Origin of the sequence: Streptomyces eurythermus (genome assembly GCF_014649115.1) — a bacterium.
Taxonomy (GTDB): Bacteria; Actinomycetota; Actinomycetes; order Streptomycetales; family Streptomycetaceae; genus Streptomyces; species Streptomyces eurythermus.
In genome coordinates this window covers 57,672-115,342 of the sequence record NZ_BMSK01000002.1, presented here as the reverse complement: position 1 = coordinate 115,342, position 57,671 = coordinate 57,672, and the positions used below count along the sequence as shown (strand labels likewise).

The following is a 57,671-nucleotide window of genomic DNA, read 5'->3' as shown; positions in this document are numbered from 1 at the left end:
CACTGGCCACCGTGGGGTCCGGTTACGCCGTCGTGTCGGGCCCGGCGGAACGCATCGAGGCGCTCGCCGCCGACCGGCAGGCCGCCGGCGCCGCGACCCGGCTCCTGCCGACCGCGCACGCCTTCCATTCCCCGCTGATGGCGGCCGCCGCCGAGGAGCTGCGCAAGGCCGTGGCCACCGTACCGGGGAAGGCGCCGCACCAGTCGTGGATCTCCGGGCTCACCGGCGAGCGGACGGCCCCCGGGCAGGCGCAGGACCCCGACTACTGGGCCCGGCAGCTCACCGGCACCATCCGGCTGGACCTCGGGATGCGCACGCTCGCCGAGAGCGATGTGCCGGTCCTGGTGGAGCTGGGTCCCGGGGACTCGCTGACCCGGGAGGCGATCCGCCGGTCGGCGGACCTCGTCGCCGTTCCGCTCCTGGGCCGCTCCCCGGCCGACGAGCGCGGGAACCTGCTCGGCTCTCTCGCGCGGCTGTGGGAGGAAGGGGTGAGTGTCGACTGGGAGTCCCTCGCGCCCGTCCGCGCCGGACGGATCTGCTCCCTGCCGCCCCATCCGCTGGCCCGGACCGCCGTGCCGGCCCCGCCCACGGCACCGTCCCGGCCGCCGGCGGCCCCGCCGGTCCCGGCCGCGTCCTCCGCGCACCGCGCTCCGCAGGCCGTCACCCCGGTGTGGACGCAGGCCGGTGCCGCCCCTCGCGACGCCTACGACGTGCTGCTGGCCGGAGACCCCGCCCGGCTCGGCGCGGCCCTGTCCGGTCACGGGCTCACCTCGGTCGCTTGGCGGCCCGGTGCCCTCGCGGCGGCGGCCGACGGCTTCGCGGTCCGGGACGGACGGCGCCCCCTGGTGATCGCCGTTCTGCCGGAGCGGGAAGCGCTGCCCGGTCTGGACGCGCCGGGCGTCGCCCCGGTGCTCGCCGAAGCGGCCGAGACCGCCGGGCGGCTCGGCGCCCCCTTGTTCATCGCGGGCCGCGGGCTGACCGGCCTCCTGGCCGCCGCCCCGGCGGCCGCCGCCCCCGACTGGGGCGCCTGGGCCGCGCACCACTCCCGGACCGGACGGCCCGTCGCCCTGCTCGACCTCGGTGACGGCCCCGCGCCGTCCCGGCTGCCCGGCCCCGAGGCCGGCGCGCACGCCTGGCGCGACGCGGTCTGGTGGGATCTCGAACCGCGGCCCGTGCGGCTGTCCGCCTCCGCGACGGACGGCGCACCTCCGTCCTGGACCGTGGTCGGCGACGGACACCCGCGCGCCGCCGCCCTGGCCGCCGATCTCGCCGAACAGGGCCTGCCGGTACGGGAGTACGCCGAGGCCGTGCCGCTGCCCGGGCTCACCGCGCCGGTGCGCGCCGCCGCGGAGGGTGTGGCCTGGACCAGCCGGACCACACCGCTCACCCGGCGGACCGCGCTGAGCCGGGAGCTGGACCTGTACTGCGCCGGGCTGGTCGGGCAGCAGATCGTGGCGATGACCGGCCTCACCGACGGCCGGCGGATGACAGACCGGGAGCTGCGCCGGCGCATCGATCCGGGCCGGCGCCTGCCCGCACTGGCCGACTTCTGCCTGCGCGTGCTGGAGCAGGAAGGCTGGCTGGCGCGCGACGGTGACCACTGGCAGGCCGCCGGCACGCTCACCGCCTCGCTGGCCGCCGCGCTGGCCGCCGAGTCCGGGCTGGACGAACTGCCGGGCCTGAAGCGGATGCTGCGCCATGTCACCGCGGCCTACCCCGACGTCTTCGCCGGTCACCGCACCCCTGTATCGGTGCTCTACCCCGACGCCGATACCGGGTTGCTCGACGGCTGGCTGCGCGACAACCGGATCCCGCTGGACGACTGCGCCGCCGCGCTGGAGGCCCTGCGGGACGTCGTGCGCACCGCGACCGCCGGTTCCGAGGAGACCGGGCGGACCTTGCGCGTCCTGGAGATCGGCGCGGGAGCCGGCCGGCTCACCTGGCCCCTGCTGACCGAGTGGCCCGGCCGGCAGGGCATCGAGTACCACGTCACCGACGTCAGTCCGCTGATCGTACGGCGTGCCGAGGCTCGCGCGGCCGAACTCGGTCTGACCGACCTGAGGTTCTCCACCTTCGACATCGCAGCGGACCCGGTCGACCAGCAACTGGTGCGGGGCAGCTACGACTTGGTGCTCGGGTACAACGTCGTCCACGTGGCCGAGTCGGTTCCCACCGCGCTGCGGCGGCTCGCGGGGCTGCTGCGGCCCGGCGGCCAGCTGGGCCTGGTCGAGGTCACGGAGATCGCCCGCTGGTCCCATGTCATGTGGGGTCTGGCGCCGGGCTGGTGGGACTTCGGCGACGAACTGCGCACCGACTCCATCCACCTCGACGCGCCCACCTGGCTGCGCGCGATCGAGGACGCCGGCTTCACCGACGTACGGGCGGTGGACGCCAGTCTCGCCAGTGACCACGTGGTGGTGTTCGCGGCCGGTCCCGGCCCCGGACGGTCGCCGGGCGACGGCGGGTTGCTCTACCTGCCCCGCACCGGCCGGGCCTCCGCGGACCGGTGGCGGGAGGTACGCGAGCGGCAGCCCGGGCGCGCCCCTGCCTGGGTGGTGACCGAGGACCCCGACTCCTGGGAGGGCGAGCGGCTGCGCCGCGCCCTGGATCCCTCGCCGGGCGACCACGCGTGGGGGCACCTGGAGGTCCCCCGCCTCGATCCCGGCCGGCTGGCGCGTCTGCTCGCCCTGGACCCGCCGCCCGGACGCCTGCGGCTGCCGGACGGCCCACCCGGACCCGAGGCGGACCCGACGGTCCCGGCCCCGGTTCCGGACGTCGGGTCCGCGGCACCGGCGCCGGCGCCGGCCGCACCGGTCACGCAGGCCGCGCGGACCCCGGCCGAACCGTCCGGCACGGACGGCACGGAAGGCGCGGAGGGCGCGGAGGGCGCGGAGGGCGTGAACGGCTCGGACGGCCTCGCGACGGACCTGGCCGCCCTGTGGTGCGAGGTACTGGGCACCCCGGCGGTGGACGGCGACGACGACTTCCACCGGCTGGGCGGAGACTCGCTGATGCTCGTGCAGCTCAGCGGGCTGATCGGCAGCCGTCTGGGACACCACGTGCCCGTCACGTCACTGCCGCACGACCTCACCTTCGCCGCTCTGGTCGGCACCGTCCGGCAACTCGCCCCCGCCGTGGAGCACACCCGTGCCCCCGACGTCACGGCACCGGCACCGCTTCCCGGCCTCGCGCCCGCCCATCTGCCCGACCACGTCACTCCGCTCCGCGCGGCCGGCTCGGGCCGCCCGCTGTTCCTGGCGGCACCGGCCACGGGCAGCTCCCTGTGCTACCGGCAGCTCGCCGGCCATCTCGACGGCAGCCGGCCGGTCTACGGTCTGGAGGCGCCCGGCCTGGGCGACCACCGCCGTCCGCTGACCCGCCTCGAGGACATCGCCGCGCACCACGTCACCGTGTTGCGGCAGGTCCAGCGCGACGGGCCGTACCTGCTGGGCGGCTGGTCGTACGGAGCGATGGTCGCCCACGAGATGACCCGTCTGCTGGAGGCGATGGGCGAGTCGGTGGAACTGCTCGTGGGCATCGACGGCTACCTGCCCGCCACCGGTGGCCTGCCGGTCGGCGCCCTGCCGCACTGGCTGGTGCCCAGCCTGAGCCTGCAATGGGAGGCTCGCCTCCGCCCCCGCTCCCCGCGCCTGGTGCCGGAACGGCCCGAGGGCGGGCTGCCCCGGGTGCGGGAGCTGGCCGGGCTGCGCTTCACCGCCGGTGTGCCGGACTACGTACGGCTGCACAACACCAGCATCAGAGCCCTGCTGCGCCACCGCCCACGGCCGGTCCGCGCACCGCTGCTGCTGCTCAAGGCCGGCACCGACCACCACCGGCGCACCAAGCTCGGCCTGCGCCTCGCCCCGCTGTACGGCGCCGGGGTGACCGTGCGCCCCCTGCCGGGCGACCACCACAGCATCCTGGGCAGCCGGCACGTACCCGCGCTCGCCGCCGCGATCGACCAGGCGCTGGCACCGCCCGCGGACCCCGGCCGCTGACGCACCCCGTCCCCCACCCCGATTGGCCTGCCCATGGTGCAACGACGTCCCGCCCAGCCGCGCAACTTCTCGTCCGATCCCGACCGCCCCAGCTTCCTGGAGGAGCTGTACCAGGGCCGCTTCCGCTGGGACCTGATCCACCCCTTCCCCGAGCAGGACGCGGCCGACCGCGCGGCCGGCGACCAGGCCGTCGCCGGCCTGGGGGCCTTCCTGCGCGAACACGTCGACCCGGCCGAGGTGGAGGCATCGGGGCGGCTGCCCGAGAGCCTGTACCCGCTGCTGCGGTCCCGGGGCTACCTGAGCCTGCAACTCGACCCGTCCCTCGGCGGCCTGGGCCTGTCGCACTTCAACGTGTTCCGGGTCGTACAGGCCGCCGCGAGCCACTGCTTCCCGGTCGCCCTGGTGATGGGCATCGAGAACTCGGTCGGCACGCCCGCCTTCTGGCCGGTGGTGCCGGACGGTCCGCTGAAGGACCTGCTGCACCGGCACCAGAAGCTCGGCGGCCTGTCCGGCACCGCCGACACCGAACCCGGCGGCGCCGCCAACCAGCACCGGGCCACCACCGCCGTGCCGGTCGACGGCGGGGCGGCGTATGTGCTCGACGGCCACAAGGTCTTCGTGGGGCACGCGCCCCTCGGCACGCTGTTCAGTGTGACCGCGACCGTCCGGGAGAACGGCACCACCACCAACCAGGTCTTCTTCGTGGAGGCCGACACCCCGGGGTTCTCGCGCGGGCAGTGGCACGAGTTCTCCGGCATCCACGGCTTCCCCAACGGCTGGATCACCTTGGACAACGTCCGGGTGCCCGCCGAGCACCGGCTCCTGGAGCAGGGCAACGGGCAGGCCCGCCTGACGCCGGCCGTCTCACGGCTCGTCACCCGGGGACGGCTGCACATGATCGTGGCCCCGTCGCTTGCCGTGGCGAAGCTGTGCTGCCGCTGGTCACGGCAGTTCGTCAACCGCCGGGTGGTGGACGGGCGCCCGCTCGGGGAGTACGAGGAGATCCGGCGCAGGCTCGCCGACTCGCTCGCGGAGACCTTCGCCGTGGAGAGCGTCGCCCGCGCCGCCCTGCTCAACGAGGACCAGGACCTCGGACGCAACACGGCGTTCGAACAGAACCTCGCGAAGAACATCGCCTCCGTCGTCGCCGGCCGCGTGGCCGACCGGACCCTGTCCCTCATGGCGGCGGAGGGGTACGAGACCGCGGCGAGCAAGGAGCGCCGCGGGGCACCGGCGCTACCGGTGGAACAGGCTGTCCGCGACGTACGCAACATGCGGATCTCCGGCGGCGTCGACTTCATGATCGACTACTGGCTCGCGGGCCGCAACATCCTGTCGTACTACTACCCCGAGCCCGACGAACCCCAGGCCCCGGCCGCCCCGGACGCGAGCCTCCTGGACGCCGACCTGACCGACCGCAACCGCGCTCATCTCGCCGCGATCGTCGAGGAGACCCGCCTGTTCGGGCTGACCTGCCGGGAGCTGGCCCGCCGCCATCCGGACCGGTCCGGGCTCGCCGCCCGCCAGCGCGCGCTGGTCCTGCTCTCGCGCATCTCCGGTGAACTCTTCACCATGGCGGTCGTCCTGGCCCGCGCCTCCGGCATGACACGGACCGCCGCGCCGGCGGCCGAGGACGGCCAGCGCCTGGCCGACCTGTACTGCGCGGCGGCCCGGCACCGCCTGGCCGGGCACCTGCGGGAACTGCGGGACGCCACCTGCGACGACGACGGCGCCGACTACGCCGGGCAGAGCACGGCCTGGCTCTCCGCCACCGGGCCGCACCCGCTCTCCGAGGACCTGATCTGACGAGGCAGCGGCTCACCCGCCGTGCCGACACGTACGCGACGAAGGAGCAGTTGCCATGACGGTCCCCGACCACACCGCCCAGGGCCGCCCGCCCGGCGCCCCGGAACCGGACGAGGAGGTGGTGGTCCCGGCCTCGGCATTCCAGCGGCGGATCCGGCTCGCGGAACGGATGGACGCCGCCGCCACGTACAACGTGCCGCTGGCCTGGCGGGTGACCGGCCCGCCGCTCGACGCCGGCACCCTGCGGCGTGCCCTCGCGCTGCTGGTGGCCCGGTTCGAGATCCTGCGCACCCGGTTCGAGGAGCGGGACGGCACCCTGTGGCAGCGGATCGGCGCGCCCTGGAGCCCGCGGGTGGACCGGGTCGACCTGCGCGGGGACGGCGCCCCGCGGGAGGCGCTGCGCGCGTGGCTCGGCCGGGCCGCCGGCGAACCGTTCGACCCGGCGTCGGGCCGGCTGCTGACCGCCGCGCTGCTGGAGACGGGCGGCCCCGATGGACAGGTGCTCTTCGTCTGCCTGCACCACCTGGTGTGGGACGGCGAGTCCGCCGGGATCTTCCTGCGGGAGCTGGCCGACTGCTACGCGGAGGCGTCCGCCGGCGGCCCGCGCCTTCCTCTTCCGGTGGTGGCGGGTGGACGCGACGGCCGCGCGCAGTACCGGGACTTCGTCGCCGCGCAGGACGGCGGCGATCCCGGACTGCGGGCCGCCGAGCTGGCGTACTGGACCGACCACCTCGCCGGGGCGCCCGCCCACCTGGACCTCTCGCCCTCCGGGCCGGACCCCGAGGGCAACGGCACCGTGACCGTACCCCTGCCCCCGGGCCTGGCCGCCCGGTTGCGCCGCGTCCAGCAGGACCAGGTCTGTACCCTGTACCAGCTGGCGGCGACGGCGCTCGCCGCCGTGCTGCACCGCTGGACCGGCCGGGACGACGTCGTCTTCGGCGCCCCGCTCGCGCGGCGCGACGACCCGCGCTTCGCGGGGCTGCTCGGGCCGTGCCTCAACACGGTGGTGCTGCGCTCGCGCCCCGCCGCCGACGCCACGCTGCGGGACCTGCTCGTCAGCCTGCGCGACGAGGTCCTCGACGCCTACCAGCACAGCGGCGTCCCCTTCGAGCAGGTGGTGGAGCGGCTGAACCCGCCGCGCCGGTCCGGTCACACCCCGTACGCCGACGTGACCCTGAGCCTGGAGACCGTCCCCGCCGAGCCGCCCGGGCTGGGCGGGGCCACGCTGGTCAGGCTCCCGCTGTCCTCGGAGGGCGCCGACTACCGGGCCAAGTTCGGGCTGACCGTGGTGCTGACGCTCTCCGGCGACACCCTCGAGGCCGCCTTCTCCTACCGCGGCGACCACGCCCACAGGGCCGACGTCACCCAGTTGGCGACGCTGTACGGGCGGCTGCTGGCCCGGCTCCCGGAGACCCTCGACAGCCGCCTGGACACCCTCGACCTCGTGGCCGGCGACGCCGCGGAGCTGGCCCGTCTGGACGCCTGGGAGAACGGCGGCGAGGCCGGCCCGGCGACCACCGTCCCGGAACTGCTCGGCCGTTGGGTCCGGGAGACGCCCGACGCCCCGGCGGTGGACACCGGGCGCGGTGTCCTCACCTATGCCGGACTGCACCGGCGCGCACTGGCCCTCGCCGCGCGCCTGCGGCCGCTGTGCCCGGCCGGCGACCCGGTGGTGGCCGTGCTCCTGCGCCGGGGCGAGGACCTCGTCGTCGCGATGCTCGCCGCCTGGTACGCGGGTGCCGCCTTCTGCCCTCTCGACCCGGACGCCCCGGCGGTCCGGGTGGGCGAGCTGCTCGACGACCTGGGCGCGTGCGCCGTGATCGCCGACGGCGCCGCCCGTGCCGCGCACCCCGCCACGGCCGCCCTGCCGGTGCTGGACGTGCCGGGTGCCGTGGACGGCCGGCTGGGACAGGACCGGCAGGCGACGGGGACGGACGCCGTCGGCCCGCACCTGGCCTCGGCGCAGGCGGCGGCGTACATCGTCCACACCTCCGGTACGACGGGCAGGCCGAAGGGCGTCGTCGTCCGCCACCGCGGCCTGGCCCAGCTCGTCTCGTGGGGACGGGAGTCGTTCGGCCTGGGGCCCGCGGACCGGACCGGGCACCTCCTCGGAGTCGCCTTCGACGCCACCCAGTGGGACGTGTGGTCCGCCCTCGCCTCCGGCGGCTGCGTCGTCCCGCACGAGGGAACACCGGCCGCCGACGACGTCGCGGACTGGCTCACCCGGCGGCGCGTCTCCGTCGTCCTGCTCGCCACACCGCTCGCGGAGGCGCTGTGGGCGTCCGGGGCGGCACTGCCGCGGCTGCGCCAGCTGATCGTCGGTGCCGCCGCCCTGACGAGGACGCCGCCCGCCGGCACTCCGTACCGGATACGCAACGCCTACGGTCCCACCGAGTCGACGGTGATCGCGCTCACCCACGACCTCTCCGGCGGTGCCACCGGGCCGGTGAACACCATCGGACGGCCCATCGCCGGAACCCGGGCCGAGATCCTGGACCCGGCGGGGCGGCGCTGCCCCGCCGGAGTGCCCGGAGAGATCGTCCTGCGGGGCGCGGGCGTCGCGGCCGGCTACTGGCGGCGGCCGGAGCTGACGGCGGAGCGCTTCCACGGCCCCGGCGGACCGGGCTACCGCACCGGGGACCGGGGCCGGTGGCTGCCGGACGGCACCGTCGAGTACCTGGGCCGGGTGGACCGGCAGCTGAAGATCCGGGGGCACCGGATCGAACCGGGCGAGATCGAGGCGGCGCTGCTGCGGCACCCCGCGGTGTCCTCCGCCGTCGTACACGGCGACCCGGACCGCACGCCCCAGCTGGTCGCCTACCTCGTCGCCGCGTCACCGGCGGGGCCCCGGCCCGAACGCACCGAACTGCTGGACGGCCTGCGGTCCCGGCTGCCCGCCCACTCGGTCCCCGAGGCGTACGTGTGGCTGGACCGGCTGCCCCTGAACGCCAGCGGGAAGGTCGACACCGCGCGGCTGCCGCGGCCGCGCCGCGAGGACCTGCCGGTGGCCGCCGAGCGGACCGCCCCGCGTGACGACACGGAGCGGCGGATCACAGCCGCCTGGGCCGAGGTCCTGGGCCGCGACGAGATCGGCGTGCACGACAACTTCTTCGATCTGGGAGGCAACTCCCTGCTGCTCACCCGGCTGCGCACCTCGCTCCACGGGCGCGGGTTCCCCGCCCTGACGCTGACCGCGCTCTACGAGCACACCACGGTGGCCGCTCTGGCGCGGTTCCTCACGGCTTCCGAAGCCCAGCCGGCCGCGCCCGCCGACGGGCTGCGCGACCGGGCGGCGCGGGCGCGCCGGGCGATGGCCGAGCGGGGCGCGCGCGGCCGGGGCGGCCTGCGAGGGAGTGACGGCTGATGTCGCCACCGCCCGGCAACGCGTCGCGCGGCGTGCTCCGCACGGTCCTGGTCGCCGAAGTGCTCTCCATGAGCGGCTCACAGCTGAGCGCCGTGGCCATGCCCTGGTTCGTCCTGGAGAGCACGGGTTCGGCGGCGGACATGGGGGTGGTGATGGCGGCCCAGATGATCGCCGTCGCCCTCTTCGGCGTCCTGGGGGCTCCGCTGAGCGGACGCCTCGGCCCGCGCCGGGTGCTGGTGGCATCCGACTACAGCCGTGCCCTGCTGGTGGCGCTGGTGCCGCTGCTGCACCAGGGCGGTCTGCTGCCGCTGCCGGTGATCATGCTCCTGCTGTTCGCCATCGGCTCCTTCTTCGCCCCCTACACCGCCAGTCAGCAGGCGTTGCTGCCGTTCCTCGCCGGTGAGGACGAGAAACTGCTCAGCCAGGCCAACGCCAGTCTCCAGGGCGCCACCCGCCTCGCCATCCTGATCGCCCCGCCCGTCTCCGGGCTGCTGGTGAGCTGGCTCGGCGCGCCGACCGTCCTGCTCCTGGACGCCGGGACCTATCTGGTCTCCGCGCTGATCCTCGGTTTCCGCATCCCGCGCGGCCTCGCCCCGCCGGTCCCCACCGCCCGCCGGAACACCCGGGCCGCGGTGCGCGTGCTGCTCCGCGACCGGCTGCTGAGCTGCTGGACCATCGGACAGGTCCTCACCGAAACGGCGTGGCAGGCCCTGTTCGTCCTGCTGCCGGTCCTCGCCCGCGAGCAGTACGGCGGCACGGCCACCCTGGCCGGTCTGCTGCTCGGTGCCTTCGGCGGCGGAGCGCTCACCGGCACCCTGCTCGTCGGACGGGCACTGCGCCGCCTCTCCCCGACACGGCTGTCGGTCCTCGGCAGAATCGGCCAGACCGCGGCCTTCTTCGCCCTGCTGCTCTCGCCGAACGCGCCCGGACTCGCCGCCGTCCTGTTCACCGCCGGACTGCTCAACGGCCTGTCCAACGGACCGATCGCGGCCGTGCGCACCGCGCGCATCCCGGCTCCGCTGCGGTCGACGGCGCTCACCCTGATCGCCGCCTTCGGGCTGACCGGCGGAAGCGTCGGTCTGGTCGGCAGCGGAGCGGCGGCGGAGAGCCTGCCGGCCCACACCGTGTTCGCTCTGCTGGCCCTGTGCCAGGTCCTGGCCGCCGTGTGCTTCGTCCTCGGCGCCCGTCGGCCCCGTCGGGGTACAGCGGCGGAAACACCCCGCGAAACCGGCCCGCCGGTTCCCGTACCACCCAGCCCCGGCCCTGACCAGCGGCCTGTGCTGCCCGACTCACCCGACGCATGACGACCGAGAAACGAAGGATGCCGATGACCTCGCTCGCACAGCGCTGCTGCCCGCATCTGGCAGGCGTCCCCGACAACGACCACACCCTGGGGCCCGACTTCGTCCAGGACCCCTTTCCCGCTCTCGACCGGCTGCGGAGCGAAGGCCCGGTGCACCTGGTCAAGCTGCCGAGCGGCGCCGAACGCTGGCTCGTCACACGCCACGACGACGTGATCCGGGCCCTCGAGGATCCCCGGCTGAGCAACGAGCTCGGGCGCGGCCTCCAGCAGAGCCTGCCGCCCGAGCCGCTGCCGCCGCGCGCCCAGGTCAGCCTGCGCACCACGCAGCTCCTCGGCCGCGCGATGGCCAACCTCGACCCGCCGGACCACGACCGCCTGCGCAAGCTCGTCGTCCGGGGGTTCAGCGCGAAGCGCGTCGAGGGGCTGCGCGACCGCATCCAGCGGAGCACGGACGAACTGTTCGACGCGCTCGGGGACGCGACCGAGTTCGACCTGGTCGACACGGTGGCGAACCGGCTCCCCATCGCGGTGATCTGCGAGCTGCTGGGCGTCCCGGCCACGGACACCGGGCTCTTCCGCACCGCCGCCTCCGTGGTCGGCGGCCACATCCCCGACGACGAGACCGCCCTGCGCGTCGTCGCGGCCCTCGACGAGTTCGACGCCTACGTACGCGAACTGATCGACGCCCGCCGCGTCACACCACGGGCCGACCTCATCAGTACCCTCGTCACCGCCGAGACGGACGGCGAACGCCTGACGGAGGACGAACTCGTCAGCATGGTCGGGATCGTCCTGTTCGGCGGCTACGAACCCTCCGCGCAGCTGATCGGCAACGCCCTGGTCGCGTTGTTGCGGCACCCTGACCAACTCGCCGCCGTACGGGCCGACTTCGGCCTGATCCCGGCTGTGATCGAGGAGACGATGCGGTACGACGGCCCGGTCACTCCGGGGCTGAGCCGCTACGCCCTGGAAGACGTGGAGATCGGTGGCACGACCATCCCCAAGGGCTCCTACGTCGTCGTCGGCACCGCCTCCGCCAACCGTGACCCCGAGCGCTGGCCGGACCCGGCGACGTTCGACATCGGACGGTCGTTCACGGCGCGTTCGCTGGGCTTCGGCCACGGACTGCACTACTGCGTGGGGGCACGCCTCGCCTCCCTGGAGGTGGAGATCGTGATAGCCACCGCCCTGCGCCGCTACCCCCGCCTGCGGCTGGCCGTCCCGGCGGCGGAGCTGGAGCGCCGCCCGGGATCGGTACGCGGCCTGCGCGCGATCCCGCTGCGGGTCGACTGAGCGAAGCGGCCCGCGAGCCGTTGCCGTACGGAATGGAGGTGGCGTACGCGGCGAGCAGGTGGTGTGGGGCGCCGCCGATGAAGCCCCGGGCGATGCCGCCCCACACCACGGCGCGGACCGGCGGCAGGTCCCGCAGCGCCCGCAGGCCGGCGGCCGGTTCGCGGAGGAGCACTCCGCGGCCGGCATGCCGCCCAGGGAGGCTCCGAGGATGTCCGGTCAACTACCGTTCACCGGCGGCAGGTTCCCGTGCGCCGGTTGTGCCAGATGGCCGCAGTCCGGGTGAGGATGCGCTGTCCGAGGCGGGCCAGGACTCGGCGTCCAGGTCCTTGGAGACGTAGCCCTTGTCACCGACGATCGTCCGCCCGGGGTGGGTGACCAGCAGGTCCTGGTCGCCTGCCACCGCCGATCGCGTCACAGCCAAGATGCTCCTAGACTGGTAAGGGATTCCGACCGGATGCTGGGGCGACCCGGCACCCAGCAGATCCGCAGTCCTCTTCGCCACCCTTCCTCTTGAAATGGCAATCAGGTAGGCAAAGATGCGTCGCTCGCGATATCTCCCCGCCGCTGGACTCTTGCTGTGCGCTGTCCTCACAGCTCCGTCCGCCTCGGCAGCGGGCACCACCGCGCCTGCCGGGGAGAGGGCAGTACAGCGTCCCGGTCCGCATGTCCTTGCACAGGATCCCCCTTGGTCGGGATGCGCTTACTACTCCGAGTTGAACCAGCCCTATTGGCGGGGCCACTGTGATGGTTACGAACAGGGTGAGCGAGATGGAAGAAGGTCCGGCTGGAGCTGCTCCCGCTGGGGTCCACCGGAGTTCCGGCCGACCAATGCCTACGAACTAGGCTATGCCACTGGCTACAAAGTGGCTTACAGGTACTACTACAGGGCGTACCTCAGCAAGAAGGCCTGCGAGCTCCGGTACGGGCAGGATCGTCCCGGACCCATTACCCGCTGAAACCACCCGCTCAAGGCGCCGCCCGAACGCGGACGCCCCGCTGAGTTCCATCGCGATTCCTTGCGGGGGCCGCGCGGTGCTCAGCGGGGTGTGCAGCGGCCAGGAGCCGTCGACCGCCCAGAGACGGTGGGCAGGAATCCGGCCCGGACGGGACTCTGGGCCCTGGTGACCTCAGGCGTAGTGCCGGTAGACGGCCTGGGCGACGCACGCGGGCTTGGTGCCGCCCTCGGTCTCGACGGTGAAGGTGAGCCGCATCTGCACGCCGTCGCCCTTGACGTCCTCCACGGAGTCGACGACGCCGTGCAGGCGGATCCTGGCGCCGACGGGCACCGGGCTGGGGAAACGGACCTTCTCCAGGCCGTAGTTCACGCTCATGGAGACGCCGTCGATCTCCAGCAGCTCGTTGAAGAGCGGGATGATCAGGGACAGGGTGAGGTAGCCGTGCGCGATGGGTCCGCCGAAGGGGCCGGCCTTGGCGCGCTCCGGGTCGGTGTGGATCCACTGGTGGTCGCCGGTGGCGTCGGCGAAGGTGTTCACCCTGTCCTGGGTGATCTCCCGCCAGTCGGTGCGGCCGAGGTCGGTGCCGGCCAGGGACTTCAGCTCGTCGAGACCGTGCGCGGTGGTGGGCATGGGGGGTCCTTCCGGTCCTTGCGGCGCGGGTGTGTGCCTGTGCGGGTGTGTAGGTGTGTGTCAGCGGGGTGCGGGCGGCCGGCCGTCGTCGGTGCCGGCGGCGGCCGGGGCGTGGGCGGCGCGCACCGCGGGTTTGACGAGCTTGCCGGAGGCGGTGCGGGGCAGGGCCTCGGTGAAGACGACGGACTTGGGGATCTTGTACTTGGCCAGGCGGCCGCGCAGGTGGGCGAGGATGTCCGCCTCGTCCGCGCGGGCCCCGGGCCTGAGGACGACGACGGCGCGGCCGACCTCGCCCCAGCGCGCGTCGGGGACGCCGATGACGGCGCACTCGGCGACGGCGGGGTGGCCGAGGACGGCGTTCTCGACCTCCGCCGGATAGACGTTCTCCCCGCCGGAGATGAACATGTCCTTGACCCGGTCGACGATGTAGGCGTAGCCGTCCTCGTCGGTGCGGGCGACGTCGCCGGTGCGCAGCCAGCCGTCGTCGGTGACCGCGGCGGCGGTCTCGGCGGGCCGGTTCCAGTAGCCCGCCATGACGTTGGGCCCGGACACCAGGATCTCCCCCCGCTCCCCCGGCGCGGCGTCGCGGCCGTCGGGCAGGACCACGCGGGTGTCGGTGAAGAAGTGCGGCACCCCCGCCGAGCCCGCCTTGGCGGAGGTCTGCTCCCGGTCCAGGAAGAGGACGCCGGGGGACGCCTCGGTCATGCCGTAGCCCTGGGCGAAGGCCAGCCCGCGGGCGAGGTAGGTGGCGATGGTGCGTCCGGGGACCGGTGCGCCGCCGCAGTTGAGGCTGCGCAGGCTGGTCAGGTCGGCCTCGGGCCAGCGCGGCCGGGCGACGAGCGCGTCGTACATGGTCGGCACGCCGAACATGCAGGTCACCCGGTGGCTCTCGATCAGGTGCAGGACGCGGTCGGGGTCGAAGGCGCCGAGCAGGACGACCCGGCCGCCCTTGAGCAGGGTGGGCAGGCAGGTCATGTTCAGCGCGGCGGTGTGGAACAGCGGGGCAGTCACCAGGGTGACCTCGTCGGCGGCCAGGTCGAGGTCGACCAGGACGTTGACGCTGTTCCAGACGATGTTGGCGTGCGAGAGGACGGCGCCCTTGGGGTGGCCGGTGGTCCCCGAGGTGTACATGATCATGCAGGGGTCGTCGGGGGCCACCGGCTCGTCCAGCGGCGCGGTGCCGCCGAGGGCGAGCAGGTCGTCGTAGCCGAGGGCGCCGGGGCCGGGTCCCGCGAGGTCGATGCGGTGGGAGACGCCGGCGTCGGCGGCGGCCTGGGCGGCGGCCTCGGCCTGTTCGGGGGCGTTCACGAGGACGGCGGCGCCGGAGTCGGTGAGGTGGTAGGCCAGTTCGGGTGCGGTCAGGCGGGTGTTGAGCGGGACGAACACCGCGCCGAGGGCGCCGGCGGCGAACAGGGTCTCGAGGAAGGCCGGGTGGTTGGGGCCCAAGTAGGCGACCCGGTCGCCGCGGCCCACGCCCAGGGCGCGCAGGGCGTGGGCCAGGCGCAGCACCCGCTCGTGCAGGTGCCGGTAGGTGACCTCGCGGTCCTCGTGGACCACGGCGATCCGGTCGGGGGTCTTGCGGGCTCGGCGTGCGGGCCAGGAGCCGATGCCTTGGTTGCGCACGGCGGCCTCCGTTTCAGTCTGTGGTCAGGCCGAGCAGGCGGGCGGCGTTGTCCTTCAGGATCTTGGGGCGGACCTCGGGTTTGATGTCGAGCTTCTCGAAGTCGGCGAGCCACCGGTCGGGGGTGATGACCGGGTAGTCGGAGCCGAAGAGGACCTTGTCCTTGAGCAGGGTGTTGGCGTAGCGCACCAGTTGCGGCGGGAAGTACTTCGGGGACCAGCCGGACAGGTCGATGTACACGTACGGCTTGTGGGTGGCCACCGCCAGCGCCTCGTCCTGCCAGGGGAAGGACGGGTGGGCGAGGATGATCCGCAGCTCGGGGAAGTCCACGGCGACGTCGTCCACCAGCATGGGGTCGGAGTACTTCAGCCGGATGCCGCCTCCGCCGGGGACGCCCGCGCCGATGCCGGTCTGACCGGTGTGGAACAGCGCGGGCACGCCGAGTTCCTCGATGGCCTCGTACAGCGGGTAGGCGAGGCGGTCGTTGGGCGCGAAGGCCTGGATGCTCGGGTGGAATTTGAAGCCCCGCACGCCGTACTCCTCGACCAGGCGGCGGGCCTCGCGGACTCCCGCCCGGCCCTTGTGGGGGTCGACGGAGGCGAACGGGACGAGGACGTCGGCGTGGGCGGCGCAGCTCTCGGCGACCTCTTCGTTGGAGATCCGCGGGTGCCCGGTGGCGTGCTCGGCGTCGACGGTGAAGACGACCGCGGCCATGCTGCGTTCGCGGTAGTACGCGGCCATCTCGTCGATGGTGGGCGTGCGGTGGCCGTGGGCCTTGAAGTACTCCGCGGAGGCGCCGAACAGCTCGGGGCTGAGCGCGCCGTGGCCGTCCTTGGAGATCTCGGCGTGCGTGTGGACGTCGATGGCGACGAGCCGGGCGGGGTTCGGGGATGTCATCGTCGGCTCCCTTCCGTGGGTCGGTGGGAGGTTCAGGCGCCGGGGGCCTGGGGGGCGGGGATGCCGTACGTCTGGGGCTCGCGGCCGATCGAGACGGGCCAGGCCGAGGCGATGTCGTCGGCGTTCCAGCCGCCGTCCCGGTAGGCGGTGGCGATCTCCTGCGGATGCGACCACAGGGCCAGCTTGTCGCCGCCGATGCCGACGCACTGGCCGGTCACCGAGGCCGCGGCGTCGGAGGCGAGGTAGACGACGAGGCCGGCGACGTCCTCCGGGGTGCCGAAGCCCTCGGCCTTGCGCAGCCAGTCCGGCAGCGGCTCGCCGCGTTCCTCCCACGCCTCGATGTACGGGGCGAAGGCGGGGATGGTGCGGGTCATGCCGGTGGCGGCGACCGGGACCAGTGCGTTGGCGGTGATGCCGGACCGGGCCAGTTCCATGGCCCAGGTGCGGGTCATCGCGGCGATGCCGGCCTTGGCGGCGGCGTAGTTGGTCTGGCCGAAGTTGCCGCGCTGCCCGGCCGGGGAGCAGGCGGTGATGACGCGGCCGCCCTCGCCCTGTTCGCGCATCCGTACGGCGGCGGCCCGTACGCAGGTGAAGGTGCCGCGCAGGTGGACGCGGACGACGTCGTCGAAGTCGTCGTCGGACATCTTCCACAGCACGCGGTCGCGCAGGATGCCGGCGTTGGTGACCATGACGTCCAGTCGGCCGAAGGCGTCCACGGCCCGGGCCACCAGCGCCTCGGCGACCTCGCTGGTACCCACCGGTCCCACCTCGGCCACGGCCCGGCCGCCGGCCGCGGTGATCTGCTCGACCGCGTGCGCGGCGGCGTCGGCCGCCACGTCGTTGACGACCACCGCCGCGCCGGCGCGGGCCAGGGCGGAGGCATAGGCGAATCCGAGGCCGCGTCCGCTACCGGTGACGACGGCGACCTTGTTCGAGAGATCCATGTGCGCAGTCCTTGCCTTGCGGGTGTGCCGACGAGGGGGACGTTAGGCGTTTCGATTACTGCCGTCAATGGTGTGCCGAACTTTATCTCCGCCCCTACACTGAGCCGCGTGACCGGGACAGAGACCAAGCCCTCGACGGGCCAGGAGGAAGGGGCCGCGGCGTCCGCGCGGCCGCAGACGCTGATGCTGAGCTTCCTGGGCCTGTACGTCCTGGAGCACGGCAGCGCGGTCTACTCGGGCAGCGTCATCGACGTGTTCGCGCGCGTCGGGGTCTCCGAGGACGCGGTGCGCTCCACGCTGACCCGGATGGTCAAGCGCGATCTGCTGGCCCGTCACCGCCGCGGCCGCAAGATGTACTTCGGGCTCACCGCGCGCTCCACCGAGGTGCTGCGCGACGGTCACGACCGCGTCTGGGGCGCGGGCGCCGTCAACCGCGACTGGGACGGCACCTGGACCCTGGTCGGCTTCTCGCTGCCCGAGGCCTGGCGCAGCCAGCGGCACGACCTGCGCTCACGCCTGGTGTGGGCCGGCTTCGGCCCGCTGCAGAACGGCCTGTGGATCGCGCCGGGCCACCTGGACGTCCCCGCCGTCGTCGCCGGGCTCGGCCTGGAGGACCACCTCAACGTGCTGCGGGGGCGCGCGGCCGAGCCGACCGAGGCCGCCCAGCTGCTGCACCGGGCCTTCGACACGGCCGGCATCGCCGAGCGCTACCGCGCCTTCCTCGACCAGTGGGACCGCCCGGACCCGCTGCCGTCCGCCCCGGACGACCTGGCCCGGCAGCTCCTGCTGCACACCGACTGGCTGCAGGTCGTCCGCTCGGATCCGCGCCTGCCCGCGGAGCACCTTCCCGCGGACTGGCCCGCCATCCGCGCCGAGCACGTCTTCCGCACCCTGTCCGCCCAGTACGACGCCCCGGCCAAGCAGTTGGCCGACGCGGTGCTGGACACCATCCCGGCGGAGCCGGCGGCCGGGCAGGACTGAGCGGGGCGGGCACGGCCGCCTCACGGGTACGGCCGTCCCACGCTCCCGGCCGCCCCACGCTCCCGGCCGTCCCACGGGTACGGCCTCCCCGCATGGCACGAACTCCCCGCGGCACGGACTTGCCTTGAATGCGGGCCGCCGTACCGGCGCGGCCGCCGGCAGCCGTACGACCGGACCCAGCAAACGTTCGTCACTTCATTGACCGTCGTCCGCGATCGGCCCTATATTCGGCGCACCCGCCGCTGGGACCGGGGCCGCGCGGACCCTTCCGCCACGCCGTCGGTCCGCCCATCGGCGGCCCACGGACACCAGCACGGCCGGCACAGCCCGCCGAACGGCACCCCGAGGCTCCTTCGGCGGTCGTCCCCTCGCCCGCACGCCCCTCGTACGCCTTTTCCGTACCGACACGCCGCTCCCGGCGGAGCACGTCCACCCGCCGCACGACCTCATCCGCCGCACAGCCCCATCCGCCGCACAGCCCCATCCGCCGTACAGCCCCCACCCGCCGTACAGAGATGAGCCCGCACATGCCGAAGTTCGCGCTCGGCGCGGCCGCGCTGGCCGCCGCCCTCGCTGTCACCGCGGCGGCTCCCGCCACCGCGCGGAGCGACACCCCGCAGAGCACCGCACCGGCCACCGCCACCACGCGCCACCTGAGCGGGCGCCTCCCGGACGGCGCGAGCTGGATCGCCGACGTGCCCGCCGACTGGAACGGCACCCTGCTGCTGTTCAGCCACGGATACGGCCCCACCACCGCCCAGGACGCGCCCTCCCCCGCCGCCGGCCAGGCCCTGCTGGCCGAGGGCTACGCGCTGGCCGGCTCCTCCTACGACCCCAACGGCCCCTGGTGGGCGCTGCGGAGCGCCGAACGCGACCAGCTCGCCACCCGCGAGGCATTCGCCGCCGCGGCGGGCCGCCCCGCCCGCACCCTGTCCGTCGGGCAGTCCATGGGCGGCCTGGTCAACGCCCAGCTCGCGCGGGACGCGGGCGACCGCATCGACGGCGCCCTGGGCCTGTGCGGCCTGGTCGCCGGCGGTGTCGACCTGGAGAACTACCAGCTGGACGCCGAGTACACGATCGCCTCCCTGCTCGCCCCGGACGAGCACCTGCGGCTGGTGGACTTCGCCGACCAGGACACGGCCGCCGCGACCGCGGCCCGGCTCACCGCCGCCGTGGAGCGGGCCCAGGCCACCCCCGCGGGCCGGGCGCGGATCGCGCTCGCCGCCGCGTACCTCAACCTGCCCGACTGGGCCCCGGGACAGAACCCGCCCGCGCCCGGCGACGCCGAAGGGCAGGAGGCCCAGCAGTACGCCTGGTTCGCGCAGGGCGTGCTGTCGTTCATCGTGCCCGCGCGGTACTCCGTCGAGCAGTCGGCGGGCGGCAACACCTCCTGGAACGCGGGTGTGGACTACGCCGGTCTGCTGCGCTCCTCCGAGCACGCCGACGAGGTCCGGGCGCTGTACCGGACGGCGGGACTGGACCTGCGCGCCGACCTCACCACCCTGACCCGGGGCGCCCGGGTGCACGCCGATCCGCAGGCGGTGCGCCGCCTCGAGCGCACCTCCACCGCCGGGCAGGGCCTGGCCGTGCCGCTGCTGAACCTGCACACGACCTCCGACCAACTGGTCCCCGTGCAGCAGGAGAACGCGTTCGCCGCCCGGGTACGGGCCGCCGGTGACGGCGCCCTGCTGCGCCAGGCCTACGTCGCCCGCCAGGGCCACTGCGCCTTCACCGCGGCCGAGGTCGTCGCGGGCGTGCACGCCCTGGAGCACCGGGTGGCCACGGGCCGCTGGGACGGCGGCACCACGCCGGCGGCCCTGCAACGCGCCGCGCTGGCTCTCGGCCTCGACGGAGCGGCCTTCGTCCCCTACCGGCCCACGCGCCTCGTCGTCGGCCGCCACCGCTCCTGACCTTCCGCTCCCCTTCCCGCCGCCGGCCTTCCACCCCTGGACCCGCCATGTCGCTGACCGACCCCCCTTCCTCCGCGCACCCCGCCGGCCCCGCGCCGGGCCGGCTGCCGCTCGGCACCCTCGTCGCCGGCTGCCTCGCGGTCTGTCTCGCCCAGATCGCCCTCGCCGTGCCCGCCACCCTCAACGGACTCTTCCAGGAGGACCTGCATCCGATCGGCTCCCAACTCACCTGGATCTCCGACGCGTTCCTGCTGCCGGTGACCGTGCTGGAACTCACCTTCGGCGTCCTGGGCGACCTGTTCGGGCGCAAGCGGCTGCTCGTGGGCGGCTCCGTCCTGGTCGTCGTGGGCGAGGCCGTCTCCGCCGTGAGCGGTGGCGTCCACCTGCTGTGGGTCGGGCAGGTGATCTCCGGCCTCGGCGCGGCGGCGCTGTTCCCGACCTCGCTCGCCATGATCGCGGCGGGCACGCACAGCCACCGGGACCGGGCGCGCGGCATCACCGTGTGGGCGGCCGCCCTGTCCACCGGCGGTTTCGTCGCCCCCGTCATCGGCGGCGTCACCGGCAGCCACGACTCCTGGCGCGCGGCGTTCGTGGTGGTCGTGGTGATCGCCGTGGCCAGTACCGTGGTCAGTCTGGTGGGCGCCGCCGACTCCCGGGCACCCGAGGGCCGCTCGCTGGACATCGGCGGGCAACTCACCGTCGGGATCGGCCTGTTCGCGCTGTTGTACGCGGTCATCCAGGGTCCTGCGGACGGCTGGGGCTCGACGCCGGTCGTCGTCGCGTTCGTGGTTGCCGCGGTGTTCGTCGTGCTGTTCGTCGTCGCCGAGCGGCGCGCCCGTTCCCCGCTGCTGCGCCTGGACCTGTTCGCCAACCGGGCGTTCGCCGTCGCCTCGGTCGTCGCGGTCGTCGGCATGTTCAGCTTCCTGGGCACCGCCTACGCCACCAGCATCCGGCTGGGCCCCGTGCAGCACCAGAGCCCGCTGCGCACCTCCGTGGCCTTCCTGCTGCTCAACGGTCTGACCCTGGTCCTGGCCCCGCTCACCTCGCGGCTGCTGGAGCGGGTCAGCGGGCGCTGGATCCTCACCGTGGGCCTGGCGCTGATGGCCGCGGGCGACTTCCTCGCCGCGACCCTGCCGGTGGAGAACCGGGCGCTGACGTCCCTGGTGCTGCCCCTGGGGCTGGTGGGTGCCGGGTTCGCGCTGACCGTCTCCTCGATCACCGCCACCGCCGTGAACACGGTCCCGCTGCGCTACGCCGGCATGGCGAGCGCCTCCACCAGCCTGCTGCGCGACTTCGGGTTCACCCTGGGACCGGCGGTCATCGGTGCCGTCGCCCTCAGCCGCGCGGGCTCGCTGTTCAGCTCCGACCTGCACCGCTCCGCGCTGAGTCCGCAGGTCAAGGCGGCCGCCGCCGAGGTGGCCGCGGAAGGCGGCCCGCTGGCGGTCAACTCCGCCCCGGCCACCGCCCCGCCGGGTGGTGCCGCGCCGCTGGCCCTGCGGGCGCTCGGTCACGGGTACGCGCTGGGCTTCACGATCTGCGGTGCGGCGGCGCTGGTCTCCTGCCTGCTGGCCCTGATCGCCCTGCGCCGTACGGACACCCCGCGGCACACCGGCGCAACCGCGCCCACGACGGCCGAGACGGCACCGACTGCCTGAGCCACCCGGGGAACGCATGGCGCAGTCCTCGACCACCTGGCGCGGCGGAGCCGCACGCCTCCGGAACGGCCGGCGTGCGGCGCCTCGCGGTCCCACAGGTGGCGCGGCCGCGTGTGCGGCCGCCGGTAGTGCTCCGCGATGTCGTCGGGGTCGCATCACGTACCGCGTCATCCGTCGTCGGCGATGTCCTGCAGGACCTGTTCTGTCTCGTGGCCGAGTGGCGGGCGGGATCGCGTGGTGGGTTGGTGTGAGGCGCCCGGCGTGTCATGAGGGTGGAGCGGGGGGAGGGAAGGGACGGCAGGGTTCACTGTGCTCGACCGATCAGGCATGCCGAGCGGTGAGCGGAAGACTCGAATGTCGGAAAGCACTGAACTGGATCACTCGGCCCTCACCACGCCGGACCACGTCGTCTCGGCCGCGCGCGGCATCCTCCTGCCGCATCTGCGCAAGCTCGTGGGCCGGATCCCCGCGCCACTCCATGATCCGTGCGCGTACTACTTCGGGTGGGTCGACGAAACAGGCCGGGAAGTGGTCTACCGGGGTCCCGGCTTCCGGGCTGTCACGCTCGTCCTTCTCAGCGCCGGTGTCGAGGGCGGCTCCTGGCACCGGGCGCGGCCGGTTGCCGGCGCGTGCGCTCTCATCCACGGCTACGGCCTCATCTGCGACGACGTCATCGACCAGGACGGGATGCGGCGCGGCTTTCCCACCGTGTGGAAGACCTTCGGCGTCTCCACGGCCGTTCTGGCCGCCGACGCCCTGCTGATGACGGCCCTGGCCGAGCTCGCCGAGCAGACGGGTCCCGCCGCCGCTGACGTGCGGCGGGTGCTGTTCGGTGCGATGTACGGGGCGTTTCGCGCGCAGGCCCTGGATGCCCGGCACCAGCAGCACGCGGGTGTGTGCCTGCGGCAGGCGCTGGAAGTGGTCGACGGCAAGAGCTCCGACTGGGTGGCTGCCTGCTGCGAGGCCGGCGCGCTCCAGGGCGGAGCCGGCCCGGAACGCGTGGCGTTGATGCGGTCCTTCGGGTGGCACCTGGGGAGGGTCATGCAGCTGCGCGACGACGTCCTGGATCTCTACGGGCAGTCCGGGCAGGACTCGCCGCCCCGGCGCGATGATCTCCGGTCCCGCAAGAAGACGAGCATCGTGTGCGCCGCCCTGCAGTCCGGCCACGCCCTGCGGGACGAGCTCGCCTCCTACTACCAGCGGCCCCAGGCACCACGGAACGGAGAACTCAGCCGCATGGCCGACCTCGTCGAACAGTGCGGCGGACGTGCCTGGGCCGAGCGGAAGATCGCCCACCACCTCCGGCAAGCGCGTTCCCGCGTGCGCCGCGCGGTGAAGGACCGGCAGATGGCGGAGCTGATGTGCGCCTACGCCGATCAGTTCACGCGTCAGTCCGTCGGGGACGAGCCCATCGGACCCAGCCGGGCCGGACGCCCGGTCAGCCCCGGTCCTTGATCGAAAAGAGCCCGCGCCCACCGCCCTCCCGGTTCGACCTGGCCGAAGGCCGAAGGACACATGCCGAGCAACGTCGAGTTCCACATCCCCTTCCCCAGCGCCGTCAGCCCGGACGCCGCGGCAGCGGACCAACACCTCGTGCGGTGGGCTCTCGCGCGGGAACTGCTGGCTCCGGGGCAGGCGCGCTACTTCGCGGCCATGCGGCTGGGAACCTGCGCCGCCTACGTCTACCCCCACGCCCGGGGCGAGGACCTCGACCTCGCCGCCGACCACATGGGCCTGTGCAGCCTCGTCAACGACCTGTGCGACAGCACGGACGGAGTACGGGCCGAGGAAGCGGCCGACGTCTGCCACGACCTGCTGACCTTGTTCGAACAGGACGCGCCGTCGCGACCGGCCACGTCGGCGGGTGCCGCCTGGTGCGACCTGTGGCAGCGCCTGCGTGACGGCATGCCGCAGGCGTGGCGAAGGCGCGTTCTCCACGAACACACCGCGGTCTTCGGCGCCTATCTCGACCACCGCATCCGCCGCACGATGCCGACCGCCGACCAGTACCTCCAGCGGCGGTACATCACCACGGGGCTGTCCTTGGGCCTCGCTGTCGCCGAACGGGTCGAGCACTGGCGCGCCCCGGAGTGGTTCCTGGACACGCCGCTCGCCCGCGGACTCCTCGAGGAGGCCACGAAGCTCGCCATCCTGCCGAACGACGTCTTCGCCGTCGAACGAGAGGAACGCCGGGGCGAGGTCGACAACATGGTGCTGGTGCTCGAAGCCGCCGGCCGCACCCGTGACGAGGCCATCGCCGACATCCAGGCGATGGTCCGCCTCGCCGGCGAGCGCTTCCGCCGGCTCGCCGACCGGCTGCCCGCCCACTACGACGACCTCGGGTGCAGCCCAGCCGACCGGACCGCGGCCGACACCTATGTCCAGGGGATGCGTCACATGTTCCGCGGCAACTACGACTGGATGACCCACGGCAGCGCTCGCTACGACCGCCACGCCACCTCTCTTGCCGTTTCCTCCGGCTACGAGGACGCACCTGGGACCACAGTCACGTGAACCCGCCCACGCGCGGGGCCGCCGGCCGCCGACACCGTGACGACCCCGAAGGGCGCCCTGGGACCGATGCGGCGGTGTGGTGGGCGACGGAGGCGATCGAGCACTCGGAGGTGGGAGGCGAGCCGTTCCGCTGGGGGTGTCCAGGCACTTGTGCAGCGCAGGAGCCGCTCGGCGCCATCTCGGCGCGAGGGTGCTCATGGCTCGTGAGGCCCGGGGGCACCCTCGTGAGGCCGAGGGCACCAAGGACGGCGCCGAAGACGGGCATCTCGCCGTCGCGGCCTGCGCGGGCGAGTCGGTCCTCGGAGATCAGGTCGCGGATCATAACGGGTACCCGGCCGCCCGAACTCGACGATCAGGAGCGGGGGTTGCTCGCTGCGCCGGTGCCGCAGGCCGCGACAGGCCGACCCTGGCCCGCGGACCGGCAGGTCATCAACGGGACGGTCCGCACCAGCACGCCGCCACAACCGGCGGACGGGGGCGCCGGCCGTACCCTCTCGTCACTGCGGTCCCGTGTCGGGTGCTGGTCCGGCCGGCCGCGGCGCTCCGCCGCGTGGACGCCGGGCGCCACGGGGTCTGTGGCCGGGGCGCCGGCGATCAGCGCTGCTCCGGGGAGACGCCGGAGGCCGGCACGCTCGACCGGGACGGCATCGCAACCCGGGCCCGCGCATGGGGCTTCGTGCACCACGGCTTGCACCAGGCGCCACAGCCCCACCTGCCCAACCGTCTCGCCGCCTTGGAGAAGAACGTCCCCATGACCGGCTGACAGGGTGTTCACCGCACTGTGGCTCAGGCAGACGCCGATGACGACCTTGAACTGGGCCGTTTCGGCGGACTCCACCACCGTACGTGCCCATCAAACATGCGGCCGGGCCCCGACATCGGCTCGTACGCCCCCTTCCTTGTCGATCGGCCCTTCCTTGTCGGTGTCACAGGCCTGTGGAAGGCTGAGGAGAATGAGCAAGTACGTCGCACTGCTGCGCGGGATCAACGTCGGCGGACACGCCAGGATCGCGATGAAGGACCTCCGCGAGCTGTTCGGCGCGCTGGGATTCGACGAGGTGCAGACGTATCTCCAGAGCGGGAACGTGATCTTCGCCGACCCGGCGGGGGCCGCGCCCGGTGAGGTGCGGGAGCGGATCGAGAAGCGCCTCGCCGACGGGCTGGGCGTACCGGCAAGCGTGCTGCTGCGCACCGGCGAGTCGCTGGACCGGACGGTCGCCGCCAACCCGTACCTGGACCGCGAGGACGACCCGGCCAAGCTGCACGTGACCTTCCTCGCCGAGACGCCGACCGCCGAGCGGGCGGCCGCCCTGCGGACGCCGGCCGGGGAGACCGCCGAGTTCGCCCTGCTCGGCGACGAGATCCACCTGCACGTGCCGGGCGGCTACGGGCGTACCAAGCTGAACAACACGTTCATCGAGCGCCGGCTCGGCATCACCGCGACCACCCGGAACTGGAACACCGTCAAAGCCCTGCACGGCATGGCGTCCTGACGGACGGAGCCGGTTGTCGAGTCGCGGGCCACCCGGGAGTGGTTCACTGCTGGGGTGACTCAGGACTTGGAGATCCTCTCGTTCGACTCGGCCGAGGCGTTCGAGGCTTGGCTGGCCGAGAACCACGCGTCCTGTCCCGGTATCTGGCTCAAGCTGCGCAAGAAGGGCCCGGGAATCGTCGCGCTGGAGTACGCGCAGGCCCTCGATGTGGCGCTCTGCCACGGCTGGATCGACGGTCAGAAGGCCACGTTCGATGACGAGTGGTGGCTGCAGCGGTTCACCCCCCGTAAGCCGAACAGCAAGTGGTCCAAGGTCAACCGGGACAAGGTCGCGGCGCTGATCGAGCAGGGCCGGATGCGTCCCGCCGGGCAGGCCGAGATCGACCGGGCCAAGGCGGACGGCCGCTGGGAGGCGGCCTACGACGGCGCGAAGACCGCGACCGTGCCGGACGACCTGGCCGCGGCGCTGGCCGCCGAGCCGGCCGCCGCCGCGTTCTTCGAGACCCGGGACCGGCGCAACCGCTACGCGGTCCTGTACCGGATCCAGGACGCCAAGAAGGCCGAGACCCGGGCCCGCCGGATCGAGAAGTTCGTCGCAATGCTGGCCGAGGGCGAGAAGCTCTACCCATAGCCGGCCGGCGCCCTCGCAACCGCGCTGGTACGGGCGTGGCATGCGACGGTCGCCGCCGGCTACGAACGGTCGCTTTCCGGCCCGGGTTCGGTGCCCTCTCCCGTCCGCCTGTACGCAATGGGGAACTCCGGCCGGCGGCGACCTGGCTGGACGGCGAGCAGCGCCTCCACCGTCGAGGCCGGGTCCCAGTCGGGGTCGAGGCCGGTCAGCCGCTCGGCGACCCGGCGCCAGGCCGCCGGGTCCGTGCCGAGTTCGGAGCGCACGAGGTCCGCGAGGAGGGCGCGGGCCTCGGCGGCCTGGGGCGGGGCGTCCGTGCGACGGGCGGCGGCGCCCAGGTAGGCGAGCAGCCGCGCGGCCGGGGTCGCGCGGCGCAGCAGGTCCGCTCCGTCGAGCAGCCCCGCCGTGAGCAGCCCGTCCAGTTGGGTGGTCGGCGCGCAGTGGAAATGGCCGCCGAGTCCGTGCCGGGCGCGCTCCCGGGTGAGCCGCGCGCTGCCGGGCAGGCCGTCGGGGCCCGGCTCCGGCAGCAGCGCCGCGTGTCGCAGCCGTACGTCCTCGGGGACGCCGTCCAGGCGGATGATGTCCTGCCAGTACGGCAACGGCTCCTGGGCGTGGGCCGCTTCGAGAGCGGCCCAGTCCACCGGTTCGCCCGGCGGGCGCGACTCGATGAGGTCCCGTGCGTGCGGGGCGTGCCGGGCGCGCCGCAGCTTCCGGACGAGTTTCTCCGGCGCCAGTTCGCGGTCGAGCCGGGCGCGGAGGACGGCGGCGGGGTCGGGGGACGCGAGGGCCTTCGCGCATACGGTGGCGGCGGAGCGCCCCAGCACGTCTCGCCCCGCGAGCCTCGCCAGCCGGTCGGCACCGCCGTGCTGCAACAGACGTATACAGCCGAGTAGTTGATGCCCCAGACCGAGCCGCGCGCCCTCTGTTTCGAGGATCGCCTCCACGAGATCGGGTTCGGCCGAGCACAGCCACATCAGTCCGCCGGCCGGCCGCGCGGAGTTCCCGGCCCGCCAGTCGGCGAGCACCCGTGCGCCCAGGGAAGGCCGCCCGGCACCGGGCCGTGACCGGGTCACGATCCGGTGGACGAGGGGCCGGGGGTTCCAGTGCCGCAGCAGGGCGAGGTCGACCTCGGGGTCGTCGAGGCCGACGAGGCGCTCCACCGCGCCACTGCGCTCCATCCAGCGGGACTGGGCGGCCAGGACGCGCAGCGCGTGGGGATCGCGGTCCGCGAGCAGCCGGTCCAGGACGGTGCGTGGTGTGCGCTCGTGGCGCAGCAGGTACGCGGCGAGCAGCCAGGGCCCGTCCGGCCCGAGCCGGGGCAGGACGGCGTCGACCACCTCGGCGTCGGCCAGGCACAGCAGGGTGCCCTCCGGCCAGCCCCACAGATGGTCGCCCCGCTCCAGAAGCTTGATCGCCTCGTCGGGGGTGGCCGGTCCGGTCCTGCCGATGGTCGTACCTCCGCCCGCCGCCGGGCCCGCACCGGACTGCGCGCGCCGCAACAGCCGCTCCCAGGTCAGCCCCTCGGAGGCGGATTCGGACGCCGTCACGGTCGCGGCCAGGCGGAGCCAGGCGTCGGGGTCGGTACCGAGTTCGGCGCGCAGGCGGCGGGCGAGCGCGGCCCGCCACGCGTCGGCGAACGCGAGCCGCCTCCAGTCGTGCGGCAGCAGGAGCAGGCGCCGGGCGGGCAGCAGGGTGAGCAACTCGTCGGCGGGCAGCACGCCCTGTACGTAGGCGTGCTCGATGTGCTGCGCACCGGATCCGTACGTCTCGGGGAGTCGCCCGCGCAACTCCGCGAGTCCGGGCGCCCCGTACGCGAAGCCGCTCGGGGACGGAGGGATGCCGTGGAAGGCACAGGCCAGGGCGAACCAGCGGGGAGTGGCGAGGCCGGGCGCGGTCGCCGGCTCGTACACCGCCAGCGCGCGCAGCACCTCGGGGTCCTTCGGCCGGGGCGCGCCGTCCGGGGCGAGGGAGTAGAGCAGGTCGAGGGCGGCCAGGGCGTGCACACGGTCGCGCCGGTGGAGAGTCCGCCGGGGTGGGGGTTCCGAGACGGGGGGTTGGGGCCCGGCCTGTGGATGGGGCCCGGCGGCGCCATCGACCATCGGCTCGGGCTGGACGGGTGGTTGTTGGGGCTCTGCCGGCGGCTGGGACTCGGCGTGGGCCTCTTCCGGGGCGGCCTCTTCCGGGGCAGCCTCTTCCGGGGCGGCCTTGCCCGCCTTGGCGATCAGCTCCGCGACCGTGCCCGCGTGTTCGGGCAGCAGGGTGTCGAACGCGGCCCAGGCCCCCTCCCGGTCCCCCAGATGCGCCTGGGTCAATGCCCCCAGTTCGGCGACAGCCGCCGTGCCCAGCAGATCCCGTTCGGCGAGGCGCCCCAGTGCGGCGAGGGCGTGGCGGGCAGGGCGCGCGGTGCCGATCAGCTCGACCGGGTCGAGGAACCCCGCCGTCGCCATGCCCTCCGCCCAGACGGCGGCGCTGCCGTCGAGCTCCTCCTCTGCGAGGCGGCGCGCGGGCAGGCCGGTGTTCCCCGCGCGGCGGCCCCCGGTACGCCACGGCTCGTTGAGGACGGACAACCGGAACGCCTGACGCTGTGCGTCGCTCGCCGCCTCGTGGCGGGCCAGCTCCTCGCATGCCTTGGGCATGAACGGGGTCGCGGCATGGGCCGCGGCCAGGGCGTCGAGGTCATGGGCGTACGGCTCGGACAGCAGGTCGCGCAGGGTGCTGGTGCCCCGGGCGGTGGCGAGCAACGCGGGCAGCCGGGCGGGGTCCTCGTACGGCTCGCCCTGCGCGCGCAGCCGACGCGGTCCGTCGCCGTCCGGGGCGGCCAGGGCCTCGGTGACCGCGTCCACGGTGGCCCGGCTCAGCCAGGCGGCCGCGGCGGGGTCGTCGAGCAGGGCGCGTACGGCGTCCTGGCCGGTCCGCTCCCAGATTCTCAGCAGGGCGTACCGCTGGGCGACCTGCCGTACCCCCCACCGCAGTGCGGGCACCACGAGCTCTGGGTCTCCCGAGCCGAGCAGCGGGGTGAGCCAGGTGCGCGGGACCTGGCCGTGCGGCGCCGTCAGCTCGGCGCGCAGCGCGTTGTCGAGCGGTACGGTGTCGAGCCGCTCCGCGATGGTACGGCGCAGGGACTGGGTGGTACGCGGGTTGCGGTAGACGGCTGCGGCGACCTGCGCGTCGCCGACCGCGACGAGCCGGGCCAAGACCCGGGTGTCGAGCCGGGGATGGCGGGCCAGGGCTGCCCGGGTGCGGGTGTCGCCGTGGTCGAGGACGGCGGTGACGAGGGTGGGCGCAGGGAGTGCCCCGCCGGCCAGCAGCTCCGTCGTCACCCGCTCGGGCAGGGCGGCGAGCGCGGCCGCGGCATGCCGGGGCTCCGTGTGCTCGAGGAGGAGGCCGAGCGTGCGGTGGACACTGCGGGGTGCGGGCGGACGGAGCGTGTCGTCCGGCGCCGGCGGCAGCGGTGGCTCGGCGAGGAACTCGGGCAGGGCGCCGGGGTGCGTGGCCAGCGCGTCGTGCAGTCGGCACCAGCGGGTCGTGTCCCCGCCAAGGTGACGCTTCGTCAACTTCCTGAGCAGGGCGGCCGTCTCGTCGTCGACTCCGCCCGCGGCGGCGACCTTGGCCGCCACCGACCGCGCGGGCCGCGCCCGTTCCACTGCCCGCAGCGCGGCCCCACTGCGCGGGCCCGGTCCCTCGGCCTGCCGACCGGTCCCGGCCATCTCGCGCAGCAGCCGCCCTGCCGCCCCCACCTGCGTCTTCGTCATGGTCGCCATGCTAGGAGGCGGCACTGACAATCCTGGTCGTCACCGGCCACCCCGCCAGGAAACTCCGGCAGTAGAGCCTCTCGTCACACATGGCGGCACACACCCGGCTGGGCCGCGGCCCGGCCACGGTCAGCGGTCCAGCGCGGGCAGGTGAGCCAGGCCCGTGTCGAGCATGATGCGGTCGATGGTTTCACGCAGGGCGCTGTCGGCGCCGATGACCGTCTCGATGCCGCCGGGCAGGAGATCGAGCGGCCGGTACCAGTCACGCAGTTGCCTTTCGTCGACCTCGTCGGCGAGCGGCTTGGTGGCGTGCCGGGCGAGGGTTTAGTCGAACGGCACGTCGAGGTAGTAGTTGTGGGTCGGGCCGCGGTGGTCGGCGCGCAACCGGGTGAGCATGTCGCCGTAACGGTCAGCGGAGAGGATGCCTTCGACCACGACGTGATAGCCGGCGTCGAGGGCGTAGCGGGCCGTCAGGTCGATCAGGCCGATGTTCGCCGCTCCGGGCCGGTCATGCTCGCGCAGCACGACGCGGCGGAGGTTGTCCTGGCCGACCAGGGCCAAGCCGCGGCCGAAGCTCTCACGGAGGCCGTCCGCGACGCACGACTTCCCCGAGGCGCTGTTGCCGCGCAGTACGATCAGCCGGGTTTCCTCGGTGCCCACCATCACAGTGGCCACGCTACCGGCAGCCGGTGACACCGCCCTGGTCATTCGTACGACCGTGACGAGGCGAGCGGGGAGTTTTGGACCGCGTCTTTCAGAACATGCGGTTCTGGGTAGCGGTCGGCATGCTCATCTCAGTATCAAGTGCACCAGATCGATCTCCTCGTCACGAGCCCGGGCGAAGCACCGGCTGTTCCCTGTGATGGTGAAGCCGCACTTCTCCAGCACCCGGATGGAGCCGGCATTGTCCGCGGCGGCGTCAGCGTGCAGCGGTCGCACGGGCTCCAGCTTGATCAGTTCAGTCAGGGCCGCGGTGCCGATGCCCTGGCCCCAATGTGCTCGCCCGATGACATACGTGACCTCTCGCTCCGGCGGCGGACCGAAGACAGCGGCGTGTCCTGCTACAGCGCCGTCGGCGAGAACGGTTCGTAAGATCACGGACGGGTCCGAGCGCACCTTCGACCAGTGCCGGTCGAAGTGGCCGCGGTCGTAGTGATACTTCCTGGTCACGGCTGCCATCTGCTGCAACTCGGGATCCGTCAACTGCTTCCAGAAGATCGGTAGGTCACTGTCCTCAAGCTCGCGCAGGGATACGCCCATAGGTGTGGTCTCACTCTCCGGGAGATCGGATCGGTACCTCGGCAACTGCTTCAGGCTAGGCCCAGCTCGCAGGTGAGCTGCCCCCATTGAAAGGGTGAGTTCAAGTCCGGCAGGGCTCTGTAGCCATGTGGGGGTTGAGGAAACGGCTAGTTCGGTCCTGTTACGGCAGACCGCTGCCAAGTGATGATCACTCATCGTGAATGAGAGCGTTGACTTGTCCTGCCCGCGTTGCCAGGTGGCGTTGCGGGTCCCGGACAACCGGTTCAGCATCTGGTGTCCGGCCTGCGACTGGAACCTCGACCCGCTCGGCGGCGTTGGTAGCGGGCAGCACCGGACTCGTGACCTGGCGCACCACGATCGGATGTTCAACCGCGCTCTGGCCGGCGGAACCGGGGGCAAACGGCCGAGTTCTGCCTGGCTCGGCGCTGTCGTACTCGCGGGCGCAGTCAACTTGGTCACTCTCGCGCTCGCGGGCACCGGTATGTGGCTGTTGGTCGCGGGCAACTGGCCGGAGCGAATCATGGCCGTCACGGAATTGGTGATCGTCCTGGTGCTGCGTCCGCGTCTCGGGAGGATGCCTCGGCACACTCTGGACCGTTCCACGGCACCCAGGCTGTACGCGCTCGCGGAACGCGCCGCCGCCGAGCTCGGCACCCGGCCTGTGGATGTGATCGCCGTAGATGAGCGGTACGGCTCCGGTTGCACGAAGGCAGGGCTGCGTCGGCGTCGCGTACTCATCCTGGGTCTGCCGCTATGGGAGGCCCTCACCATGGATCAACGGCTTGCCCTGCTCGGCCACGACCTCGGCCGCCTCTCGACCGGCAAGTCTTTGAGTGCTGCCTGGATCCAGACCGCACTGGACGCCCTGACAACGTGGGCGGATGTGATCAGACCCGTTCGCGCGCTGGATGACGAGCGGCAGAAGGTGACCGATAGGCATGCGTTCGACGCGGGTGGCAATCGCCAGAGCAGCATCGTCGGCATGGGAGTCGCACTTGCCCAGCCGCTCCAGGACTTCCTGTCTCGCGCTGCGCTTGGGTGTCATCGGCTGTTGAGTCGGCTGCGGGACCGTTCTGGGGGACAGGCGGAATACCGGGCGGACGAAAACGCGGCCCGGATCGCCTCTGCCGCATCGGTGCAAGGGCTGCTTCGTGCCCTGCTGTTGCGTGAGACAGCTCTCTTCGCGCTCGAACGCGCCGCCTGGTGTGAGGACGACCTTTGGGAGGCACTGCGCGTTCACCTGGCCTCGGTGCCGGACATGGAGTTCGAGCGGCGTCTACGCCTCTCCGAACTGCGCGGAGACGCGTTCGACGACGGTTGTCCTCCGACCCACCTACGCATGAAGTTCATCGGTAAGCTCTCCTGTCCCGAGGCTGCGGTGCTGGTGAGCAGTGGTGAGACAGAAGCGATCGACGCCGAACTGGCGCCTCTCCGCGCCTCGATCGCCAACGACTTGAAAAGCAGAACCGTGCACGGGGGCTGACTGCTGAGCCGCCGCCCGGAACGACCGGTGCCACGACCGCCACCCGGCAGCAGGCACGGGACGCCCCGCTCCAGGATGTCCCGACCTGCGTCCGCTGCTGACCCGACACCGTCCTCGGCATCCTCGAACAGGCGCGGTCGCCCCGGCGGCTGCCGAGTGACCCATCCCTGCTCATGTGGCCGTGGTCGGCGGTGATGACGACCAGTGTGCCGGGGTACTCGGCAGCGTACTGGCGGGCCACCTCCACGGCGCCGTCGAACTCGTTGGTCTAGCCGATCTGGCCGCAGGGGTCGGTGTCGTGGTTCATCGTGTCAATGGAGGCGCCCTCAACCCGAGGGAAGAGCCGTTCTTCGCGCTCTTCGGCCGCTCCGGGAGCTGGACAACTTGGCCGGCCCCCTGCTGGCCCGCCCGCCGCCGGCGCGTGATGACGGACAAAGAAGCCAGAAGCCATAGCTCGTCGAGCCGAGACCTCCGCCAACGCATCCAGAAGCATGCCTTCGACGGTCTGCGATGTTCCGCACATCCCGGGGCCGTTCGTCGGCCACCATGGGGTGTGTGGAGATCGCCGAACTCGTTCTCAAATACGTTCAGGCCCTCGTGTGGCCGCTGATCACGCTCACCCTCGTGTATGTCCTGCGTGCGCACCTCAGGGACGCGTTCGCGCGCATGACACGGCTGGAGACACCGGCCGGGTCGATCGAGTTCGCGGTCGAGGCGCGCGACGTGCTGAACCAGGCTGAGAGCGTCGGCGACGGCGCGGGGCCGGTGCCGGCGTGGAGGGGGTCCCGGACGGCCCACGGCGTGCCGGCACCCGCCGGGCCGCCCTCGGGCAACGGCCAGGACACGGACTACCCCTTGCCTGCTCCAGCCGGATCCGGATACGGCTACCCCCCGCCGGGGCACGCTCCGGGCGGGCCCGGGCAGGGCCACACCCAGCCGGGGCAGCCCGCTCCAGGCGGGCCGGGGCAGGGCCAGCCTCAGCAGCCTGGTTCGGGCGGACCCGTGTACGACCAGCCCCAGCCGGGACAACCCGGTTCTCCCGGACCGGTCGTGCTCCGCCCCTGGCCTGACGCGCCCCATCCTGCGGAGCAGAGGTCCGGGGCGGTGTGGCGGGACGGGTTCCGCGTCGCCAGGGGCATGGCCGACTCCGTACCGACGGCGGCCGTCGTCACGGCATGGGACGTACTGGAACGGCTGTGCCGGGAAGTCGTCCTGGCGCGCGGACTGGGCTGGCAGCCGGCCGACGTGGCGTCCCTCGGCAGGGCGCTGGTCGCGTGCGGCCTGCCCACCGGCAGCGCGGCCGTCCTGACGCGCCTGCGCCGTCTGCGCGACCGCGCTCAGCACCTCTCCAACGGCGTCACACCCGGCGCCGCACGCGATGTCATCGACGCCTGCCTCGCCCTCGCCCGCGAGATCGAGGCACTGCGCGGAGGGTGACCGAACGGGCAGCTGCTCATCACCCCGGGCAGGGGCGTGCCCGCTGTGGCCCCAGGCACCGGTACTGCTGACCGCGAGGCGGACCTGGGACGCAACGCTCAACTCCCACCCCGGACACGGCGGACAGGACGGATCCACCTTATTGTGTCAGCCGTTGTAAGTGCGCCGCGGTCGCCTTCCTTGTGCAGACAGGTCGCCCAGGCGCCGGATCCGGTCATCTCGGCTATCGGCGACGTCCGTGTCACCGAAATGCTGGTGACGGATAAGGGGATGCATTGTCGGTGTCGGGGAATTCCTGGCGGTCTATTTCCGTCCGCCCCTCATACCGAGCGAAAAGAGGCGGTGACTTCCCGGAACGGCCTGTGGCTGTCGTAGTCGCCGGCTGTCGTAAAGGCGACGGCGTGGAACGGTGCTATCCCCCGGCGCACTCGTCGCGGGCCGTCTCCGTGCCGGCGTCGTCCGCCTGTGGCGACCGCGCGGGCGGCATACCGCGCAGCAGTGGCAGGCATGCCAGGAGCAGCAGGCCCGCCGTGGCCCAGGGGGCTCCCGGGCCTACGCGTCCGGCGAGGACGCCGCCGAGCGCCGCGCCGACGGGCATGGTTCCCCAGGCGGCGAGACGGTAGCCGCTGGTGACACGGCCCAGCATCCCGGGTGGGGCGAGCCGCTGCCGCAGCGAGACCGTGCAGACGTTCCACAGCACCACGGCGGCGCTGTTCCCCACGAGCATCAGCGCCACCAGCGGCCACCACGGCAGCACCGCGACGACCAGGTAGGTGAGCGCGGACACGGTCACCGACGCGATCAGGCTCCGCGCGGTGCCCAGCCGGTGCGCCGTCCACGCCGCCGACCTGGCTCCGGCCAGGCTGCCGAGGGCCGCCGCCACCAGCATCAGGCCGTAACCCCAGGACGGCAGGCCGAGCTTGCCCTCCACGTACACGACGAGCACCGCGTAGACCGCCTGCTGGCCCACACCGAGCACCGCGACCACCGCCATCAGGCGGCGCAGCACCCGGTTGCCGCCGAGCAGCCGCAGGCCGGCCCACGTTCCGCGCAGCAGACCGGCGACCCCGCGTTCCGTCCGCTCCCCCGGACCGTACCGGGGCAAGCCCCTGAGCAGGAGCGCCGAACCGAGGAACGTCACCGCGTCCACCGCGAACGGCCAGGGCTGTCCGACCGTCCACAGCGCCGCTCCGAGCGGCGGCCCGAGGAAACCGGTGCCGGTGATCTGCGCCCCGATGATCCGGGCGTTCGTCCGCTCCAGCTGCCGGTCCTCGGCCAGCCGCGGGACGACCGCCTGGGCCGCGCTGTCGAAGAACACCTCGGCGACGCCGCAGAGGAAGGCCAGCACCACCAGCGACATGACGGGCACCCACCCGACGACCGTCGCCGCGGTCAGCGCCGCCAGCAGCGCGCAGCGTGCCAGATCGGCGCCCACCATGGACCGGCGCGCCTCCATGCGGTCGACGAGGGTGCCGATGAGCGGTGCCAGCAGCCAGGGCGCCCGCCCGGCGGCGGCGACCACCGACACCCAGAACACGTCCCGCGTGACGGCCGCCGCCAGCAGGGGCAGCGCCGCGAACCGCGCGCCGTCCCCGACCGAACTGAGCGCGTTCGCGGCGACCAACCGGCGGAGCGGCGCCGCACGAACGGGAGCCGCACGACGGTCAGAGAGCCAACCGAATTCCATGGGCGGGTGTTTTTCCTTGTCGACGAACAGGCGGGGGCCGGCGGTCGCCGGTGTTCACCGGACGACACACCACACCACACCGCAGTACCCGGCCTCAAAGCAACAGCACCTGAAACCAGGCGACTTTACGGACTCTTACACGGGCCGAAGCGGGCCGCCGCCCGGGAGCCCGCACGCGGAGTTCGCCGCCCTGCGCCGCCGGGGCCCGGTCCACCGGTCCACGCTGGAAGAGGTGCTGACCGGCGCCGACGTGCCCGGCACACCGGGGACTCCGGCCTGTCACGTGGTGTCCTATCAGGCGGTCGACCAAGTGCTGCGCGACGAGCGGGACTTCTCGTCCTCCGCCTACGCCGACAGCATGGGCCGGGTGGTCGGCCGGTCGTTCCTGGAGATGGACGGCGCCGAGCACCGGGCCTGGCGGAACGCGCTGCACGGAGGCTTCCACCGGCAGGCCGTGAGCGAGCAGCGGTCCCGCGTCCGCCGGACCGTCGACGCCCGGCTGCGCGCCTTGGCGGACCAGGGCGGTGGGGACCTGGTCGGCGATCTGGCCTTCCCGGTGGCGTTGACGACCATAGCGGGCATCATCGGCTTTCCGCCCGGAACACGGATCGGCACCTTGTACACCTGGGCGGTCGGACTGCTCGACGACGCCGACGGAAAGATCGCCACCGCCATGGCGGAGTGGCTCGGCACACCCTCGGCGTGGCCCGCGCACAGCCTCGTGGGCCGGCTGCTGCGCCACGAGGACCCGGCGATCGGCACCGGGCCCGAACTCGTGCCCACGGTACGCCTGTTGCTGTCCACCGGCACCGAACCCCCGTTCCGTTCCCTCGCCACGCTGATGTACGCGGTCCTCTCCGACCCGGCACTCCTGGAGACCGCCCGCGCCGACGAGCGGGGGGCCACGGCAGTGATCCAGGAGTGCTGGCGCTGGGAGTGCCCGCTGACCTGGGTTCTGCGCCGGTGCTCCGCCGACACGGAACTGTGCGGTGCGCGGTTACGGGAGGGTGATCTGGTCTGCGTGAACCTGGCGTCCGCCAACCGGGACGAGAGCCGGTGGACCGACGCGGACCGCCTGGACATCCACCGGCGGCCGCTGCCGCACCTGGCCATGGGCACCGGCCCGCACATCTGCCTCGGCCGGCACTTGGCCGCCCTCGAGGCCGGCGAGATCCTCGCCGGGCTGGCCCGCATGGCACCACCGGCGGGGCCGGACCGTCCCGCTCCGGACACCGACGGCGTCGAAGGCCGCGGCTTCAGGTCACCGAGACGGCTCACCCTGCGGTGGTGACCCTCACTCGCTCGCGGTCGGCAGGGCGAGGGCGCGGCGGATCCTCCGGAAGAGGGAGAATCCCAGGAGCGTCGCAGTCTGCCCCGTGCCCGCCAGGGCGAACGTGAAGGAGTGCCGTGCCGGAAGCAGTGAACGTGGCCCGTGCCCGCCGGGAGACTCCCGGGTGCGCGAACGTCGTACACCTCAACAACGCCGGCGCGGCACTCGCCCCGGCTCCGGTCCTCGAAGCCGTCATCGACCATCTGCGGCTGGAGGCACGGCTCGGCGGCTACGAGGCCGCGGTGGCCCGGGCCGCGGAGATCGACGCGGTCTACGAGTCGATCGCCCGCCTGATCGGCTGCCGGCCGCACGAGATCGCCGTGGTCGAAAGCGCCACCCGGGCCTGGGACATGGCCTTCTACGCGATGCGTTTCCGGCCCGGCGATCGCATCCTGACCTCCCGCGCCGAGTACGCCAGCAATGTGATCGCCTTTCTGCAGGTGGCCCGCCGCACCGGCGCCCGCGTCGAGGTGGTCGACGACGACGAACACGGCCAGTTGTCGGTGGCGGACCTGCGACGGCGCCTGGACGACGACGTCAAGCTCGTCGCCGTCACCCATGTGCCCACCCAGAGCGGCTTGGTGAACCCCGCGGCGGAGATCGGCCGGCTGACCCGCGCCGCCGGCGTCCCGTATCTGCTCGACGCCTGCCAGTCGGTGGGGCAACTGCCCGTCGACGTGGGGGAGATCGGCTGCGACATGCTGTCGGCGACCGGGCGCAAGTTCTTGCGCGGACCGCGCGGTACCGGCTTCCTCTACGTCTCCGAACGGCTCATCGGGCAACTGGAGCCGCCCTTCCTCGACTTGCACGCCGCGACGTGGACCGGTCCGGAAACGTACGACATCCGGTCCGACGCCCGGCGGTTCGAAGCGTGGGAAACCAACTACGCGGCGAAGATCGGCCTCGGTGTCGCCGCGGACTACGCTCTGGGCTGGGGCATCGAAGCGATCGAGGAGCGGGTCACGGCTCTCGCCGCACGGCTGCGGCACCGGCTCGCGCAGACGCCCGGAGTGACCGTCCAGGACCGTGGCCGGCGTCTGTGCGGCATCGTCACGTTCACCGTCGACGGCGTGCCCGCGGCCGAGGTGCGGCGACACCTCGCCGCGGCAGGCGTCAACACCAGCGTGTCGGCGATCACTTCGGCCCGCTACGACCTGGGCGCGCGCGGCCTGTCCGAAGTGGTGCGCGCGTCGGTGCACTACTACAACACCGACGAGGACACCGAGCGGCTGTGCCTGGCACTGGACTCCCTCTCGGCGGTCTGAGCCGCCCGCCCGCGGGGGCCGGTGTGCCGGGCACCTCGCCGGCGGGCGGCGTGCCCTTCCCCCGTACCGTAGGAGGGTGGGCACCCCGCCGCTCGTCGTCCCGGCCCCGGGCCGTCAGGCGACCGCCTGTCTCCTTCCCTCTCCCGTCTCGTGATGGATCGGCGTGCCGGAACCGGTCAGGGGCACGCCCGTTCCGCCCCGCCGGGTGGCGACGATCTCCGCGACGATCGAGAGGGCAGTCTCCTCCGGTGTGCGGGCGCCGAGGTCGAGGCCGATCGGTGAGCGCAGCCGGGCCAGTTCGCGCTCGGTCACGCCTTCGGCCCGCAGCCGCCGATTGCGGTCCTCGTGGGTACGGCGTGATCCCATCGCGCCCACGAACGCGGCCGGCATCCGCAGGGCCGCCTTCAGCAGGGGTACGTCGAACTTGGCGTCGTGGGTGAGCACGCACAGGACCGTACGGGCATCGGTCCCGGTACGCCGCAGGTAGCGGTGCGGCCAGTCGACCACGACCTCGTCGGCGTCCGGGAAGCGGTCGCGGGTGGCGAAGACGGGGCGGGCGTCGCAGACCGTCACGTGGTAGCCGAGGAACTTCCCGGCCCGGGCCAGCGCGGACGCGAAGTCGACCGCGCCGAAGACGATCATGCGCGGGGGCGGCACGTTCGACTCGACCAGCAGCGTCACACCGCCGGGGCAGTGCGAGCCGTCCGCGGACAGCTCCACGGTGCCGGTGCGGCCCGCCTCCAGCATCGCCCGGGCCTCGGCCGCCGCCGTCCGGTCCAGGTCCGGATGGCCGCCGAGACCGCCCTCGGCCATGCCGTCGGAGCGGACCGACAGGACCCGCCCGAGGAGTTCGGCGGGGCCGCGGACGACCCGGGCGAGGGCCGCCGGTTCGCCTCGGGCGGCGGCGGACAGGACCGGGCCGAGGACCGTCCGCGCGGGGGCCCGCGCCGCCACCGGCGTGATCAGTACGTCGATCGTTCCGCCACAGGTCAGCCCCACGGCGAAGGCGTCGTCGTCGCTGTAGCCGAACCGTTCGAGGACGCTCTCCCCGCTCCGCAGCGCCGCACCGCACAGCTCGTACACCGCGCCCTCGACACAGCCGCCGGAGACCGAGCCGATGACGGTGCCCTCGCGGTCGACGGCGAGGGCGGCGCCGACTCCGCGCGGTGCGCTGCCGCCCACGGCCACCACGGTGGCGACGGCGAACTCCCGGCCCTCCTCGGTCCACCGGTGCAGTTCCCCTGCCAGGTCAAGCATCCGGCGCTCCCGCGGCGGCCGCGAGGACGCGGTCCGGCCGGATGGGCAGGCTGCGGTGGCGTACGCCGGTGGCGTGCCAGACGGCGTTGGCGACGGCGGCCGCGGCGCCGACGACGCCGATCTCACCGATGCCCTTGATGCCGACCGGATCGTCGGGGTCCGTGTCCTCGATCCAGCCGGCCTCGATGCGGGGCACGTCGGCGTGGGTGGCCACATGGTAGCCCGCGAGGTCGGCGCCGACGACGCCACCGGAGGCACGGTCCCGGGCCGCCTCCTCGTGCAGGGCCATGGAGATGCCCCAGACCATGCCGCCCAGGAGCTGGTTGCGGGCGGTGAGCGGGTTGACGATCCGGCCCGCCGCGAAGATGCCGAGCATGCGCCGCACCCGCACCTCGCCGGTGGTGACGTCCACGGCGACCTCGGCGAACTGTGCGCCGTAGGAGTGCCGTTCGGCGGGGCCGAGGGCTTCGACGGCCTCGGTGGTGTCCGATCGCACGGTGAGGCCCTGTGCGGGGAGGCCGGCGCCGAGGGCCAGTCGTTCGCGCAGTTCACCGGCCGCCGCCTTGACGGCCCAGGACCAGGAGCGGGTGCCCATGGAGCCGCCGGCGATCCCCGCGGGGCCGAAGTCGCTGTCGCCGATGCGCACCCGGATCCGCTCCGGGGGCACCTGGAGCGCGTCGGCGGCGATCAGGGTGAGCGCGGTACGGGCCCCGGTGCCGATGTCGGCCGCGGAGATCCGGATGGTGAAGGTGCCGTCCGGATGCGCGGTCGCGCTCGCGGTCGACGGCTGCGCACCCGCCGGGAAGGAGGCCGCCGCCGTGCCGGTGCCGAGCAGCCAGCGCCCCTCCCGGCGCACTCCGGGGCGGCTGTCCCGGTCCGCCCAGCCGAACCTGCGGGCGCCCTCCCGGAAGCAGGCGGCCAGGTCCCGTCCCGCGAACGGCAGCCCCGACACCGGGCCCGTCTCCGGTTCGTTGCGCAGACGCAGTTCGATCGGGTCGATCCCGCATTTCTCGGCGAGTTCGTCGAGGGCCGCCTCCAGCGCGAACGATCCGGGAGCCTCGCCCGGGGCGCGCATCCACGTCGGGGACGGCACGTCGAGCGGCACGACGTGATTGGCGGTGTGGTGGGCGTCGGCGTCGTACATCACCCGCGCCACCCCGGCGCTCGGTTCGACGAACTCGTACACGGTGGAGGTGCGGCTGACGGAGCGGTGCTCCAGTGCGCGCAGCCGTCCGTCGGCGTCGGCGCCGAGCCGGACGCGCTGGACGGTGGGACTGCGATGGCCGGCCAGCGCGAACATCTGACGTCGGGTCAGGGCCACGCGCACGGGCCGTTGCAGAAGGGTCGCGGCCATCACGGCGGCCACCTGGTGGGCCCGGACCCCCTTGCTGCCGAAGCCGCCGCCGACGTGTTCGGAGCGTACGCGCACGGAGGCCGGGTCGAGGGAGAAGAGGTTCTGGAGTTCACCGGCGACCCAGGTGACGCCCTGGTTGGAGTCGGTCACCTCCAGCCGTCCGTCGTCCCAGCGGGCGGTGGCCGCGTGGGGCTCCATGGGGTTGTGGTGCTCTTCGGGAGTGGTGTATTCGGCGTCCACGACGAAGGCGGAGGAGGCCAGTCGGGCGTCCAGGTCACCCTTCTCCGTCACCGCCGGCTCATGGCCGTCCACCGGGTGGGCGTCGGGGTGATCGCCTGACAACTCGACGTGGTGCGGCTCTTGTTCGTAGTGCACGACGAGTGTTTCGGCGGCCTCCCTCGCCTGCTCGGACGTCTCCGCGACAACCAGCGCGACCGGCCAGCCCAGGTGCGGCACCCGGTCGTGCTGGAAGACGGCGCAGGTCGGGTCGGGCCGTAAGCCCATCAGGCCGGTGTAGTCGGTGTTCAGGTGCGGGGCGTTGCGGTGGTCCAGCACGGCGAGCACGCCCGGCATGGCGAGGACGGGTTCGGTGTCGAGGGAGCGGATCCGGCCGCGGGCGATCGTGGACAGCACCAGCCAGCCGTGGGCGAGGCCGGCGAAGGGCACCTCTGCCGCGTAGCGGGCCGCTCCGGTGACCTTGTCCCGTCCCTCGACGCGGGTGTGGCCGGTGCCGACGGACGGTGCGTGTGCGGACGTCGTGGTGGTGGCGGTGCTCATCGGGCGGCTTCCTCCGCGAGTTCGGTCAGGACGGTCACCGTGAGGTTGCGGATCAGGTCCACCTTGTAGCCGTTGCGGGGCAGTGGGCGGGCCGCCGCCAGTTCGGCGTCCGCCGCGGCGGCGTAGGTCTCGGGGACGGCCGGCGCGCCGGTCAGTACCCGCTCGGCGGCCGAGGCCCGCCACGGCCGGGAGGCGACTGCCCCGAAGGCCAGCCGCGCGTCCCTGACGATGCCGTCCCGGATGTCGAGGGCGGCGGCGAGGGAGCCGATGGCGAAGGCGTAGGAGGCACGCTCGCGCACCTTGCGGTAGCGGGAGTGGGCGGCGACCGGGGCCGGCGGCAGCGTGACGCCGGTGATCAGCGCGCCCGCCGGCAGGGCGGTCTCCCGGTGCGGGGTGTCCCCGACGGGCAGGTAGAAGTCGGCGAGCGGCAACTCGCCCGGCCCGTCCGCTGTTTCGTAGTGGACCACGGCGTCGAAGGCGGTCAGGGCCACGGCCATGTCCGAGGCGTGTACGGCCACGCAGTGGTCGGAGGCGCCCAGGATCGCGTGGTTGCGGTGTTCACCCGCGACGGCTGGGCAACCACTGCCGGGGGCACGCTTGTTGCACGGCTGGCTGACCTCGGTGAAGTAGCCGCAGCGGGTGCGCTGGAGGAGGTTTCCGCCGACCGTGGCCATGTTGCGCAGCTGCCCCGACGCGCCGGCCAGCACGGCCTGGGCGAGCGCGGGGTAGCGGCGCCGGACCTCGGGGTGGGCGGCCAGGTCGCCGTTGGTGACGGTGGCACCGATGCGCAGTGCGCCCTCGGCTGTCACCTCGATCCGGTCGAGCGGCAGCTCGCGGATGTCGATGAGCCGTGCGGGACGCTCGACACCCGTTTTCATCAGGTCCACGAGGTTGGTGCCGCCGCCGAGGAAGCGGGTGTCCGGGGCGGCGTCGAGCAGTGCCACGGCACCGGCGACGTCGTACGCCCGCTGATAGCCGAACTCCCTCATATCACGGCCTCCTTCGCCCCGCCCGTCGCGGCGTCCTCGTGTCCTTCGCCGGTGTGCGCCTCCGCCGCGCGGGCCACCGCCTCGACGATCGCCACGTAGGCGCCGCAGCGGCACAGGTTTCCGCTCATCCGCTCCCTGATCTCGTCGGCGGTCAGGGGCGGCGGCCCCGCCTGCGGACGGACGTCCTCGGTGACGGCGCTCGGCCAGCCCGCCGCGTGCTCCTGGATCATTCCGATCGCCGAGCAGATCTGCCCTGGTGTGCAGTAACCGCACTGGAAGCCGTCGAGGTCGAGAAAGGCCTGCTGCACGGGGTGCAACCGCTCGCCGTCGGCGACGCCTTCGATGGTGGTGATCTCCCGGCCCTCGGCCGCGACGGCCAGTTGCAGGCACGCCACGGCCCGGCGCCCGTCCAGCAGGACCGTACAGGCACCGCACTGCCCCTGGTCACAGCCCTTCTTGGTGCCGGTCAGATCGAGCCGCTCGCGCAGTGCGTCGAGCAGGGTGGTGCGGTGGTCGACGGGCAGCGTGTGCTTCTCGCCGTTGATCTTCAAAGTGATGACACTGGACGTCGATAAGGCCATGCGCTGCTTCTTTCGCGATTCAGTACAGACGGGTGAGCCGACAGCCGGGCCACAGGCGGCGCGTGGAACGCGTCGTGCGGGCCTGCGCCCGGGGCGGGCGAAGCGAAGGTATGGGGGTGTGAGGGCCGGACAGTGCAGCCGGCGACTGCTACAGGGCCGTTTCCGCCGCTATGGTGGAAGCGAACGGACAGCTGTCCGTTTCTTTGGAATCTAACGGACAGCTGTCCGCTTAGCAAGGGCGAGCTTTGGCCACGCCTTAAGGGGGACGCATGCCTCAGCAGGGGGACTCATGCCGGCGCTCCGACGCCCAGCGCAACCGCGAGCGCATCCTGGAAGTGGCGCTCGCCGAGCTGTCGCGCTGCGCGGACGCCCCGCTGAGCGGGATCGCCAAGAAGGCCGGCGTCGGGCAGGGCACCTTCTACCGCAACTTCCCCAACCGTGAATCCCTCGTCCTCGAGATCTACCGCCACGAGATGCAGCAGGTCGCCGACAGCGCCCGGCACCTGCTGGACACCCGCGCACCCGAGGAGGCCCTGCGCGCCTGGATGGACCGGCTGTCCGAGTTCGCCATGACCAAGGCCGGACTGGCCGACGCGATCCGGCAGGTGACCGGTGCGCCGGGCGGCCCCGCGAAGCCGTCTCCCACGCCCGTGACCCACGCGGCGGAACTGCTGCTCCGCGCCAACGAGGAAGCCGGCACCATTCGCCCCGGCGTCACCTCGGACGACTTCTTCCTCGCCATAGCCGGCCTGTGGCAGCTCGACCCGCACGACGACTGGCGACCGCGCGCCACCCGGCTCTTCGACCTGCTCATGGACGGCCTGCGCACGAGAGCAGGCCAGGGGTGAGGCACCGCGCCCCCGACGGCGGTCGGACCCAACTCTCGCGTGCGAGTACTGGTTTGGTCTAGACCAAGCGGGGTACGCTTCCGTCACTGCACATGGTCGTCCCTACGGCCATGGTGCCGTTGCTTGACATGCTCATGCCTGTCTTTGCCTTCGCATCGACGGGCACGAACCCCCACAGGAGTTGTCATGAAGAGCAAGAAGACGCTGGCCGCCGCCATCGGCGCGGGGATCGCCCCGCTCCTGGCCGTGAGCCTGCCGGCCGGCAGCGCGAGCGCGCACGGCTACATATCCTCGCCCCCCAGCCGGCAGGCCCAGTGCGCCGCCGGCCTGGTCTCCTGCGGTTCCATCAAGTACGAGCCGCAGAGCGTAGAGGGCCCCAAGGGTCTGATGAGCTGCAGCGGAGGGAACGCCGCCTTCGCCGAGCTCGACAACGACAGCAAGGGCTGGAGGGTCACCCCGGTCAGCCGGACGACCAGCTTCAGCTGGCGGCTGACGGCACGCCACGCCACCAGCACCTGGCAGTACTACGCGGGTGGCCGGAAGATCGCGGAGTTCAACGACGGGGGCGCCCGGCCGGGCGAGACCGTCACCCACCAGGTGAACTTCGGCAGTCTGACCGGCAAGCAGAAGGTGCTGGCCGTGTGGAACATCGCCGACACCGCCAACGCGTTCTACGCCTGCGTGGACGTGAACGTGAGCTGACGCGTGTGACGCCGGTGCCCCTCGGGTGCTTGCTCCCGGGGGGCAGCGGGGACCGGGCGCCTCCGGTGATGGCCCCGGAGGCAGCGGGGGCCGGCCCCCCGGGGGGAGAACCGGGGCCGCGCCCCGCAGGTGGCGGGAGGGCTCACCCCGCAGGAACCGGAAAGTTCACCCGCAGACATCCGGGAGTTACGGGCGGGACGGGGGAACCGCGGGCGGAGCGTGGGAACTGCGGGCGGGCCGCCGGTCGGTTCGGGCCCTGGCCGACCGGATCCAGCGGCGCGGCGGGGCCGACAGCGAGGCGGGCCGGCGGGGCCGGCAGCACGGCGGATCCAGCGGGCACGGCCGGCAGAGCGGTCACGAGGGCGCTGCCGTCACCGCCACCCGCCCAGCCCCGCCATACCTCGCGAGCCCTGCGCCGGCCCCGCCAGCCCCGCAGCCCCGCCAGCCCTTCAGCCCTGCCCCTCCGGGCCCGCCCCGCCCGCAGACCGAACCACCCGCTCGCCACATCGACACGAGGTCCCGTGAACAACAGACAAGGAACCACCACGACCACCACCCGCACGGTCGCCGTCATCCTGCTCACCAGCGGCCTCACTGCCGCCCTCGCCACCGGCCCCGCCGCCCCGGCAGTCGCCGCCCCCGCCGCCGGCCGGGCGGAGGCCCACGTCGGCGCCGACTGGGCGACCCAGTCGATCGTCTTCACCGCCGCCGAGGAACAGGCCAACGACCTCCACGTGTTCCCCATGGATCGCGGCACCGGCGTCCGGCAGGTCGGCTTCCGGGACGCGGTCCCGCTCGAACCCGGTGACCACTGCGCGTACCTCGATCCCGGGGACCACACCTTCGTCGTCTGCGAACTGCCCACCGGCAGCCCCCGGCCGGACAGGATCGACATCTTCCTCGGCGACCGCGACGACACGATCGTCACCAGCGACCCCGGGGTAGCCACCGTCCGCGGCGGCCCCGGCGACGACGAACTGCACGCCCACACCGCGCACACGGTGCGGGGTGACGCGGGGGACGACATGGTCATGGGACGCGCGGTCCTCGACGGCGGCGACGGCATGGACCATCTGATGGGCGACGACGGCGACCAGCGGCTGTGGGGCGGCCGGGGCAACGACATGATCGAGGCGTACGGCGGTGCGGACGCCGTGTACGCCGGCCCGGGCGACGATCACGCCATGGGCGGGGACGGCCGTGACATCGTCCTCGGCGGCCCCGGCGACGACACGCTGTACGGCGAGGGCGGTGACGACCTGGTCAGCGGCGGTCCCGGGAAGGACACCGTCGACGGCGGCCCGGGCCGCGATGTCGTCCTCCAGTAGGACCGCCCGCCTCGCCCCGGCCGAACGAGTGGCAAAGGCCATGGGCGGCACAGGTGTTGTGGTCCGGTCGCGGCAACGGCGTCCCGACGAGGGCACGACGCGGCGGATCGACGTCGATGGCTCCGAAAGCGCACCGGGCACGGTCCGGGCCGGACCTCGCCCGCGTACGCGTCCCTACGGGTGACGATGCCGGCGCCCGGGAAGGCCACGCCGCTCCCGGCACGGCGGCCTCGGGCACGCCCGCACCGTGCGAGACACACGGCCGGCTTCACCGTTAGGGGGACTGGGTGGCGGGTGACGCCTGACCCTGACCTTCGCGGCGATGACCTGCGCAAGCGATCAAGCGGAACCCCCATCGCACCTGAACGAGTGACACATGTCGTGACGCGTCGGGTTGCGGGACTGACGGACTGTCGGTTGCCTCGTGAGCGGAACACGAAAGAGGTACCGCGCAGACAGGCCGAGCGCTGTCCGTTGGAGGATTCGCATGCGTTACACACATATGGGTGCAAGTGTCGTCCTGGCTCTCGGTGCCCTGGGACTGCAGGTTCCGGCCGCTGCCGCCGATGACTCGGACATCCGTATCGATCCGTGGAATGCCTCCCCGGGTTCCACGGTCACGGTCAGTACGAGCGCCTGCGACCCTGGCGCGGACTACGGCAAGGGCACATCGGAGGCGGGAGGAGATTTCCACCTCTTCGGAGGCGATGAGGAGGGCGTGCTCACCGGCGAGTTCCAGATCCCGGAAGGCACCGAGCCGGGCAGCGACACCATCACCCTGAAGTGCCCGCCGCTGACCAAGGTCACGGGGACGTACCAGATCACCGGTCGCTCTCCCGAGGGGTCGGTCGACGCCGGTTTCGGACCGGCCGACGACTCGGGCATGGGGTTCGCCCTCGGGGGTGGACTGCTCTTCACGGCCGCCGCCGGTGTGGTCTGGTTGTGCCGCCGCCCGAACGCCGACGGAACCTGACGCGACCGCATCCGCCGTGACGAGAAGGCCCCACCGCGATGACACCCGGACACCAGCCCCGCCCACCCCGGCGCCCGCTCCTCCCCGCTGTGGTCCCCCTGGGCTGGGCGATGGCGGCGGGCGCGGTGCTGCTGATCAGCGGGGTCCATGACGAGGAGCCGCCGCGGCCTTCGGCGGGCCAGGGCTTCTCCGCCTCCGCGGACCCCGCTCCCCCGACGGTCCGTCCGCTGCCGCCCGCGGACCCGGTCCGGCTCCGGATCGCCGCCATCGGCGTCGATGCCCCATTGACGCGCGTGGGCCTGGACGCGGCGGGGGCGCTACGGACTCCGCCGCCTGACGAACCCGGCCTCGCCGGCTGGTACGGCGACGGCATCGCTCCCGGCTCGGCGGGCACCGCCATCGTCACCGGGCATGTGGACACACCCGCCGGCGAGCCCGGTGTCTTCTACGACCTCGGCGCCCTGGCCGAGGGCACCACCATCGAGGTCGGCAGGACCGACCGGCGGACAGCGGTGTTCACCGTCCGCGCCGTCGAGCTCTACGACAAGAAGCACTTCCCCAGCGAGAAGGTCTACGGCGGTTCCGGCCGGCCCGAACTCCGGCTGATCACTTGCGGCGGCGGCTACACCAAGGGCACCGGCTACCTGGGCAACGTAGTGGCCTACGCGACGCTGACCGCGGTGCGGTAGGCGATCCGGCGCAGCGGGTGCCGGGACGGTGGGTGCCCCGGGCCCAGGCCCGGCACCGCAGCGGTGTCCGGATGTGTGGGATGCCTGTCCGTACGGACATGGTGCCGCCCGGCCGCGCGGACAAGACTGAGGTCACGGCGCGAGCCGCGCGTACACCTGGCAGACATGGGGTGGAAAGATGACTGACGACATACTGGTCGCCGGAGTCGGTGTGCCGGACACACGGCTTGCCCGGGAGGCGACCGAGCTGGTGCGGGACGAGACGAGCGAGCTGATCTATCACCACTCACGCCGGGTCTACCTGTTCGGCGCCCTCCAGGGCCGTCGGCGCGGCCTCGACCACGACCCCGAACTCCTTTACATCGGCGCCATGTTCCACGATCTCGGCCTCGGCCGGCGCTTCCACGACAGTGGCCGGCGCTTCGAGGTCGACGGGGCGGAGGCGGCCCGCCGGTTCCTGCGGGAACACGAAGTGCCCGAGGACGGCGTACGCCGCGTGTGGACGGCGATCGCCCTGCACACCACGCCCGGCATCCCGGAGTTCATGGAACCCGAGGTCGCGCTGGTCACCGCCGGTGTGGAGTACGACGTCCTGGGCATCGGCTACGACGACATCGCACCCGCCGACCGCGCGGCCGTGCTCGCCCTGCATCCACGTCCCGACTTCAAAAGGCGGATCCTGGAGGCCTTCACCCAGGGCATCCGCCCCAAGCCGGAGACGACCTTCGGCAACATCAAAGCCGATGTCCTGGAGCACTATGTGCCGGGGTTCGAGCGAGGCGACTTCGTGCGGACGGTCCTCGACTCGCCGTGGCCGGAGTGAGCGGCCGGCGGCCCGGGCAGGTCGTGGTGATCCTGGCCTTCCCCGGTGTCCAGTTGCTGGACGTGGCCGGACCCGCCGAGGTGTTCACGACGGCGAACGCGTACGGGGCCCGGTACGACGTGCGGGTCGTCTCCGCCGCTCCCGGGCCGGTGGCCACCTCCGCCCCCGTCCGGCTGGACACCGACGCCGGCCGGCACGACCTGCCGCGACAGCTGGGCACCCTGCTGGTGCCGGGCCGGCGGGAGTGGCGCGAAGCCGTCGCCGACCCGGCGCTGGTGGCCATGACGAAGGACCTGGCCGGCCGTGCCCGCCGCGTGGCCTCGGTGTGCGCCGGTGCGTTCATGCTGGCCGAGGCCGGCCTGCTCGACGGACGGCGGGCCGCCACTCACTGGCGTCTGGCCCCCGAACTGGCGCTCCGCTATCCCGATGTCACCGTGGAGAGGGACGCCCTGTTCGTCCGCGACGGTCATGTGATCACCTCGGCCGGAGTCACGGCGGGCATCGACCTCGCCCTCGCCCTGGTCGAGCAGGACCACGGGCCCGACGTGACGCGGGAGGTCGCACGGGAACTCGTGGTCTTCATGGCGCGCCCGGGAGGGCAGTCGCAGTTCAGCGCGCGGCTGACCCTGCGGGAGTCCACGCATCCCGTGGTCCGGCAGGTCATGGACCTCATCGGCGCGGATCCCGGCGCGGGGCACGACCTCACCGCTGTGGCGCGCGGCGCCGGGGTGAGCGTACGCCACCTCAACCGGCTCTTCCGGACGCACGTCGGGACGACGGTCGGACGCTACACGGAGGCGATTCGCCTCGAAGCGGCACAGGCTCTGCTGGAGTCGGGCACCGAGCCCGTGGACACCGTCGCGGCACGCGCCGGTTTCGGCTCCGCCGAGGCGATGCGGCGGGCCTTCCAGAACGCGCTGGGCATCTCACCGACGGTCTACCGGGCCCGCTTCCGCACGACGGTCCCCGGATGAGACCGGCACGCCCGGGCAAGGCCGACGGCACCGTGTGAGCGAAGCACCGGCCGAACGCGGCGAAGCTCGCCCGGGCGCTCGTCGTGGAGCCCGCCCAGGACTGATCGCCCCTGCGCGGGCGCGTCAGACCACGGCGAGCCTGTCCACCAGCAGTTCCACCCTGCGCTCGGCATCCTCCGGCAGCAGCCGTCCCGCCCGGGACAGGGTCGCCAGCCCGTGCAGGGCCGCCCAGAACACCTCGGTGAACAGTCCCGGGTCGACGCCGTCCCCGGCGACCTCGTCGAGGGTTTCCAGCAGGGCCGCGAAGGCGTCCTTCAGAGGTTGTGGAGTCTCCTCGTCGGCGAAGACCAGGCCGCCGTCGAGCCGGAACAGGGCGTCGTAGACCGCGGGGCTACGCGCGGCGAAGTCGAGGTAGGCGCGGGCGAGGGCGGTGACCCGGGCGTGGGGTCCGTCCGCGGCGGCGGCCGCGGCCCGCATCGCCGCGGCCATCTCGGTGGCGCCTTCGAGGGCGACGGCGCCGATGATCTCGCGTTTGCCGCGGAAGTGGCTGTAGAGGACGGGCTGGCTGTATTCGATGCGCTCGGCGAGCCGGCGGGTGGTGACCGCGTCCCAGCCCTGCTCCTCGGCGAGTTCGCGGGCCGTCGCCACGATGAGGCGCTCGCGGGCCGCCCGTTCGCGTTCCTTGCGTTCCTGTACCGACACCCTTCGATCCTAGCACCGCTAGACAATCGAGCGGCAGCATGACTAGCGTTGACTCGTCAGCTAGCAACGCTAGATCCCGGGGGGATCATCATGCTCAACGCACTTCAGGTCTTCACCACCGTGGTCGTCGGCTTGATGGTGGGGGTGGAGTTCTGCGTCGCCTTCTTCGTCCACCCGATCCTCGACGGCCTCCCCGGCGACAACGGCCTGCGCGGCCGCACCCGCGGGGCCCAACTGCTCGGTGCCGTGATGCCGTTCTGGTACATCGGCTCGCTCGTCCTCGGTGCGGTCTGGGCCATCGCCGGACGGCACCACCACGGGGCCGGCCTGGTCGTCACCGCGGCCGCGCTGCTGGTCTGCAGCGTGATCATGTCGGTGCTGCTGCTCGTCCCGATCAACAACCGGGTCAGGACGTGGACCGCCGACGGCCTGCCTGCCGACTGGAAGCGGCAGTTGAACCGCTGGGACCGCTTCCACCACGTCCGCGTCGCCGTGATCACCGCCGCGTTCGCCCTGCTGGTCACCGCCCTCACCTGAGCCGGCCCCCGGACGGCGCGGGGGCGCGCGGCTCGTGCCGTGCCTGCCGCGTCACCTGCGAAAATCGCTGTCGGTTGCCGGAGCACGGTGATAGACACCCGAAGTGGAAAAGACTCTGGAGTTCCCCGATCTGCTGCGGCTGATCGACGAACGGGCGACCGCCTTCAGCGCCGCGGTCGCCTCCGCGCCCAGCCTTGACGCTCAGGTGCCCACCTGCCCCGACTGGACGCTGTTCGACCTCGTGCGGCATCTCGGCGAGGGGCGCAGGAAGTGGGCCGCCATCGTGGCCGCAGGGCCCGCCGACGCTCCCCCGCCCAAGTCCGCGTGGGGCGCGTCGGCCGTGCCCCGGGAGCGCGAGGCCCTGCTGGACGGGTGGGCCGCATCGGTACGGGAACTACTGGACGCGCTGCGGGAGTCCGGCCCGGATCGCGGCTGCTGGACATGGTGGGGTACGTCGCAGTCGCCGCAGACCGCCGGTGCCGCCGCCCGGCACCAGCTCCAGGAGGTGGCGCTGCACACCTACGACGCCCAGATCACGGCGGGCGCCCCGCGGCCGCTGCCGGACGAGGTGGCGCTCGACGGTGTCGAGGAGTTCCTGTCCACCTGCTGTGCGACGACGAGCGCCTGGCCGCATGAGCCTGCCGCCGTCGACTACCACGCCACCGAGGGCCGCTCATGGCGCCTCACGCTCTCCGCCGACGGCGCACGGGCCGCCCGCCTCCCCGGCCCCGGCACGGCGTCCGCCACCGCCGCCGACGCCTCCCTCCGGGGCACGGCCGGTGAGCTGGTGCTGGTCCTGTACGGCCGCATACCGGCGGACTCCCTCAAGCTCGACGGCGAACGGCGGCTCTTCGACCAGCTCCTGGCCTGGGACCCGGACGAGTAGGGCCGAGCCGCAGCCCCGGCAGGCACCCGGACGCGGCGCCGCACGCCGGCCTCGGTGCCCGAGGAGACGTGACCCGACTGATCCGGAGGTCTCACCCGACAAAGGTGGTGCGGAGAATGTCGGGTGGCCGGGGCGGGTGCCGCCGCACGATGGGGGCATGGATGACACGACCTTGGTATCCCGCTTCCTCCGCGACGGCTTCGTCAAGTTGGAGGGTGCCGTCGCGCCGCGCGTGGCCGCGGACTGCGCGCGGCTGCTGTGGCGGGAGACGGGCTGCGACCCGGACGACCCGGCGACGTGGACGCGGCCCGTGCACTGGGTGGCCGGCATGGCGCAGGGACCGTTCGCCGCCGCACCCAACTCCCCCGCCCTGCACCGCGCGTACGACCTGCTCGTCGGCGCGGGACGCTGGGAGCCGCGCTACTCGCTGGGCACGTTCCCGCTGCGCTTCCCGCACGAGGAGGAGCCCGACGACGCGGGCTGGCACATCGAGGGGAGCTATCTGCCGGAGGGCGAGAGCTGGTACTTCACCAATCTGCGTTCCCGGGGCCGGGCGCTGCTGATGCTGTTCCTGTTCAGCGAGGTCGGCGCGGAGGACGCCCCGACCCGGATCCGGGTCGGCTCACACCTGGATGTGCCGAAGGTGCTGGAGAAGTACGGGGACGAGGGGGCGAGCGCGCTGACCCTTGCCCCCGAACTGGTGGCGGTGTCCGAACACCGGCCGCTCGCTCTCGCCACCGGGTCCCCGGGTGACGTGTTCCTGTGCCATCCGTTCCTGGTGCACGCGGCGCAACCGCACCATGGGGTGCGGCCGCGCTTCATGGCCCAGCCGCCGCTGATGCCGGACGCGCCGTACGAACTGGAGCGGGCCGACGGCGCGTACTCTCCCGTGGAGATCGCGATCCGCCGGGGCCTGGGGCACGCCACGCCGGGGCCGGACGGGGACGGCACCGACCACGGCCCCGAGTAACCAAGCGGGTGCGACGTGATGGATGTCGGAGGAAGGAGACCGGGGCATGCTGGAGCGGCTGAATCAGGCTCTGGAGCACATCGAGTGTCATCTCGACCGCGAGATCGAGGTGGACGAGCTGGCGCGCGTCGCCGGCACCTCGGAGTACCACCTGCGCCGGATCTTCTCCGCGCTCGCGGGCATACCGCTGTCGGAGTACATCCGGCGCCGTCGGCTCACCCTCGCGGCAGCCGAAGTCCTCGCGGGACGCGAGACGTTGCTCACGATCGCGGTGCGCTATGGCTACGGCTCCGGGGAGGCGTTCGCCCGGGCGTTCCGCGCCATGCACGGCATCGGGCCGGGCGAGGCACGGCGTACCGGCGCCGCGCTCAGTTCCCAGTCCAGGATGGCCTTCCGCCTCACCGTCGAGGGGAGAAGCGGTATGCGGTACCGGGTCGTGGAGAAGGCGGCCTTCAGCGTCGTCGGGTTCAAGGCCCGGGTACCGCTGGTGCATGCCGGGCCGAACCGGGCGATCGCGGATTTCGTCCGTGGGATCGCCCCACGGGCCAAGGCGCTCCTGGAGAAACTGTCGGACCAGGAGCCGCACGGCATCGTCGCGGTCTGTGACGACCTGGACCCCGGCCGGGCCGAGAACACCGAACTCGACTACTACCACGGCGTGATCACCTCCGCGGCCGCGCCCGAGGGTACGACCGCGCTGAACGTGCCGGCCGGCACCTGGGCCGTCTTCACCGTCTCCGGACCGGTGCCACAGGCCATCCAGGAGCTGTGGCGGGACGTGTTCACCGAGTGGTTCCCGTCGAATCCGTACCGTGGCCGCCCGGGCCCCGAGATCCTGCGCACCCGCCTGTCGCCGGAGAAGACCGAGGCCGACGCCGAACTGTGGCTCCCGGTGGAACACGAGCACCGCTGACCGAATCCGGCACTTCCCGGCGACCCCCGGCCCGCGCCGTAGGGCGGCCCGTCCGGTCGTCAGCCGGGGCGCTTGGCCATGACGACCACACCGGGCCCGCTGTGCTCCTCGGCGGGGAGCCGGAGTTCGGCGACCGGGTGCAGGCCGGCCCGCTCGATCAGGCCGACGAGTTGCTCCGGTTGCCACTTGTGTGTCGTCCAACGAACGGGTACGCCCCCGTATGCCTCGGTACGCACCGCGTCCTCGTCGCCGACGTGTGTCCCGGTGATGAAGTGCCCGCCCGGCTTCAACGCGCGCGCGAACAGGGCGAGTACCTGAGGCAGCACATCACGGGGGAGGTTGAACAGCGACCACCACCCGAGCACGCCGCCGAGGGAGGCTTCACGGAGGTCGAGGTCGGTGGCGGAGGCGACGTCGAAGCGGCAGTGCGGATGAAGGCGGCGCGCGTTCTCGATCATGCGAGGGGAGAGGTCGACCCCCGACACGTCGAGTCCGCGCTCGGCAAGGTAGGCGGTCACCGTTCCGGGACCGCAGCCGACGTCGAGGACTGGACCGAGCCCGCTCACGGTGTCGGCGAAGGCATCGATCGACGCCTTGAGCCACGGATGGCGACGGATGTCGCCGGCTCCCGTCGTCATCACCATGTGGGCGTAGTTGTCGGCTACCCGGTCGTAGGACTCGCGTACCACGTCGAGGTCGGCCGGGCGGTCGATGGGGTGTGCGCGCATCAGCCAACAATACGACCGCGCAGCGGACTTGGTGCCGGCGATGCGGTCGGCGCAAGGCCGTTGATGACGGCCCGGTGCCTCCGGCGGTTGATGGTCGAGCGGGCGAATTCAGCCAAGATTCAACGGTTCAAGGCAACACCGTTGCCAGAACGTAGTGTTGAGGCGTCACATACTTGTCATGTACCTGCGGTTCATGGTGAGCCGCAGTCTCATGGAGGTGTGGGATGCACCGAAGACTGTCCGTCGGCCTGGCCGCCTCGGCGCTCGCCGTGATCACCACCGTCGGCGGTGCCACCGCCGCCGACGCCGCTCCCGCCGACAAGTCCCAGGTCCTCGCGACCTGGACCCAGACCAGCGCGTCGAGTTACAACCTCTGGGTGGCCGCCCGGGCCAACCAGGCCGCCTGGTCGGCGTACGGGTTCGACTGGTCGACCGACTACTGTTCCTCCTCGCCGGACAACCCCTTCGGCTTCCCCTTCGCCACGTCCTGCGCCCGCCACGACTTCGGCTACCGCAACTACAAGGCCGCCGGCACCTTCAGCGCCAACAAGCCGCGGCTCGACAGCGCCCTCTACGAGGACCTCAAGCGCGTCTGCGCCAACTACTCCGGTGCCACGAAGACCGCGTGCGACAGCACGGCATGGACCTACTACCAGGCGGTCAAGGCGCTCGGCTGAGCCCAGGCGGCGGCTTTGTACCGGGCGGGCGATGACACGCCCGACGGCTACTCCTCCGCATGGAGGTCGTCTCCGGCGCCGTGGGTGGCCGAGCGGGCCTCGGACTCGCCCGTACAACGCCGCCGCCCCACCCGGGACGGAGCGCTCTGTCAGCCCGCCGCACGCAACCGCGCCGCCGCGCTCGCGGCCTGCTCGCGCGCTCGCGGTGAGCCGGACGATCCGGCCAGCGTGACGAGACGCCGGACGGCCTCCTCCCACGCCGGACGGTACCCACCGTCGTGTGCGGTGAGACGCCGGTATGCCTCGGCCGCCAGGGAGCACGCCTCCGCGGCGGCCCCTGGATCGGGCTCGTACGCGCCCCCGGCGCCGGCCAGTTGCTCCGCGACCTGGCGCATCCCCGCGGCGAGATCCTCCAGCCGGTCGGCCGGCACGCCCTCGATCTCCAGCGCGGAGTACGCCCAGCGCAGGCACTCCGCGAGGTCGCCCCGTACGTTCAGATGCAGCTCGCACAGCGCGAGCACGGACTCCGCGTGGCCGGTCCCGGCGGCGAGGGTCCACCAGGCGAGCGCGGCGTCGTGGTCGTCCCGCTCCCAGTGCAGCAGCCCGAGGTGGTAGGCGGCGTACGCCTCACCCGACTCCGCCGCCCCGCCGACCCGGTAGGTGGTCCCCGCCTCCGGCCCCGAAGGCGTCCTCGCGACGGCCTGCGCAGGCGTGCCGAGGCGCTCGGCGGCGCGTTCCCACAGCCGTTCCCCTTCTCCGGTCCGTCCTTCGCGCACGAGCAGCAGCCCCAGGTAGAAGGCGCCCTCCGCGCTGCCCGCGTCGGCCGCCGTGCGCCACCAGCGCTCCGCTCCGGCCCGGTCACCGGCTTCATGGCAGCGGAAGCCGACATGCACGGCCGCCTGGACGTCGCCCGCCTCGGCGGCCCGCGTGAACAGTTCGCCTGCCTCCCGGTGCCGGCCCTGCCGCTGGTAGAGGATCGCGAGGTTCTGATCCGCGTTCGGCACGTCCCGCTTGCCGGCGAGCCGCCACAGCTCCTCGGCCTGCGCCTCGTCCCCCTGCTTCTCCCGTACGACGCCGAGGCCCACGGCCGCCGCCCAGTCGCCCGCGTCCATCCCCCGCCGGTACCAGCGTTCGGCCGCGTCGAGATCGCCGCGCAGCATGGCCAGCACGCCGAGGTTGTTGTACGCGGCCGGGACACGGCGGGCGGCGGCCCTCTCGTACCAGCGCGCCGCGCCGTCCAGGTCCCCCTGGTCCTGTACGAGCCCGGCCAGCAGGTAGGCGGCCTGCCCGCTGCCCGCCTCCGCCGCCGGCCGGCAGGCCTCGGCGGCACCGGAGAGGTCTCCGGCGCGGGTCAGGGCGGCGGCACGCCGGATGGCCTCGGCGGCGCCGGGCGGCTCGGGAGCCGGCTCGGGACGGGACGGCGTCTCCAGCACCCCCCGCCCGTCCCGCGAGGTGTGAGCCACCACCTGGAACGTGCCGTCCGTCTCCGCGGCGGCTCGCTGTCCCTCCGGGTCCCCGGGGTCGTAGTGGTCGGGGTAGAGCGCGTGCACGGGCGCGGGGGTCGGTGCCGCGTCGGGGCTGAAGCGGGCCAGGCCCGTGGTGGCGGTGACCGTGAGGTCCCACCAGGGCCGCCAGACGCGTCCCGCGCACTCGATCTCCGCCGTCAGCCGCCACCGCACCCACCGCCCGTCGTCCGTCACGGGCGCACAGGTGAGGGTGGCGCTCGTGCCCGGCGCGGCGGTCAGCGGCAGGGCGGAGTCCGCTTCGGCCGCCCCCAGTACGGGCGCAGGCGAGGCATCCAGCAGGACCGCGACGTCGGGCCCGCGCAGACGCCGATAGGCGCGGACCGCGCGCTGGGCGGACTCCAGCAGGTCGGCGCTCATGACCAGGTCGGGCATCCGCGTCCGGGCCAGCGAGACACCGTCCGCGCGCAGCGGCAGGCGGTCGGTCACCTCGGCCCGCAGTGACCGCAGCACGGCCTCGTCCGTGCCCGTCGCGGTCAGGGTGAGAAGGAGATTGTGCCCGGTCAGCGGGATGTGCACCGTTTCGGGGTTGTCCAGCAGCCCGGGTGAGGCGATGTGCGCGACATGGCTGTGGACGGCGGCCTGTACGGTGAACGGCGGGTCGTCCGCCAATCCCTGTACGGGGACGGGGCGCACGGGCCGCGTCATTTCGTAGACGGACCGTCCCGGCGCTTCGGGCGCGCCGTCCGCCCGGCTCTCCGCCCGCTTCGCCGGCCGCTTCGCCGTCCGCGAGGTGCGGGCGGCAGAGTTCCGTCCGTCGTCGGCGGTCGCGTCGGGCGGCTCCGGTGTGCGGTCCGCCGGGTCCGTCGCCGAGCCGCGCCGGGTCCGGCCGTGCCGTGCGAGGGCCGTCAGCCCGGAGAGAGCCGACACGGCGGCCACCGCGGCGTAGGGCAGCCATGTGCGCACGTCCGTGGCGGCCAGGACGGCGCCGCCGGCCGCCGCGGGGATCACCGCTTGCAGGGTGGCCGCGCCGGCAGCGCGCCGGTCGGGCGTCATCAGGCGCCGCTCGGCAGACGGGCGGCGGTGCGGAACGCGTGGCCCCGGAGGTCGATACGGGTGCTGCCCTGGCGGCCCGCGGAGGTCCAGTCGAGCCAGAGCACCCATCGCACGAGGCCGCGCTCGGTGCTGACGAGGAGGTCGAGGACCTCGGACTCGTCGGTGGCGATCCGGTAGGGGAAGTCGCTCTCCCCGAGGGCGCGGACCTGCGGCGGTTCGGAGTCGAGGAGGACCTCGA

At 73.2% G+C, this 57,671-nt stretch carries 43 protein-coding genes and 2 pseudogenes (2 of these 45 cut by a window edge); 28 read left to right on the top strand and 17 right to left on the bottom strand.

From position 1 onward, the window contains the following. The 5 genes in view from IE251_RS03315 to IE251_RS03295 are tightly spaced (at most 55 nt apart) and all read left to right on the top strand, a layout consistent with a single transcriptional unit that may run on beyond the window. Positions 1-3,998, top strand: partial view of a type I polyketide synthase gene (locus IE251_RS03315; RefSeq protein WP_189751394.1) — the 3' portion only. It extends 1,999 nt beyond the left edge of the window; 3,998 of the gene's 5,997 nt are visible here — the last part of the coding sequence; its start codon lies beyond the left edge, outside the window; it ends in the stop codon at positions 3,996-3,998. 33 nt (positions 3,999-4,031) lie between these two features. After that, complete coding sequence (locus IE251_RS03310) at positions 4,032-5,804, top strand: acyl-CoA dehydrogenase family protein (RefSeq protein ID WP_189751393.1); 1,773 nt, start codon at positions 4,032-4,034, stop codon at positions 5,802-5,804. Positions 5,805-5,859: 55 nt separating this feature from the next. Continuing rightward, on the top strand, positions 5,860-9,168 hold the full coding sequence (locus tag IE251_RS03305) for a non-ribosomal peptide synthetase (RefSeq protein WP_189751392.1): 3,309 nt from the start codon (positions 5,860-5,862) through the stop codon (positions 9,166-9,168). After that, positions 9,168-10,472, top strand: coding sequence for an MFS transporter (locus tag IE251_RS03300; RefSeq protein WP_189751391.1), 1,305 nt, complete (start codon positions 9,168-9,170; stop codon positions 10,470-10,472). Before IE251_RS03305 ends, IE251_RS03300 begins: the two co-directional genes overlap by 1 nt. A gap of 23 nt (positions 10,473-10,495) precedes the next feature. Further along, entirely contained in the window at positions 10,496-11,764 is a 1,269-nt protein-coding gene (locus tag IE251_RS03295) for a cytochrome P450 family protein (protein WP_189751390.1), read from the top strand. A gap of 227 nt (positions 11,765-11,991) precedes the next feature. On the opposite strand, the pseudogene IE251_RS03290 reads toward IE251_RS03295, so the two are convergent. The 5 genes and pseudogenes from IE251_RS03290 to IE251_RS03270 all read right to left on the bottom strand — a co-directional run. After that, positions 11,992-12,179 (bottom strand): annotated as a pseudogene (locus IE251_RS03290) (hypothetical protein); the annotation flags it as partial. Positions 12,180-12,891: 712 nt separating this feature from the next. Beyond that, the gene (locus tag IE251_RS03285) at positions 12,892-13,350 is read right to left on the bottom strand and encodes a MaoC family dehydratase (RefSeq protein ID WP_189751389.1); all 459 of its coding nucleotides are present in this window, start codon (positions 13,348-13,350) and stop codon (positions 12,892-12,894) included. A 60-nt stretch (positions 13,351-13,410) separates the two neighbouring features. Beyond that, positions 13,411-14,973, bottom strand: coding sequence for an acyl-CoA synthetase (locus tag IE251_RS03280; protein ID WP_189751388.1), 1,563 nt, complete (start codon positions 14,971-14,973; stop codon positions 13,411-13,413). Positions 14,974-14,986: 13 nt separating this feature from the next. Beyond that, positions 14,987-15,868 (bottom strand): amidohydrolase family protein, encoded by an 882-nt coding sequence (locus tag IE251_RS03275; RefSeq protein ID WP_189751387.1) that lies wholly within the window; start codon positions 15,866-15,868, stop codon positions 14,987-14,989. Between the two features lie 32 nt (positions 15,869-15,900). Then, the gene (locus tag IE251_RS03270) at positions 15,901-16,812 is read right to left on the bottom strand and encodes an SDR family NAD(P)-dependent oxidoreductase (protein WP_189751386.1); all 912 of its coding nucleotides are present in this window, start codon (positions 16,810-16,812) and stop codon (positions 15,901-15,903) included. 108 nt (positions 16,813-16,920) lie between these two features. Here IE251_RS03270 and IE251_RS03265 point away from each other — a divergent pair, with 108 nt between their 5' ends. The 7 genes from IE251_RS03265 (at position 16,921) to IE251_RS03235 (ending at position 25,995) form a co-directional block, all read left to right on the top strand. After that, the gene (locus IE251_RS03265) at positions 16,921-17,793 is read left to right on the top strand and encodes a PaaX family transcriptional regulator (RefSeq protein ID WP_307784877.1); all 873 of its coding nucleotides are present in this window, start codon (positions 16,921-16,923) and stop codon (positions 17,791-17,793) included. A gap of 527 nt (positions 17,794-18,320) precedes the next feature. Next, positions 18,321-19,703 carry an alpha/beta hydrolase gene (locus IE251_RS03260; protein ID WP_189751385.1) on the top strand — a complete coding sequence of 461 codons (1,383 nt, stop codon included), beginning with the start codon at positions 18,321-18,323 and terminating at the stop codon, positions 19,701-19,703. A 47-nt stretch (positions 19,704-19,750) separates the two neighbouring features. Then, on the top strand, positions 19,751-21,358 hold the full coding sequence (locus IE251_RS03255; protein WP_189751384.1) for an MFS transporter: 1,608 nt from the start codon (positions 19,751-19,753) through the stop codon (positions 21,356-21,358). Positions 21,359-21,712: 354 nt separating this feature from the next. Continuing rightward, positions 21,713-22,813, top strand: a complete 1,101-nt coding sequence (locus tag IE251_RS03250) for a polyprenyl synthetase family protein (protein ID WP_189751383.1) — start codon at positions 21,713-21,715, stop codon at positions 22,811-22,813. Positions 22,814-22,873: 60 nt separating this feature from the next. Next, positions 22,874-23,872, top strand: a complete 999-nt coding sequence (locus IE251_RS03245) for a terpene synthase family protein (RefSeq protein WP_189751382.1) — start codon at positions 22,874-22,876, stop codon at positions 23,870-23,872. 953 nt (positions 23,873-24,825) lie between these two features. Next, positions 24,826-25,365 (top strand): DUF1697 domain-containing protein, encoded by a 540-nt coding sequence (locus tag IE251_RS03240; RefSeq protein WP_189751381.1) that lies wholly within the window; start codon positions 24,826-24,828, stop codon positions 25,363-25,365. 54 nt (positions 25,366-25,419) lie between these two features. Further along, the gene (locus IE251_RS03235; protein WP_189751380.1) at positions 25,420-25,995 is read left to right on the top strand and encodes a YdeI/OmpD-associated family protein; all 576 of its coding nucleotides are present in this window, start codon (positions 25,420-25,422) and stop codon (positions 25,993-25,995) included. 59 nt (positions 25,996-26,054) lie between these two features. Here the strand turns inward: IE251_RS03235 and IE251_RS03230 are convergent, their stop codons facing one another. The 3 genes and pseudogenes from IE251_RS03230 to IE251_RS03220 form a co-directional block, all read right to left on the bottom strand. Next, entirely contained in the window at positions 26,055-29,744 is a 3,690-nt protein-coding gene (locus tag IE251_RS03230) for a hypothetical protein (protein WP_189751379.1), read from the bottom strand. Positions 29,745-29,873: 129 nt separating this feature from the next. Then, positions 29,874-30,407, bottom strand: a pseudogene (locus IE251_RS03225) (AAA family ATPase). A gap of 126 nt (positions 30,408-30,533) precedes the next feature. Then, a complete protein-coding gene (locus tag IE251_RS03220; protein WP_189751378.1) occupies positions 30,534-31,004 on the bottom strand; it encodes a GNAT family N-acetyltransferase in 471 nt (156 codons plus the stop codon). Positions 31,005-31,200: 196 nt separating this feature from the next. On the opposite strand from IE251_RS03220, the gene IE251_RS03215 reads away from it, so the two are divergent. Together IE251_RS03215 and IE251_RS03210 are read left to right on the top strand one after the other, a co-directional pair. Continuing rightward, positions 31,201-32,487: a M48 family metallopeptidase gene (locus IE251_RS03215; RefSeq protein WP_189751377.1), complete on the top strand. Its 1,287-nt coding sequence runs from the start codon at positions 31,201-31,203 to the stop codon at positions 32,485-32,487. Between the two features lie 1,137 nt (positions 32,488-33,624). Next, positions 33,625-33,924 (top strand): hypothetical protein, encoded by a 300-nt coding sequence (locus IE251_RS03210; protein ID WP_189751376.1) that lies wholly within the window; start codon positions 33,625-33,627, stop codon positions 33,922-33,924. Positions 33,925-34,336: 412 nt separating this feature from the next. On the opposite strand, the gene IE251_RS03205 is transcribed toward IE251_RS03210, so the two are convergent. Next, positions 34,337-35,611, bottom strand: a complete 1,275-nt coding sequence (locus tag IE251_RS03205; RefSeq protein WP_267925964.1) for an MFS transporter — start codon at positions 35,609-35,611, stop codon at positions 34,337-34,339. Positions 35,612-35,843: 232 nt separating this feature from the next. On the opposite strand from IE251_RS03205, the gene IE251_RS03200 reads away from it, so the two are divergent. Further along, positions 35,844-36,902, top strand: coding sequence for a cytochrome P450 (locus IE251_RS03200; RefSeq protein WP_189751374.1), 1,059 nt, complete (start codon positions 35,844-35,846; stop codon positions 36,900-36,902). 116 nt (positions 36,903-37,018) lie between these two features. Next, positions 37,019-38,206 (top strand): aminotransferase class V-fold PLP-dependent enzyme, encoded by a 1,188-nt coding sequence (locus IE251_RS03195; protein WP_189751373.1) that lies wholly within the window; start codon positions 37,019-37,021, stop codon positions 38,204-38,206. Between the two features lie 114 nt (positions 38,207-38,320). Here the strand turns inward: IE251_RS03195 and IE251_RS03190 are convergent, their stop codons facing one another. From IE251_RS03190 to IE251_RS03175, 4 genes are read right to left on the bottom strand one after another with little or no spacing between them, the layout of a single operon-like run. Continuing rightward, positions 38,321-39,463: an XdhC family protein gene (locus IE251_RS03190; protein ID WP_189751372.1), complete on the bottom strand. Its 1,143-nt coding sequence runs from the start codon at positions 39,461-39,463 to the stop codon at positions 38,321-38,323. Then, complete coding sequence (locus tag IE251_RS03185) at positions 39,456-41,594, bottom strand: xanthine dehydrogenase family protein molybdopterin-binding subunit (RefSeq protein WP_189751371.1); 2,139 nt, start codon at positions 41,592-41,594, stop codon at positions 39,456-39,458. The genes IE251_RS03190 and IE251_RS03185 overlap by 8 nt, the downstream gene beginning before the upstream one ends. After that, positions 41,591-42,583, bottom strand: a complete 993-nt coding sequence (locus IE251_RS03180; RefSeq protein WP_189751370.1) for an FAD binding domain-containing protein — start codon at positions 42,581-42,583, stop codon at positions 41,591-41,593. Before IE251_RS03180 ends, IE251_RS03185 begins: the two co-directional genes overlap by 4 nt. Then, positions 42,580-43,164 (bottom strand): (2Fe-2S)-binding protein, encoded by a 585-nt coding sequence (locus IE251_RS03175; RefSeq protein WP_167513115.1) that lies wholly within the window; start codon positions 43,162-43,164, stop codon positions 42,580-42,582. The genes IE251_RS03180 and IE251_RS03175 overlap by 4 nt, the downstream gene beginning before the upstream one ends. Positions 43,165-43,433: 269 nt before the next feature. Here IE251_RS03175 and IE251_RS03170 point away from each other — a divergent pair, with 269 nt between their 5' ends. The 7 genes from IE251_RS03170 to IE251_RS03140 all read left to right on the top strand — a co-directional run bounded on the left by IE251_RS03170 (position 43,434) and on the right by IE251_RS03140 (position 49,501). Continuing rightward, on the top strand, positions 43,434-44,012 hold the full coding sequence (locus tag IE251_RS03170; RefSeq protein WP_189751369.1) for a TetR/AcrR family transcriptional regulator: 579 nt from the start codon (positions 43,434-43,436) through the stop codon (positions 44,010-44,012). A gap of 186 nt (positions 44,013-44,198) precedes the next feature. After that, positions 44,199-44,714, top strand: a complete 516-nt coding sequence (locus IE251_RS03165; RefSeq protein WP_189751368.1) for a lytic polysaccharide monooxygenase auxiliary activity family 9 protein — start codon at positions 44,199-44,201, stop codon at positions 44,712-44,714. 521 nt (positions 44,715-45,235) lie between these two features. Next, the gene (locus tag IE251_RS03160) at positions 45,236-46,042 is read left to right on the top strand and encodes a calcium-binding protein (RefSeq protein ID WP_373301963.1); all 807 of its coding nucleotides are present in this window, start codon (positions 45,236-45,238) and stop codon (positions 46,040-46,042) included. Positions 46,043-46,544: 502 nt separating this feature from the next. Beyond that, a complete protein-coding gene (locus IE251_RS03155; protein WP_229896560.1) occupies positions 46,545-47,015 on the top strand; it encodes a sortase in 471 nt (156 codons plus the stop codon). A gap of 38 nt (positions 47,016-47,053) precedes the next feature. Further along, entirely contained in the window at positions 47,054-47,704 is a 651-nt protein-coding gene (locus IE251_RS03150) for a class F sortase (RefSeq protein ID WP_189751366.1), read from the top strand. Between the two features lie 178 nt (positions 47,705-47,882). Next, entirely contained in the window at positions 47,883-48,527 is a 645-nt protein-coding gene (locus IE251_RS03145; protein WP_189751365.1) for an HD domain-containing protein, read from the top strand. Positions 48,528-48,550: 23 nt separating this feature from the next. Beyond that, on the top strand, positions 48,551-49,501 hold the full coding sequence (locus IE251_RS03140) for a GlxA family transcriptional regulator (RefSeq protein WP_189751705.1): 951 nt from the start codon (positions 48,551-48,553) through the stop codon (positions 49,499-49,501). A 123-nt stretch (positions 49,502-49,624) separates the two neighbouring features. Here IE251_RS03140 and IE251_RS03135 read toward each other — a convergent pair whose 3' ends face one another. Further along, the gene (locus IE251_RS03135) at positions 49,625-50,203 is read right to left on the bottom strand and encodes a TetR/AcrR family transcriptional regulator (RefSeq protein WP_189751364.1); all 579 of its coding nucleotides are present in this window, start codon (positions 50,201-50,203) and stop codon (positions 49,625-49,627) included. A 90-nt stretch (positions 50,204-50,293) separates the two neighbouring features. On the opposite strand from IE251_RS03135, the gene IE251_RS03130 reads away from it, so the two are divergent. From IE251_RS03130 to IE251_RS03115, 4 genes are all read left to right on the top strand, one after another. Then, positions 50,294-50,740, top strand: coding sequence for an anthrone oxygenase family protein (locus IE251_RS03130; protein ID WP_189751363.1), 447 nt, complete (start codon positions 50,294-50,296; stop codon positions 50,738-50,740). Positions 50,741-50,843: 103 nt separating this feature from the next. Next, complete coding sequence (locus tag IE251_RS03125) at positions 50,844-51,626, top strand: maleylpyruvate isomerase family mycothiol-dependent enzyme (RefSeq protein ID WP_189751362.1); 783 nt, start codon at positions 50,844-50,846, stop codon at positions 51,624-51,626. A gap of 157 nt (positions 51,627-51,783) precedes the next feature. After that, a complete protein-coding gene (locus tag IE251_RS03120; protein WP_189751361.1) occupies positions 51,784-52,596 on the top strand; it encodes a phytanoyl-CoA dioxygenase family protein in 813 nt (270 codons plus the stop codon). A 46-nt stretch (positions 52,597-52,642) separates the two neighbouring features. Beyond that, positions 52,643-53,509 (top strand): AraC family transcriptional regulator, encoded by an 867-nt coding sequence (locus IE251_RS03115; protein ID WP_189751360.1) that lies wholly within the window; start codon positions 52,643-52,645, stop codon positions 53,507-53,509. 59 nt (positions 53,510-53,568) lie between these two features. On the opposite strand, the gene IE251_RS03110 is transcribed toward IE251_RS03115, so the two are convergent. Beyond that, the gene (locus IE251_RS03110) at positions 53,569-54,237 is read right to left on the bottom strand and encodes a class I SAM-dependent methyltransferase (protein WP_189751359.1); all 669 of its coding nucleotides are present in this window, start codon (positions 54,235-54,237) and stop codon (positions 53,569-53,571) included. 224 nt (positions 54,238-54,461) lie between these two features. Between IE251_RS03110 and IE251_RS03105 the strand changes: the two genes are divergently transcribed. After that, positions 54,462-54,914 (top strand): phospholipase, encoded by a 453-nt coding sequence (locus tag IE251_RS03105; RefSeq protein WP_189751358.1) that lies wholly within the window; start codon positions 54,462-54,464, stop codon positions 54,912-54,914. A 149-nt stretch (positions 54,915-55,063) separates the two neighbouring features. On the opposite strand, the gene IE251_RS41630 is transcribed toward IE251_RS03105, so the two are convergent. Continuing rightward, positions 55,064-57,433: a tetratricopeptide repeat protein gene (locus IE251_RS41630; protein ID WP_189751357.1), complete on the bottom strand. Its 2,370-nt coding sequence runs from the start codon at positions 57,431-57,433 to the stop codon at positions 55,064-55,066. Further along, positions 57,433-57,671 carry the end of a hypothetical protein gene (locus tag IE251_RS03095; protein ID WP_189751356.1) on the bottom strand. It continues 451 nt past the right edge of the window, so 239 of the gene's 690 nt are visible here — the last part of the coding sequence; its start codon lies off the right edge, out of view — the gene reads right to left on this strand; the stop codon is at positions 57,433-57,435. The genes IE251_RS41630 and IE251_RS03095 overlap by 1 nt, the downstream gene beginning before the upstream one ends.

Coding starts and splice junctions, on each gene's coding strand:
- IE251_RS03240 (WP_189751381.1), top strand. CDS start 24,826: ATGAGCAAGTACGTCGCACTGCTGCGCGGGATCAACGTCGGCGGACAC.
- IE251_RS03300 (WP_189751391.1), top strand. CDS start 9,168: ATGTCGCCACCGCCCGGCAACGCGTCGCGCGGCGTGCTCCGCACGGTC.
- IE251_RS41630 (WP_189751357.1), bottom strand. CDS start 57,433: ATGACGCCCGACCGGCGCGCTGCCGGCGCGGCCACCCTGCAAGCGGTG.
- IE251_RS03205 (WP_267925964.1), bottom strand. CDS start 35,611: ATGGAATTCGGTTGGCTCTCTGACCGTCGTGCGGCTCCCGTTCGTGCG.
- IE251_RS03130 (WP_189751363.1), top strand. CDS start 50,294: ATGCTCAACGCACTTCAGGTCTTCACCACCGTGGTCGTCGGCTTGATG.
- IE251_RS03275 (WP_189751387.1), bottom strand. CDS start 15,868: ATGACATCCCCGAACCCCGCCCGGCTCGTCGCCATCGACGTCCACACG.
- IE251_RS03310 (WP_189751393.1), top strand. CDS start 4,032: ATGGTGCAACGACGTCCCGCCCAGCCGCGCAACTTCTCGTCCGATCCC.
- IE251_RS03145 (WP_189751365.1), top strand. CDS start 47,883: ATGACTGACGACATACTGGTCGCCGGAGTCGGTGTGCCGGACACACGG.
- IE251_RS03185 (WP_189751371.1), bottom strand. CDS start 41,594: ATGAGCACCGCCACCACCACGACGTCCGCACACGCACCGTCCGTCGGC.
- IE251_RS03175 (WP_167513115.1), bottom strand. CDS start 43,164: ATGGCCTTATCGACGTCCAGTGTCATCACTTTGAAGATCAACGGCGAG.
- IE251_RS03180 (WP_189751370.1), bottom strand. CDS start 42,583: ATGAGGGAGTTCGGCTATCAGCGGGCGTACGACGTCGCCGGTGCCGTG.
- IE251_RS03155 (WP_229896560.1), top strand. CDS start 46,545: ATGGGTGCAAGTGTCGTCCTGGCTCTCGGTGCCCTGGGACTGCAGGTT.
- IE251_RS03115 (WP_189751360.1), top strand. CDS start 52,643: ATGCTGGAGCGGCTGAATCAGGCTCTGGAGCACATCGAGTGTCATCTC.
- IE251_RS03220 (WP_189751378.1), bottom strand. CDS start 31,004: ATGGGCGTATCCCTGCGCGAGCTTGAGGACAGTGACCTACCGATCTTC.
- IE251_RS03250 (WP_189751383.1), top strand. CDS start 21,713: ATGTCGGAAAGCACTGAACTGGATCACTCGGCCCTCACCACGCCGGAC.
- IE251_RS03110 (WP_189751359.1), bottom strand. CDS start 54,237: ATGCGCGCACACCCCATCGACCGCCCGGCCGACCTCGACGTGGTACGC.
- IE251_RS03150 (WP_189751366.1), top strand. CDS start 47,054: ATGACACCCGGACACCAGCCCCGCCCACCCCGGCGCCCGCTCCTCCCC.
- IE251_RS03260 (WP_189751385.1), top strand. CDS start 18,321: ATGCCGAAGTTCGCGCTCGGCGCGGCCGCGCTGGCCGCCGCCCTCGCT.
- IE251_RS03245 (WP_189751382.1), top strand. CDS start 22,874: ATGCCGAGCAACGTCGAGTTCCACATCCCCTTCCCCAGCGCCGTCAGC.
- IE251_RS03190 (WP_189751372.1), bottom strand. CDS start 39,463: ATGCTTGACCTGGCAGGGGAACTGCACCGGTGGACCGAGGAGGGCCGG.
- IE251_RS03305 (WP_189751392.1), top strand. CDS start 5,860: ATGACGGTCCCCGACCACACCGCCCAGGGCCGCCCGCCCGGCGCCCCG.
- IE251_RS03165 (WP_189751368.1), top strand. CDS start 44,199: ATGAAGAGCAAGAAGACGCTGGCCGCCGCCATCGGCGCGGGGATCGCC.
- IE251_RS03210 (WP_189751376.1), top strand. CDS start 33,625: ATGGCCGACTCCGTACCGACGGCGGCCGTCGTCACGGCATGGGACGTA.
- IE251_RS03285 (WP_189751389.1), bottom strand. CDS start 13,350: ATGCCCACCACCGCGCACGGTCTCGACGAGCTGAAGTCCCTGGCCGGC.
- IE251_RS03120 (WP_189751361.1), top strand. CDS start 51,784: ATGGATGACACGACCTTGGTATCCCGCTTCCTCCGCGACGGCTTCGTC.
- IE251_RS03230 (WP_189751379.1), bottom strand. CDS start 29,744: ATGACGAAGACGCAGGTGGGGGCGGCAGGGCGGCTGCTGCGCGAGATG.
- IE251_RS03270 (WP_189751386.1), bottom strand. CDS start 16,812: ATGGATCTCTCGAACAAGGTCGCCGTCGTCACCGGTAGCGGACGCGGC.
- IE251_RS03170 (WP_189751369.1), top strand. CDS start 43,434: ATGCCTCAGCAGGGGGACTCATGCCGGCGCTCCGACGCCCAGCGCAAC.
- IE251_RS03105 (WP_189751358.1), top strand. CDS start 54,462: ATGCACCGAAGACTGTCCGTCGGCCTGGCCGCCTCGGCGCTCGCCGTG.
- IE251_RS03295 (WP_189751390.1), top strand. CDS start 10,496: ATGACCTCGCTCGCACAGCGCTGCTGCCCGCATCTGGCAGGCGTCCCC.
- IE251_RS03255 (WP_189751384.1), top strand. CDS start 19,751: ATGTCGCTGACCGACCCCCCTTCCTCCGCGCACCCCGCCGGCCCCGCG.